This window comes from Mesorhizobium sp. M1406, assembly GCF_040317555.1.
GTDB lineage: Bacteria > Pseudomonadota > Alphaproteobacteria > Rhizobiales > Rhizobiaceae > Mesorhizobium.
The window spans coordinates 1-55,363 of record NZ_JAMYKW010000034.1 but is presented as its reverse complement, the minus strand read 5'-3'; the positions used below and the strand labels follow the sequence as shown (position 1 = coordinate 55,363).

General features: G+C 62.7%; 58 protein-coding genes (1 of these 58 cut by a window edge). 13 read left to right on the top strand and 45 right to left on the bottom strand.

Annotation, left to right across the window (positions count from 1 at the left end; all coding sequences use genetic code 11):
- The 8 genes in view from murD to mraZ are tightly spaced (at most 54 nt apart) and all read right to left on the bottom strand, a layout consistent with a single transcriptional unit that may run on beyond the window.
- A protein-coding gene (gene murD / locus NKH03_RS23695; RefSeq protein ID WP_352970840.1) for a UDP-N-acetylmuramoyl-L-alanine--D-glutamate ligase crosses the window boundary here: on the bottom strand, positions 1-1,173 show its 5' portion. The gene continues 228 nt to the left of window position 1, outside the view; 1,173 of the gene's 1,401 nt are visible here — the first part of the coding sequence; it begins with the start codon at positions 1,171-1,173; the stop codon falls past the left edge of the window.
- An 8-nt stretch (positions 1,174-1,181) separates the two neighbouring features.
- The gene (mraY, locus tag NKH03_RS23690; protein ID WP_013530954.1) at positions 1,182-2,264 is read right to left on the bottom strand and encodes a phospho-N-acetylmuramoyl-pentapeptide-transferase; all 1,083 of its coding nucleotides are present in this window, start codon (positions 2,262-2,264) and stop codon (positions 1,182-1,184) included.
- Positions 2,265-2,282: 18 nt separating this feature from the next.
- Positions 2,283-3,740 (bottom strand): UDP-N-acetylmuramoylalanyl-D-glutamyl-2,6-diaminopimelate--D-alanyl-D-alanine ligase, encoded by a 1,458-nt coding sequence (locus tag NKH03_RS23685; RefSeq protein ID WP_352970839.1) that lies wholly within the window; start codon positions 3,738-3,740, stop codon positions 2,283-2,285.
- Positions 3,737-5,191 (bottom strand): UDP-N-acetylmuramoyl-L-alanyl-D-glutamate--2,6-diaminopimelate ligase, encoded by a 1,455-nt coding sequence (locus NKH03_RS23680; RefSeq protein WP_352970838.1) that lies wholly within the window; start codon positions 5,189-5,191, stop codon positions 3,737-3,739. The genes NKH03_RS23685 and NKH03_RS23680 overlap by 4 nt, the downstream gene beginning before the upstream one ends.
- A gap of 54 nt (positions 5,192-5,245) precedes the next feature.
- Positions 5,246-6,955, bottom strand: coding sequence for a peptidoglycan D,D-transpeptidase FtsI family protein (locus NKH03_RS23675; protein WP_352970837.1), 1,710 nt, complete (start codon positions 6,953-6,955; stop codon positions 5,246-5,248).
- A complete protein-coding gene (ftsL, locus tag NKH03_RS23670) occupies positions 6,952-7,347 on the bottom strand; it encodes a cell division protein FtsL (protein WP_352865337.1) in 396 nt (131 codons plus the stop codon). Before ftsL ends, NKH03_RS23675 begins: the two co-directional genes overlap by 4 nt.
- 4 nt (positions 7,348-7,351) lie before the next feature.
- Positions 7,352-8,386: a 16S rRNA (cytosine(1402)-N(4))-methyltransferase RsmH gene (gene rsmH / locus NKH03_RS23665; protein WP_352970835.1), complete on the bottom strand. Its 1,035-nt coding sequence runs from the start codon at positions 8,384-8,386 to the stop codon at positions 7,352-7,354.
- Complete coding sequence (mraZ, locus tag NKH03_RS23660) at positions 8,383-8,841, bottom strand: division/cell wall cluster transcriptional repressor MraZ (RefSeq protein ID WP_352970834.1); 459 nt, start codon at positions 8,839-8,841, stop codon at positions 8,383-8,385. Before mraZ ends, rsmH begins: the two co-directional genes overlap by 4 nt.
- Positions 8,842-9,248: 407 nt before the next feature.
- Here mraZ and NKH03_RS23655 point away from each other — a divergent pair, with 407 nt between their 5' ends.
- Positions 9,249-10,364, top strand: coding sequence for a cystathionine gamma-lyase (locus NKH03_RS23655; protein ID WP_352970832.1), 1,116 nt, complete (start codon positions 9,249-9,251; stop codon positions 10,362-10,364).
- 112 nt (positions 10,365-10,476) lie between these two features.
- Here NKH03_RS23655 and NKH03_RS23650 read toward each other — a convergent pair whose 3' ends face one another.
- On the bottom strand, positions 10,477-10,767 hold the full coding sequence (locus NKH03_RS23650) for a hypothetical protein (RefSeq protein ID WP_352970831.1): 291 nt from the start codon (positions 10,765-10,767) through the stop codon (positions 10,477-10,479).
- Positions 10,768-10,829: 62 nt separating this feature from the next.
- Here NKH03_RS23650 and NKH03_RS23645 point away from each other — a divergent pair, with 62 nt between their 5' ends.
- Positions 10,830-11,702, top strand: a complete 873-nt coding sequence (locus tag NKH03_RS23645; RefSeq protein WP_352970830.1) for an SMP-30/gluconolactonase/LRE family protein — start codon at positions 10,830-10,832, stop codon at positions 11,700-11,702.
- On the opposite strand, the gene NKH03_RS23640 is transcribed toward NKH03_RS23645, so the two are convergent.
- The 4 genes from NKH03_RS23640 to NKH03_RS23625 all read right to left on the bottom strand — a co-directional run bounded on the left by NKH03_RS23640 (position 11,699) and on the right by NKH03_RS23625 (position 15,474).
- Positions 11,699-12,046, bottom strand: coding sequence for an antibiotic biosynthesis monooxygenase (locus tag NKH03_RS23640; protein WP_352970829.1), 348 nt, complete (start codon positions 12,044-12,046; stop codon positions 11,699-11,701). The genes NKH03_RS23645 and NKH03_RS23640 overlap by 4 nt on opposite strands.
- A 128-nt stretch (positions 12,047-12,174) precedes the next feature.
- Positions 12,175-14,055 (bottom strand): ABCB family ABC transporter ATP-binding protein/permease, encoded by a 1,881-nt coding sequence (locus NKH03_RS23635; protein ID WP_352970828.1) that lies wholly within the window; start codon positions 14,053-14,055, stop codon positions 12,175-12,177.
- Between the two features lie 77 nt (positions 14,056-14,132).
- Complete coding sequence (locus NKH03_RS23630) at positions 14,133-14,474, bottom strand: ArsR/SmtB family transcription factor (protein WP_352868238.1); 342 nt, start codon at positions 14,472-14,474, stop codon at positions 14,133-14,135.
- 67 nt (positions 14,475-14,541) lie between these two features.
- Positions 14,542-15,474, bottom strand: coding sequence for a LysR family transcriptional regulator (locus tag NKH03_RS23625; protein WP_352970827.1), 933 nt, complete (start codon positions 15,472-15,474; stop codon positions 14,542-14,544).
- 94 nt (positions 15,475-15,568) lie between these two features.
- Between NKH03_RS23625 and NKH03_RS23620 the strand changes: the two genes are divergently transcribed.
- Complete coding sequence (locus tag NKH03_RS23620) at positions 15,569-16,360, top strand: NAD(P)H-dependent oxidoreductase (RefSeq protein ID WP_352970826.1); 792 nt, start codon at positions 15,569-15,571, stop codon at positions 16,358-16,360.
- Positions 16,361-16,390: 30 nt separating this feature from the next.
- Here NKH03_RS23620 and NKH03_RS23615 read toward each other — a convergent pair whose 3' ends face one another.
- Positions 16,391-17,941 carry a LysM peptidoglycan-binding domain-containing protein gene (locus NKH03_RS23615; protein ID WP_352970825.1) on the bottom strand — a complete coding sequence of 517 codons (1,551 nt, stop codon included), beginning with the start codon at positions 17,939-17,941 and terminating at the stop codon, positions 16,391-16,393.
- A 126-nt stretch (positions 17,942-18,067) separates the two neighbouring features.
- On the opposite strand from NKH03_RS23615, the gene NKH03_RS23610 reads away from it, so the two are divergent.
- Positions 18,068-18,679, top strand: a complete 612-nt coding sequence (locus NKH03_RS23610) for an LOG family protein (RefSeq protein ID WP_352880793.1) — start codon at positions 18,068-18,070, stop codon at positions 18,677-18,679.
- Between the two features lie 235 nt (positions 18,680-18,914).
- Here NKH03_RS23610 and NKH03_RS23605 read toward each other — a convergent pair whose 3' ends face one another.
- Positions 18,915-19,343: a LysR substrate-binding domain-containing protein gene (locus tag NKH03_RS23605; RefSeq protein ID WP_352970824.1), complete on the bottom strand. Its 429-nt coding sequence runs from the start codon at positions 19,341-19,343 to the stop codon at positions 18,915-18,917.
- Between the two features lie 290 nt (positions 19,344-19,633).
- Between NKH03_RS23605 and NKH03_RS23600 the strand changes: the two genes are divergently transcribed.
- Positions 19,634-20,635 (top strand): transporter, encoded by a 1,002-nt coding sequence (locus NKH03_RS23600; protein ID WP_352970823.1) that lies wholly within the window; start codon positions 19,634-19,636, stop codon positions 20,633-20,635.
- 12 nt (positions 20,636-20,647) lie between these two features.
- On the opposite strand, the gene NKH03_RS23595 is transcribed toward NKH03_RS23600, so the two are convergent.
- The 9 genes from NKH03_RS23595 to cysS form a co-directional block, all read right to left on the bottom strand.
- Positions 20,648-21,334: a glutathione S-transferase family protein gene (locus tag NKH03_RS23595; RefSeq protein ID WP_352970822.1), complete on the bottom strand. Its 687-nt coding sequence runs from the start codon at positions 21,332-21,334 to the stop codon at positions 20,648-20,650.
- A 9-nt stretch (positions 21,335-21,343) separates the two neighbouring features.
- Positions 21,344-22,261: an EamA family transporter RarD gene (rarD, locus tag NKH03_RS23590; protein WP_352868255.1), complete on the bottom strand. Its 918-nt coding sequence runs from the start codon at positions 22,259-22,261 to the stop codon at positions 21,344-21,346.
- An 83-nt stretch (positions 22,262-22,344) separates the two neighbouring features.
- Positions 22,345-23,967 carry a citramalate synthase gene (cimA, locus tag NKH03_RS23585; protein ID WP_352970821.1) on the bottom strand — a complete coding sequence of 541 codons (1,623 nt, stop codon included), beginning with the start codon at positions 23,965-23,967 and terminating at the stop codon, positions 22,345-22,347.
- The gene (gene pip, locus NKH03_RS23580; RefSeq protein ID WP_352970820.1) at positions 23,964-24,920 is read right to left on the bottom strand and encodes a prolyl aminopeptidase; all 957 of its coding nucleotides are present in this window, start codon (positions 24,918-24,920) and stop codon (positions 23,964-23,966) included. The genes cimA and pip overlap by 4 nt, the downstream gene beginning before the upstream one ends.
- Positions 24,917-25,393 carry a GFA family protein gene (locus NKH03_RS23575; protein WP_352970818.1) on the bottom strand — a complete coding sequence of 159 codons (477 nt, stop codon included), beginning with the start codon at positions 25,391-25,393 and terminating at the stop codon, positions 24,917-24,919. Before NKH03_RS23575 ends, pip begins: the two co-directional genes overlap by 4 nt.
- Positions 25,390-25,881, bottom strand: coding sequence for a GFA family protein (locus tag NKH03_RS23570; RefSeq protein WP_352970817.1), 492 nt, complete (start codon positions 25,879-25,881; stop codon positions 25,390-25,392). The genes NKH03_RS23575 and NKH03_RS23570 overlap by 4 nt, the downstream gene beginning before the upstream one ends.
- 6 nt (positions 25,882-25,887) lie before the next feature.
- The gene (locus tag NKH03_RS23565) at positions 25,888-26,274 is read right to left on the bottom strand and encodes a VOC family protein (protein ID WP_352970815.1); all 387 of its coding nucleotides are present in this window, start codon (positions 26,272-26,274) and stop codon (positions 25,888-25,890) included.
- Entirely contained in the window at positions 26,271-26,678 is a 408-nt protein-coding gene (locus NKH03_RS23560) for an endonuclease domain-containing protein (protein ID WP_352868270.1), read from the bottom strand. Before NKH03_RS23560 ends, NKH03_RS23565 begins: the two co-directional genes overlap by 4 nt.
- 280 nt (positions 26,679-26,958) lie before the next feature.
- Positions 26,959-28,395: a cysteine--tRNA ligase gene (gene cysS, locus NKH03_RS23555; RefSeq protein ID WP_352970814.1), complete on the bottom strand. Its 1,437-nt coding sequence runs from the start codon at positions 28,393-28,395 to the stop codon at positions 26,959-26,961.
- Positions 28,396-28,789: 394 nt separating this feature from the next.
- Here cysS and NKH03_RS23550 point away from each other — a divergent pair, with 394 nt between their 5' ends.
- A complete protein-coding gene (locus NKH03_RS23550; RefSeq protein WP_352970813.1) occupies positions 28,790-28,945 on the top strand; it encodes a hypothetical protein in 156 nt (51 codons plus the stop codon).
- Between the two features lie 72 nt (positions 28,946-29,017).
- On the opposite strand, the gene NKH03_RS23545 is transcribed toward NKH03_RS23550, so the two are convergent.
- Entirely contained in the window at positions 29,018-29,779 is a 762-nt protein-coding gene (locus tag NKH03_RS23545; RefSeq protein ID WP_352876849.1) for an SOS response-associated peptidase, read from the bottom strand.
- 139 nt (positions 29,780-29,918) lie between these two features.
- On the opposite strand from NKH03_RS23545, the gene NKH03_RS23540 reads away from it, so the two are divergent.
- From NKH03_RS23540 to NKH03_RS23525, 4 genes are all read left to right on the top strand, one after another.
- Positions 29,919-30,353 (top strand): NUDIX hydrolase, encoded by a 435-nt coding sequence (locus tag NKH03_RS23540; RefSeq protein ID WP_352970812.1) that lies wholly within the window; start codon positions 29,919-29,921, stop codon positions 30,351-30,353.
- A 97-nt stretch (positions 30,354-30,450) separates the two neighbouring features.
- On the top strand, positions 30,451-30,828 hold the full coding sequence (locus NKH03_RS23535) for a TIGR02301 family protein (RefSeq protein ID WP_352872668.1): 378 nt from the start codon (positions 30,451-30,453) through the stop codon (positions 30,826-30,828).
- A 361-nt stretch (positions 30,829-31,189) separates the two neighbouring features.
- On the top strand, positions 31,190-31,447 hold the full coding sequence (locus NKH03_RS23530) for a hypothetical protein (RefSeq protein ID WP_008874920.1): 258 nt from the start codon (positions 31,190-31,192) through the stop codon (positions 31,445-31,447).
- 70 nt (positions 31,448-31,517) lie between these two features.
- Complete coding sequence (locus NKH03_RS23525) at positions 31,518-32,306, top strand: hypothetical protein (protein WP_352872669.1); 789 nt, start codon at positions 31,518-31,520, stop codon at positions 32,304-32,306.
- Between the two features lie 10 nt (positions 32,307-32,316).
- On the opposite strand, the gene NKH03_RS23520 is transcribed toward NKH03_RS23525, so the two are convergent.
- From NKH03_RS23520 to NKH03_RS23510, 3 genes are all read right to left on the bottom strand, one after another.
- Complete coding sequence (locus NKH03_RS23520) at positions 32,317-33,045, bottom strand: nucleotidyl transferase AbiEii/AbiGii toxin family protein (RefSeq protein ID WP_352970810.1); 729 nt, start codon at positions 33,043-33,045, stop codon at positions 32,317-32,319.
- A gap of 68 nt (positions 33,046-33,113) precedes the next feature.
- Positions 33,114-33,341, bottom strand: coding sequence for a hypothetical protein (locus NKH03_RS23515; RefSeq protein ID WP_352970809.1), 228 nt, complete (start codon positions 33,339-33,341; stop codon positions 33,114-33,116).
- A 54-nt stretch (positions 33,342-33,395) separates the two neighbouring features.
- The gene (locus NKH03_RS23510) at positions 33,396-34,727 is read right to left on the bottom strand and encodes a dihydroorotase (RefSeq protein WP_352970808.1); all 1,332 of its coding nucleotides are present in this window, start codon (positions 34,725-34,727) and stop codon (positions 33,396-33,398) included.
- A 75-nt stretch (positions 34,728-34,802) separates the two neighbouring features.
- On the opposite strand from NKH03_RS23510, the gene ygfZ reads away from it, so the two are divergent.
- The 3 genes from ygfZ to NKH03_RS23495 all read left to right on the top strand — a co-directional run bounded on the left by ygfZ (position 34,803) and on the right by NKH03_RS23495 (position 38,502).
- Positions 34,803-35,663 carry a CAF17-like 4Fe-4S cluster assembly/insertion protein YgfZ gene (ygfZ, locus tag NKH03_RS23505; RefSeq protein WP_352970806.1) on the top strand — a complete coding sequence of 287 codons (861 nt, stop codon included), beginning with the start codon at positions 34,803-34,805 and terminating at the stop codon, positions 35,661-35,663.
- Positions 35,663-36,298: an HD domain-containing protein gene (locus NKH03_RS23500; RefSeq protein WP_352970805.1), complete on the top strand. Its 636-nt coding sequence runs from the start codon at positions 35,663-35,665 to the stop codon at positions 36,296-36,298. Before ygfZ ends, NKH03_RS23500 begins: the two co-directional genes overlap by 1 nt.
- Before the next feature lie 62 nt (positions 36,299-36,360).
- A complete protein-coding gene (locus tag NKH03_RS23495; protein WP_352970803.1) occupies positions 36,361-38,502 on the top strand; it encodes a putative bifunctional diguanylate cyclase/phosphodiesterase in 2,142 nt (713 codons plus the stop codon).
- A 12-nt stretch (positions 38,503-38,514) separates the two neighbouring features.
- Here the strand turns inward: NKH03_RS23495 and NKH03_RS23490 are convergent, their stop codons facing one another.
- The 17 genes from NKH03_RS23490 to NKH03_RS23410 form a co-directional block, all read right to left on the bottom strand.
- Positions 38,515-39,405 (bottom strand): fatty acid desaturase family protein, encoded by an 891-nt coding sequence (locus tag NKH03_RS23490; protein ID WP_352970801.1) that lies wholly within the window; start codon positions 39,403-39,405, stop codon positions 38,515-38,517.
- Between the two features lie 223 nt (positions 39,406-39,628).
- Positions 39,629-41,092, bottom strand: a complete 1,464-nt coding sequence (locus NKH03_RS23485; RefSeq protein WP_352872680.1) for a RimK family ATP-grasp domain-containing protein — start codon at positions 41,090-41,092, stop codon at positions 39,629-39,631.
- A 5-nt stretch (positions 41,093-41,097) separates the two neighbouring features.
- Complete coding sequence (locus tag NKH03_RS23480) at positions 41,098-42,195, bottom strand: peptidase C39 family protein (protein ID WP_352970799.1); 1,098 nt, start codon at positions 42,193-42,195, stop codon at positions 41,098-41,100.
- A 204-nt stretch (positions 42,196-42,399) separates the two neighbouring features.
- The gene (locus NKH03_RS23475) at positions 42,400-43,191 is read right to left on the bottom strand and encodes an anti-sigma factor family protein (protein ID WP_352970797.1); all 792 of its coding nucleotides are present in this window, start codon (positions 43,189-43,191) and stop codon (positions 42,400-42,402) included.
- The gene (locus NKH03_RS23470) at positions 43,188-43,706 is read right to left on the bottom strand and encodes a sigma-70 family RNA polymerase sigma factor (protein ID WP_352970795.1); all 519 of its coding nucleotides are present in this window, start codon (positions 43,704-43,706) and stop codon (positions 43,188-43,190) included. The genes NKH03_RS23475 and NKH03_RS23470 overlap by 4 nt, the downstream gene beginning before the upstream one ends.
- A gap of 161 nt (positions 43,707-43,867) precedes the next feature.
- A complete protein-coding gene (locus NKH03_RS23465) occupies positions 43,868-44,284 on the bottom strand; it encodes a type II toxin-antitoxin system VapC family toxin (protein WP_352872684.1) in 417 nt (138 codons plus the stop codon).
- Complete coding sequence (locus NKH03_RS23460) at positions 44,284-44,526, bottom strand: type II toxin-antitoxin system VapB family antitoxin (RefSeq protein WP_352872685.1); 243 nt, start codon at positions 44,524-44,526, stop codon at positions 44,284-44,286. Before NKH03_RS23460 ends, NKH03_RS23465 begins: the two co-directional genes overlap by 1 nt.
- Before the next feature lie 47 nt (positions 44,527-44,573).
- A complete protein-coding gene (locus NKH03_RS23455; RefSeq protein ID WP_352970793.1) occupies positions 44,574-47,354 on the bottom strand; it encodes a DUF2339 domain-containing protein in 2,781 nt (926 codons plus the stop codon).
- A gap of 82 nt (positions 47,355-47,436) precedes the next feature.
- Positions 47,437-47,955 (bottom strand): PaaI family thioesterase, encoded by a 519-nt coding sequence (locus NKH03_RS23450; protein ID WP_352970791.1) that lies wholly within the window; start codon positions 47,953-47,955, stop codon positions 47,437-47,439.
- The gene (gene recO / locus NKH03_RS23445) at positions 47,952-48,728 is read right to left on the bottom strand and encodes a DNA repair protein RecO (RefSeq protein WP_352970789.1); all 777 of its coding nucleotides are present in this window, start codon (positions 48,726-48,728) and stop codon (positions 47,952-47,954) included. The genes NKH03_RS23450 and recO overlap by 4 nt, the downstream gene beginning before the upstream one ends.
- 137 nt (positions 48,729-48,865) lie before the next feature.
- A complete protein-coding gene (locus NKH03_RS23440; protein WP_352872689.1) occupies positions 48,866-49,960 on the bottom strand; it encodes a porin in 1,095 nt (364 codons plus the stop codon).
- A gap of 679 nt (positions 49,961-50,639) precedes the next feature.
- On the bottom strand, positions 50,640-51,533 hold the full coding sequence (locus tag NKH03_RS23435) for an aminoglycoside phosphotransferase family protein (RefSeq protein ID WP_352970788.1): 894 nt from the start codon (positions 51,531-51,533) through the stop codon (positions 50,640-50,642).
- 88 nt (positions 51,534-51,621) lie between these two features.
- Positions 51,622-52,548 carry a GTPase Era gene (gene era / locus NKH03_RS23430; protein ID WP_126068544.1) on the bottom strand — a complete coding sequence of 309 codons (927 nt, stop codon included), beginning with the start codon at positions 52,546-52,548 and terminating at the stop codon, positions 51,622-51,624.
- A complete protein-coding gene (rnc, locus tag NKH03_RS23425) occupies positions 52,545-53,300 on the bottom strand; it encodes a ribonuclease III (RefSeq protein WP_352970786.1) in 756 nt (251 codons plus the stop codon). The genes era and rnc overlap by 4 nt, the downstream gene beginning before the upstream one ends.
- On the bottom strand, positions 53,300-54,049 hold the full coding sequence (gene lepB, locus NKH03_RS23420; protein WP_352970843.1) for a signal peptidase I: 750 nt from the start codon (positions 54,047-54,049) through the stop codon (positions 53,300-53,302). The genes rnc and lepB overlap by 1 nt, the downstream gene beginning before the upstream one ends.
- Before the next feature lie 77 nt (positions 54,050-54,126).
- A complete protein-coding gene (acpS, locus tag NKH03_RS23415; protein ID WP_352872693.1) occupies positions 54,127-54,540 on the bottom strand; it encodes a holo-ACP synthase in 414 nt (137 codons plus the stop codon).
- Positions 54,537-55,136, bottom strand: a complete 600-nt coding sequence (locus NKH03_RS23410; protein ID WP_352872694.1) for a DUF2062 domain-containing protein — start codon at positions 55,134-55,136, stop codon at positions 54,537-54,539. Before NKH03_RS23410 ends, acpS begins: the two co-directional genes overlap by 4 nt.
- Positions 55,137-55,363 lie beyond the last annotated feature (227 nt).

Below are 55,363 nucleotides of genomic sequence, written 5' to 3'. Positions count from 1 at the left end.
CGAAAAGGCAGGCGCGGCCTCGCCGATCAGATAGGCCTTGGCGATGCGCGGGAAGAAGCCGCGCAACGGCTCGATGCCGCCTTCCTTGGGCAGGCCGCCGGCGATCCAGTAGATGCGCGCAAAGCTCGACAAAGCCGGTGCCGCCGCATCGGCGTTGGTCGCCTTGGAATCGTTGATGAACAGCACATGGTCCTTGCGGCCGACCTGCTCCATCCGATGCGCGAGGCCGGGAAAGCTTTCCAGCCCTGACTGGATTTCGCCAAGCTCCAGTCCGACCTTGAGGCAGGCGGCGACCGCCGCCAGCGCGTTCTGCGCATTGTGCTGGCCGCGCAGCGAGCCGATGCCTTCAAGGAAGGCGACACGGCTGTAGCGGCCGTGCACGGCCTCCATCAGATCGCCGCCGTCGGCGAAATAGCCGTCGGTCAGCGGCAGCCGCTTGGAAATGCGGATGACATGCCGCCCCGCTCGCTCCAGCCGTTCGGCGATCTGCGCGCACCAGGAATCGTCGATGCCGACGATCGCCGTCTCGCTGCCGGCCACCAGCCGCTCCTTGATCGCGGCGTAGTGCTGCATGGTGCCGTGGCGGTCGAGATGGTCGGGCGTCAGATTGAGCAGGATACCGGCCGTCGGATCGATCGAGGGCGCGAGGTCGATCTGGTAGGACGAGCATTCGACCACATAGTGCCGATCGGGCCGCGGCGGATCAAGTGTCATCACCGCGCGGCCGATATTGCCGCCCATCTGGGTGTCGCGCCCGGCTGCTTTCAGGATGTGCGCGGTCAGCGCGGTCGTCGTCGACTTGCCGTTGGTGCCGGTGATGGCAATGAAGGGCGCCGTTGGCGCGCCGAGCATACGTTCGCGGCAGAAAAGCTCGATGTCGCCGATGATCTCGACACCGGAACCGCGCGCCAGTTCCACCGTCCAGTGCGGCTTGGGATGCGTCAGCGGCACGCCCGGCGACAGCACGAAAGCCGAGAACTTGGCCCAGTCGGCCCCGCGCAAATCGGCGGTTGCGATCCCGGCGGCGGCGGCCTTGGCGACGCTTTCGGGATTATCGTCCCAGGCCAGCACGTCCGCTCCGCCCGCAATCAGCGCACGCGCCGTCGCGATCCCCGAGCCACCGAGCCCGAAGAGCGAAATGCGCTTGCCTGAAAAGGATGCGGCGGGGATCAAGCGGCCTCCTATCTCAGCTTGAGGGTCGACAGGCCGACCAGAGCCAGGATGACGGCGATGATCCAGAAGCGGATCACCACCTGGCTTTCGGTCCAGCCGAGCTTTTCGAAATGATGGTGGATCGGCGCCATCAGGAATACCCGCTTGCCGGTCATCTTGAAATAGCCGACCTGGATGATGACGGAAAGGATTTCGACGACGAACAATCCCCCGACGATGACCAGCACGATCTCGTGCTTGGTGGCGACGGCCACCGTGCCGATCAGGCCGCCCATGGCCAGCGAGCCGGTGTCGCCCATGAAGATCGCCGCCGGCGGCGCGTTGAACCAGAGGAAGCCGAGGCCGGCACCGATGACCGCGCCAAGCACGACAGCCAGTTCGCCGGTGCCGGGCACGAAATGGATCTGCAGATATTCGGCGAAGACGGCGTTGCCGGAGAGATAGGCGATGACGCCGAAGGAGGCCGCCGCGATCATGATCGGCACGATCGCCAGTCCGTCCAGGCCATCGGTCAGGTTCACCGCATTGCCGGCGCCGACGATGACGAAGCAGGAGAACGGGATGAAGAACCAGCCGAGATTGACGATGAATTCCTTGGCGAAGGGAAATGTCAGCGACGAGGAGAACGGCGCCTGGCCGTTATGCATGATCACCCATGCGGCGATGCCGGCGATGACAAATTCGAGCGCCAGCCGCGCCTTGCCGGAAAAGCCGAGATGCGATTGCTTCGTCACCTTCAGATAGTCGTCATAGAAGCCGATCGAGCCGAAGCCCAGCGTCACCAGCAGCACCACCCAGACATAGATGCTCGACAGGTTCGCCCACAAAAGCGATGAGCCGATGATGCCCGACAGGATCATCAGCCCGCCCATGGTCGGCGTACCTGCCTTCTTGAAATGCGTCTGCGGCCCGTCGGCGCGGATCGGCTGGCCCTTGCCTTGCCGCAGCCGCAGCGAATTGATGATCGTCGGCCCGAAGATGAAGACGATCAGCGCCGACGTGATCAGCGCCCCGCCGGTGCGGAAGGTGATGTAGCGGAAGACATTGAAGACCGAGACCTTGTCCGCAAAATCGACGAGCAGTGTAAACATGCGCTTTTCGTCCCCGACCTAGGTCTGTTTTCTGGTTGTCGATTCAGCCGGGAATTTGCCCAGCAGCGCATCGACCAGTTTTGCAAAACCGATGCCCTTCGACGATTTGATCATCACCACGTCTCCCGGTTTCAGGGCTGCAAGCAGCACCGGCTTCAATTCCTCGACGCCGGCGCGGTATTCCGTCTCGACCTCGCCGGGCAGTATCTCGGCCAGCGCCCGCATTTCCGGGCCAGCGAGAAAGACGGTCTGCGTGCCGGTGCCAACGATAAGGTCGGCGAGAGCCGCATGCAGCTTGGCCGAATGGTCGCCGAGTTCGAGCATGTCTCCGAGCACGGCGATGCGGCGGCCCTCGCCGGTCACCGGCGTCGCGTTGAGCAATGCCATGGCGGCAGCCATCGATGCCGGATTGGCATTGTAGCTCTCGTCGATCAGCGTGATCGGTCCTCCCGGGTGGTCCGAAGTCGGGCCACCGGGATGGCGCAGCAAATGGCGCTTGCCGCGCCCGCGCTCGGCCGAAAGATCGGCCAGTGCGAGTGTCACTCTGTCGAGATCGGCGCCGACCAGATGCGCCGCACCCAGCACCGCCAACACGTTCTGCACCATGTGGCGGCCGGGCGCACCGATCCGCGCCGTCACCTCATGGCCGCTGATCCTGGCGGCGATGTCGGAATGATCCGCATGCAGTTCGCATTTGACCAGCTTGAAGGTCGAACGCGCATTCTCGCCGAAACCGTAGACGTGCTCGACACCGGCGGCTTGCGCCATCTTGTCGAGAAGCTTGAAGCGCGCATCGTCCCGGTTGAGAATGGCGGCGCCCTCAGGCTCCAGCTCTTCGAAAATCTCGGCCTTGGCCTTGGCGATCTCGTCCAGGTTGCGGAAGAAGCCAAGGTGGGCGGCCGCGATCATGGTGACGATGGCGACATGCGGCCTCACCATCTTGACCAGCGGCCGTATCTCGCCGGGATGGTTCATGCCGATCTCGAACACGGCATAGTCGCAATCATCGGGCATCCGCGCCAATGTCAGCGGCACGCCCCAATGGTTGTTGAACGACTGCGCCGAGGCATGCACCTTGCCGACGGCCTGCAGCACATGGCGCAGCGCTTCCTTGGTGGTGGTCTTGCCGGCAGAACCGGTCACGGCGATGATTTTCGCGCTGGAGCGGGCCCGCGACGCAACCCCGAGCTTTTCCAGCGCGGCGAGCACATCCTCGACGACGATGATCGGCGCCGTCAGCCGGCCGAGCGACGGTAGCTTGCCTTCGGCCACCACCAGCACCCCGGCGCCGGCCTTGATGGCAGCGGTCGCGAAGTCATGGCCGTCCATCGCCTCGCCCTTGATGGCGAAGAAGGCGTCGCCCGGCTGCAGGCTGCGGCTGTCGATCGAAATGCCTGATATGCCGTCCGGCATCGGCCCGAGCGGCCGCCCGTCCATGGCGGCAACCAGCGTCTCGGTGGTCCACAGCAAGCTCATGCGGCGCGCTCCGCGAGTGCTGCGCGAACTTCCTCATGATCGGAGAAATGCAAGGTCTCGGAGCCGATCGTCTGGCCTTCCTCGTGGCCCTTGCCGGCCACGATCAGCGTGTCGCCGGCATGCAGCATGGCGACCGCCTCGTGGATCGCCTGGCGCCGGTCACCGATCTCGATGGCACCGGGAGCAGCCGCGAGGATGGCGGCACGGATCGTTTCCGGCACTTCCGAGCGCGGATTGTCGTCGGTGACGATAACGACATCGGCAAGCCGCGTCGCGATTTCGCCCATGATCGGCCTTTTTCCTCTGTCTCGGTCACCGCCGCAGCCAAACACGACGATGACGCGGCCGGTGGTGAATGGGCGCACCGAGGCCAGCACGTTTTCCAGCGCGTCGGGTTTGTGGGCATAGTCGACATAGACCGGCGCGCCATTGGTAGCGGTGCCAACGAGGTCGAGGCGACCCGGCGCGCCCTTCAGTTTCTCCAATGCCATCAAGGCTTTGGCGACGGGTGTTCCCGTGGAAATGGCAAGCCCCGCCGAAACCAGCGCGTTCGATATCTGGAAGTCGCCGGCCAGCGGCAGGTCGATCTCGTAGAGCACGCCGTCGGCCTCGACCTCGGCGCGCTGGCGGTGGCGCTCGTGCTCGACCCGCTTCAGCCTGAGGAAATCGCCATGGCGACCGACCGCCAGCACCTCGAGCCCGGCGGCCCGGGCCGCCTCGATCGTCGGTGCCGCCCATGGATCGTCGGCAAAGATGACGGCCGGCGCGCCCTTCGGCAGCAGCGTGTCGAACAGGCGCAATTTGGCGCGATGATAGTCCTCGATGGTCGGATGATAATCCATATGGTCGCGGCCGAGATTGGTGAAACCGCCGGCCGCCAGCTTCACGCCGTCGAGGCGGCGCTGGTCGAGCCCATGGCTGGAGGCCTCCATTGAGGCGTGGGTGACGCCGGCATCGGCCAATTCCCGCAGCAGCTGGTGCAAGGCAACCGGATCGGGCGTCGTCAGCGAGCCATAGTCGTTGCGGCCAGGCGCCACCACCCCGGTGGTGCCGATCGAAGCGGCGGCATAACCCGCCTGCTCCCAGATCTGCCTGGTGAAGGCGGCGACCGACGTCTTGCCGCTGGTGCCGGTCACCGCGACCATGGTCTGCGGCTGCTTGCCGAAATAGCGGGCCGCACTCAGCGCCAGCGCCAGGCGCGGATCACCGACCGCCAGCACCGGAACCGACAGCCCGGCAATGGTGGCGCCCTTGCCCGTCACGATCGCCGCCGCACCACGCGCGGCGGCGTCGGCGGCATAAACGGCACCATCGGCCTTGGTTCCGGCGAGCGCAAAAAAGACAACGCCCGGTTTTACCTGGCGGGAATCCGACGAAATCCCGATGACCTCCAGATCGGCGGAAGTTGTTCCTTCGACTGGCAGGATACCGGCTAGATCTCTGAGCTTCATCGAGTCCCGTTCACCGCAACAAAATAGCGCGCAGTTACCGGCGCGCCCTAAGAATCACTGATAGGAAACCAGCGTTGCACCATTTTCATGGCTGAAATCTGGCTTCACGCCAAGCATGGCAGCCGCACGCCGAATAATGTTGCCCGCCATAACGCCCGCATTCGAGGCCGCGACGTCTGTCATGCCAGGCTTTTCAGGGTGCGGGGCGTCGGCGATCGTAAACACCAGGTATTGTGGATCGTCCATCGGAAAAGCGGCGACGAATGTATTGAAATTCAATTCCTTCGAGTAGCGGCCATTGATGACCTTCTCGGCTGTTCCGGTCTTACCGCCGACGCGATAGCCGGGCACTCTGGCGTTTCTGGCCGAGCCCTTCTCGGCGTTGAGCGTATAGAGGTAGCGCATGCCGTCGACCGTCTTTTCGCTGACCACTTTCTTGGCCACCGCCATCGCTTCTTCCTGTGTACGGATCAGGAAGGTGGGGTTCATCAGGAAGCCGCCATTCATCAGCGCGGCGCAGCCGACAGCCGCTTGCAACGGCGTCGTCGACACGCCATGACCGAAGGCGATGGTGAACGAATTGACCTGTTTCCAGACCTTCGGTTCAGTCGGGCGGGCGACTTCCGGCAGTTCGGTCTGCATCTTGTCCAAAATTCCAAGGCGATGCAGGAATTCGCGATGCCCCGCGATGCCGACCATTTCGGCCTCCCTGGCCGACCCGATGTTGGACGAATAGAGGAACACCTCCGGCAACGACAGCACACGGTTCTTGCCGTGGAAATCGTGAATGGCCTGATGGCCGACTCGGATTGGATGCGAAGCATCGAAGCGGCTCGCCATCGTCGCCTTGCCCGAATCGAGCGCCATGGCGGAGGTGAAGCTCTTGAAGGTCGAGCCCATCTCGTAGAGGCCCGCCGACATCCGATTCAGCCTGTCCTTGTCCTGTGCATTGTAAGGATTGTTCGGATCAAAATCCGGCACCGAGGCCATGGCCACCACTTCGCCGGTCTTGACGTTGAGCACAACGGCGCCAGCGCCCATGGCGCGATAGCGCTCCAGGCCGGCGGCAATCTCATCGCGCACCACGTGCTGGACGCGCAGATCGATTGAAAGCTTCACCGGCTTGAGATCCTTGGCAACCGCGAGGCCCGATGCCTGCAGGTCGCTCAAGCCCTGCTCATCGACATATTTCTCCATGCCGGAGATGCCCTGGTTGTCGATGTTGGTAAGCCCGACAATGTAGGACGAGGTCTCGCCGCTCGGATAGAAGCGGCGCTTCTCGGTACGGAAACCGAAGCCGGGAATGCCGAGCTGCATGATGTCAGACTGTTGCTTGGGCGTCAGCTGCCGCTGCAGCCAGACAAAACCGGCGCCGCTCTTCAGCTTGCGGTAGGTCTGCTCGTAGTCGATGTCCGGAAGCACCGTCGACAGCTTCTCGATCGCCTCGTCGGCGTCGACGATGCGGCGCGGTTCGGCAAACAGCGACGCCGTCTTGATGTCCGTCGCCAGCACTTCGCCGTTGCGGTCGACAATGTCGGGCCGCGATGCCGTCACCCGGCTTTGCGGGCCACCCGACATGTCAGGGGTCTGGAAGCCGAGATAGACCAGGCGTCCCGAAATGGTCGAGAAGATACCGAAGAACACCGCCATCGTCATCACGATGCGCGTCCTGCCCTTGCCGCCGGTCGCCTTGCGGGCGCCCTCGACGACGATCGATCCGTCTTCACCCGTCCTGACGTGACGCTTCAGCAGTTTGCCGATCATTGGGCGATGCCTCCGGTCACCACGGGATCCCTGCTGCCCGGAGGTACTTGGTCGGAATTGTCGGCCATGCCGCCCTGGCGTCCGGACAGGATGTCCTGAATGTCCAGGGATTTGGCCGGCAGGTCGCCGATGCCGACGATCTGGCGAGCGCTGACCGGCTCGAGTTCGAGCTGCGACTTGTAGAGTTCGGCCAGCTTCTGCAGCCGCGATGGCTGGGTGAGCAGGCTCCAGTCGGCCTTGAGCAGGTCGATCGTGTCCTCCTCATAGCGGATCTGCGCATGGATCTTCTGCACTGAAGCCAATTGTTCCTCGGCCTCGCGCTTGGCCTTGTAGGTAAGGGCAGCCGCCGCAACCATGACGGCGATCAGGACGATGTCGCTGGTACGAAACACGTGCTTACCTCTCCCCCGGACGGTCGATGCCGGGAAGCTTTGGAAGGCCGAAAATCGAAAAGTCGCTGCCGCGCGCCGGCGCCTCGGTGCGGATTGCCGCGCGCAGCCTGGCCGAACGGGCGCGCGGATTGGCCGCCACCTCGGCGTCGCCGGCGGTCACGCCGCCACCCGCCTTGCGGAAGGTCGCGGTGCGCGCATGAGCCTCGGGCAGGTGACGCGAGCCGGTCGCGACGTCGGCCCGGTCGGCGATGAAACGCTTGACGATGCGGTCTTCCAGCGAATGGAACGTCACCACGGCGAGCCGTCCGCCCGGCTTCAGCGCGCGTTCGGCCGCGAACAGGGCCTTGGCCAGTTCGCCAAGCTCGTCATTGACGAAGATGCGCAGCGCCTGGAAGACGCGCGTGGCCGGATGGATCTTGTCCTTCGGCGCACGACCGATATGCGTCTCAATGGCGTCGGCGAGTTCCAGCGTCCGTTCGAACGGGCGCTTTTCGCGGCGAGCCTCGATCATGCGGGCAATGCGCCCGGCATGACGCTCTTCGCCGAGAAAGCCGAAGATGCGGGCAAGGTCGCCCGGCTTGAAGCTGTTGACGACGTCGGCGGCGCTCAAACCGGCCTGCGCCATGCGCATGTCGAGCGGCCCGTCGGCGCGGAACGAAAACCCACGCTCGGCCTGGTCGATCTGCATTGAGGACACACCAATGTCGAGCACGACGCCGTCGGCACTCTCGACATGTTCGTCCAGCGTGGAGAACGGCGCCTTCACCAGCCGCAGCCGGCCGCCCGACTGCGCCTCGAGATCGCGCCCGGCGGCGATGGCATCCGGATCGCGGTCGATCGCCACCACGGAGGCACCCGTCGCCAGGATGGCCCTGGTGTAGCCGCCGGCGCCGAACGTGCCGTCGATGATCGTGTCGCCCTCCGCCGGCGCCAGTGCTTCCAGCATTTCGCCAAGGAGGACCGGAATGTGGCGGGCCGGTCCGCCAACGGCGTGCCCATCTACGGCGTGAGAAAGGTCATCGCCGTGGCCCACCGTCATTCCGGTCGCTCCCCAGCCTTCGTCCCCTGCCGAAGCTGCAAAAGCCGGGCCCGCGCCTGCGCCCCATAGGCAGCAAGCAGTCCCGGCTCCCAGATCTGAAAGAAATTGCCGCGTCCGACAAAGGTCACTTCCGCCGAAATGCCGGTGTGTTCGCGAATGAAATCGCTCATCGTGATGCGGCCGTCCTGGTCGAGTTTCAAGAATGTTCCGTCGCCATGGCAAAAGAACGACATATCGTCCGCCGTCTGCAGGAAGGGATCTTCGAGTGCGATGCGCTGCTCGTAGCGGTCGAGCAGGTCGAGCCCGCCGACATCCATCGCCGGCAGATCGAGGCAGCGCAGGGCATAGAGTTCCGAATAGCCGCGCTTCTGCACAACGGCACGGAAATGCGCCGGAACGGATACCCGTCCCTTCGCATCGATCCTGCTCACCGTGTTCGAGAGAAACCGGTCCATTAAACGCTACAGCCGCTTGCGCCGCCGCACCCCTCTTCATCGTCTCGCACGCGCCGCCGCGGCGCGTTCCCCGCCCCGTACCAACCCCGTTCGCGCGGGCAAGAAACGGCAAACGCGCAGCCGCCGCGGCTGCCCGATTGGCGTACGCTTTACCCTGACGCGGAACGAAGGCTTTGATGTCTAAATGGGATATCATGGGGTACTATGGGCGTCAACGGGATGGCTTCACAAACACGCACGCCGCGACCAATGAGAGCAGCCTTGACGGCACGTCTCGTGTTTATGCTCTATTAAGCCTAACGAAGCGTTTAGAGCCGCCTGGCCCAACCGGACGCGCCTTGCCGCGAGGCACTACCCGGCATAGCGTTTCGCTGCATCCGGTCGGTCACCAAAGGGTTTGAGAATCGATGTCTGAAACAGCGAACAGTCGCGCTGCGGCACTATCCCATCTGCGTAGCAGCGGGCTTGCCAGGGGCGATTCCATCCCTCTGCCCCTGACCATGGCCGCCATTTTTCACGCGCCTGGCGACGCCACCGGTTTCAACCAGTACGGCCGCTTCAGCAACCCGACCTGGGATGCGGTCGAACATATGCTGGCCCATCTGGAGGACGCGCCCTGCGTCGCCTTTCCTTCGGGAATGGCGGCGATCTCGGCAGCATTTTTTGCCGTGCTCAAGGCCGGCGATCGCATCCTGCTGCCTTCGGACGGCTATCACACGACACGGGCTTTGGCCGAACGCTTCCTGAAGCCCCTTGGCATCACCTACGATGTCAGGCCGACCTCGACCTTCCTCGATGGCGGCTTCGATGGATATCGCCTTGCCTTTGTCGAAACCCCTGCCAATCCGGGGCTGGATATCTGCGACATCGCGGCCGTAGCCGGCGCTGTTCACAAAGCCGGCGCGCTGCTGGTGGTCGACAACACGACGATGACACCCTTCGGCCAGCGCCCACTCGACCATGGCGCCGATATCGTCGTTGCCGCCGACACCAAGGCACCCAATGGCCATTCCGATGTGCTGTTCGGCCATGTCGCCAGCCGCAATGCCGAAATCATTGCCGCCGTGACCGGCTGGCGCGAGGTTTCCGGCAGCATTCCCGGTCCGTTCGAAGCCTGGCTGGTGCATCGCGGCCTGGAGACACTGGACGTGCGCTTCGATCGCATGTGTTCCTCGGCGGAAGTGATCGCGCGGCGGCTGAAAGGCCACCGGGCGATCAACGGCCTGCGGTTCCCCGGACTGGAAAGCGATCCGTCGCACAACCTCGCGCGCGCCCAGATGGAGCGCTTCGGCTTTCTGATCTCTTTCGAACTCGCCTCGGAGGACAAGGCCGAGGATTTCATCAACAACTGCGACCTGATCCAGGCCGCGACATCCTTCGGCGGCGTCCATACCTCCGCCGAGCGGCGCTTGAAGCGAGGCGATGCGGTTTCCGCCGGTTTCGTGCGCCTCTCGGTCGGCTGCGAGCCAGTGGAAGAGCTTTGGAAGGCGATCGAGACATCGCTGGACAAGATCAGTGTTTGAACTGGTGGATTGGGTGACCAGGTCGTCCGCATTGATGCTGCGCCGGCCGTGACGCAGACCCTCAGTCACGATTGCCTCTTTCACAGCACCAAGAGGCGCTCGTGGTAAATTTTCAAGTGCCGAAAGCCAAAATGGCTGCTATGTCGACAGCCAAAATAACTGACAAAGACCATACCGCGACTTTGTATGGCAGGGTAACTTCGGCCCATTCCCGCAAGAAATCAGGCGTAATTTCCTTACTTTCCCAGTCTATGCGAACCATTCCTGCCCCATCATTGTGAGCGAAAGATCCATACGCATTGTATTTCTTCACAAGTAGATGTTTTCTATAATTAAATATCATCATGGAGACGCCCCATGAAATCATTGGCATTAGAAAAAGGAGCGACTTGACCGAACTCAACCAGACGTCTCCCTGCTTCGCTGCGCAAAGGGCCGGTGGAGCGACTAATCCGGGAGCCAAGCATGCAGTCGTCGAAGTCAGCATCGCGCATCGCCAACGTCGTAACCAGCGGCCTCGCCTTCGGGGAATCGCCCCGCTGGCATGACGGACGCCTGTGGCTCTGCAACTGGGGTACGGGCGAGGTCATCGCCGTCGATGCCGATGGCAACAAGGAGATCGTGCTGACCGTGCCAGCCGTCCTGCCCTACTCCATCGACTGGCTGCCGGATCGCCGCCTGCTCGTCGTCTCGGGCCGCGACGGCTTGCTGCTGCGGCAGGAAGCCGATGGGCGGCTCGTCACACACGCCGATCTGCGTGACCTGTCGAAAAGTCCGTGGAACGAGATTGTCGTCGATGGGCGCGGCAACATCTATGTCAATGGCGGCGGACCGGCGCCGGTGCCCGGTGAGCATCTCAGTCCCGGCACCATCGTGTTGATCACGCCTGACAGTGCGATCCGGCAAGTGGCGGAAAACATCGCCTTTGCCAATGGCATGGCGGTGACCCCGGACAACAAGACGCTGATCGTCGCCGAATCGCATGCCAACCGGCTGACCGCCTTCGACATCGCAGCCGACGGCACCCTGTCCAATCGACGCGTCTGGGCCGATCTCGACGGCTATCCCGACGGCATCTGTCTCGATGCCGAAGGGGCCGCCTGGTACGCGGATGTCCCCAACAAGCATTGCGTGCGGGTGCGCGAAGGCGGTGAGGTGTTGCAGACGGTCACCGTCGATCGCGGCTGCTTTGCCTGCATGCTGGGAGGTGCGGGCCGGCAAACCTTGTTCATCGTCGCCGCCGAATGGCGCGGCTTCGAGCATATGGTCAGCGATGCCCGCACCGGCCAGGTACTCAGCGTTGAAGCGCCGGCACCTGGCGTCGGCTGGCCAGGCTAGAGCCCGGGGATCCGCTGATAGTTGGCGATGTCGGCTCGCACGCCAAGCCGGGCGATCGTCTCCTGCCGATTGAAACCGGCACGCGCATGCTCGGCCGTGACGATCGGCACGACCCGGTCGACAGCCGTCTGGTTCTCCCATTCGACGATGGTGACGAGGTTGAATTCGCCCGGCCCCGAGAATTGCTCGAGCACGAAATCCTGCACGAAGCCTTGCTGCAGGCGCAGCAATTCATGCGTTGTCCTGACCTTGGCCAGTATCTCCTCGCGGGCGGCGGCGGGGACGACGAACTTGTCCACCCTGAACACGCTGCCACCATTAACATTCTGACTTGTCTTGCTCATTTCGATAATTCCGTTCTTGGACCATGTTGCTTCCGGGCTCCAAGAACGGCGTACAATCTCAACTTAAGTTGAGGTCAAGCGGTTTTTCCTTCTCCCTCGTATCCCCTTGTGAGAGAAGCAAAGCGGCGTCAATTCACCTCGGACATCCGGCGGCGAACGATGACGCCAAGTTCGTCGCCCTCGCGGGCGATCCGCAGCCGCTCCTCGGCCTCGGTTGCCTCGCGCTGGCGATCCCACATCGATGCGTAGAGGCCACGCTTGTGCATCAGTTCGGCATGCGTGCCGCGCTCGGCGATCTGGCCGTCCTGCAGTACGATGATCTCGTCGGCCGTAATCACCGTCGACAGCCGGTGGGCGATGACGATGGTGGTGCGGCCACGGCTGACCAGATCGAGCGCCGCCTGGATCTCCTGCTCGGTGTGGCTGTCGAGCGCCGAGGTTGCTTCGTCCAGCATCAGGATCGGCGGCCCCTTCAGGATGGTGCGGGCGATCGCCACGCGCTGCTTTTCGCCGCCCGAAAGCTTCAGCCCACGCTCACCGACCATCGATTTGTAGCCGTCGGGCAGCCGCTCGATGAAGGGGCCGATCTGGGCAAGTTCGGCAGCCTTGCGCATATCCTCCTCGCTGGCGCCGATGCGGCCGTAGCGGATGTTGTAGGCTATGGTGTCGTTGAACAGCACGGTGTCCTGCGGCACCATGCCGATCGCTCCGCGCAGGCTTTCCTGCGTCACATCCCTGATATCCTGGCCGTCGATCAGCACCTCGCCGTCCTGCACGTCGTAGAAGCGGAACAGAAGGCGCGAGATGGTCGATTTGCCGGCGCCCGATGGCCCGACAATGGCGACGGTCTTGCCGGCCGGCACCTCGAAGCTGATGCCCTTCAGGATCTTGCGGTTCGGGTCATAGGAGAAATGCACGTCGCGGAACTCGACCTTGCCGGCGCTGACAGTAAGCGGTTTCGCGTTCGGCTTGTCGACGATCTCCTGCGGCACATCCAAAAGGTCGAACATCTGCTCGATATCGGTCAGCCCCTGGCGGATTTCGCGGTAGATGAAGCCGATGAAATTCAGAGGCACCGACAGCTGCATCAGCATGGCGTTGATGAAGACGAAATCGCCGACCGTCTGCGTGCCGGCCTGCACTTCCAGCGCCGACATGCACATGACGATGACGGTGCCGAGGCCGAAGATGATGCCCTGGCCGAAGTTCAGCCAGCCGAGCGAGGTCCAGATGCGCGTCGCGGCGATTTCGTAGCGCGCCATCGAACGGTCGAAGCGCTCGGCCTCCATGCCTTCGTTGTTGAAATACTTGACCGTCTCGTAATTGAGCAGCGAGTCGATCGCCTTGGTGTTGGCGTCGGTGTCGCTGTCGTTCATGTCGCGGCGGATCGAGATGCGCCAGTCGCTGGCGCGGACCGTGAACCAGACATAGACCCAGACGGTGACCGCGACGACGGCCACATATTTCCAGCCATAGGTGTAGGCGAAGATGCCGGTGGTCAGCCCGAATTCGAGGATGGTCGGCGCCGTGTTGAGCATGATGAAGCGCACGATCGTCTCGATGCCCTTGGTGCCGCGCTCGATGATGCGCGACAGGCCGCCGGTGCGCCGCTCCAAGTGGAAGCGCAGCGACAGTTGGTGCATGTGGACGAAGGTGCGGAAGGCGAGCTGGCGAACGGCATATTGGCCGACGCGGGCAAACAGCGCGTCGCGCAGCTGATTGAAGCCAAGCTGCACCAGCCGCACGACATTGTAGGCGACGACCAGCATGACGGGCGCCAGCAGAAAGGTCGGCAGCGGCGGCACCGATTTGGCGTCGCCGGCCAGCGCGTCGGTCGCCCATTTGAAGAAATAGGGACCGGCGACCAGCGTCAGCTTGGCGACGACCAGCAGAAGCGTCGCCCAGGTGACCCGGGCTCTCAGATCAGCACGATCCGTCGGCCACATGTAGGGCCACAGGTTGAGCAGCGTCTTGAAGGTCGAGGAATCGGAGACGGTTTTTTCGGCCATTTCTTGTGCCTTCTTCTTATGTCTTTTTGACAATGATCTTGTCCGAAAACCGGGCTTCACTTTTCGGGATCATGGTTCTAGCGGCCGGAGCAGCAGGAATTGACGAGGGCGGTCAGCGACGCCGAAACGTCGGCGAGCGCGGCGTGATCGATCGCATAGCGCGAGCGCTGGCGATCAGGCTCGAACCGGACCAGCCCGGCTTCGACCAGTATCTTCAGGTGTTGTGACACGGTGGACTGCGCCAGGTCGAAACGATCGACGACTTCGCGGCAGCAACATGAGCTGCTGGCCGACAGGTATTTTACGATTTCGATTCGCGCCGGGTGCGAAAGCGCTGCCAACCGGGCGGCCACGGCGCGGCTGTCCGGGGCTTCCGACGTGGAGCGGAGTCTATGGATTTCGAAGGGGCTGTCGCTCATCGTCCATCGGCGATAAACGATGGCTGGCGCCGCCGCAAGCTACTCTTCTGGGCAGACCAGATAGCGGCTAACGCTGTGAGCTGGACTTCTCGATCCCCGGGATGTCGGCAATCCGTTCGGCCAGGAAGTCGACCAGCAGGCGGACCCTTGCAACGCCCGAGCGCTCCGGGACAATCAGCATGTTCAATGGGGCGGACGGCAGCGAATAATCATCCAGTATCGTCTCGAGCAGTCCCGCCGCCAAAAGATCGTCGACAAGCCATCGGTGGGCCGGTGCGACCCCTCGACCCGCGACCAAGGCCTCGCGCGCGGCAAGCCCATGGTCGACACGCAGTCGCCCCGCGAAAGGCACCATATGGCGCTCGCCCCCGACACCCTGCAAAGCAAGAGTTTCACTGCCCGCCACGTTCGACATCCGGATGCCCTCATGTCCAGACAGGTCCGACGGGACAGCCGGTCTGCCTCGCGCCGCCAGATAATCCGGCGATGCCACGAGCAGGCGCCGTGATAGGCCGAGGGCCCGCAACCTCAATGAGCTGTCCGTTAGCGGACCCAAGCGAAGCGCGATATCGACGCCTTCCCGGACGAGATCGACACGCTCATCGGTGAGGCTGAGGTCAATTCCGATGTCGGGATATCGGTCCTGAAAGGCGAAGATGAGCCGGCTGGTGTGCAAGACCCCGAAAGCGGCCGTACAGGATATCCGCACGGTGCCGGCCGGCGCGCCACGTGCGCCCCGCGCTTCGTCGCCGGCCTGCTCGACAAGGCGCAGGATCTGGACGCTGTTAGCATAGTACCGGCTGCCCTCATCGGTCAGCGTGACCCGCCGGGTGGTCCTGCTGAGCAAAGGCACACCCACTGCCTCTTCAAGCTCTTGCAAATGCCGCGTAACCGTCGATTGCCCGATGCCCAGTTCGCCGGCAACCAACGACAGACTGCCCCGTTCCGCAACGCGAATGAAAGTGCGCATGCGTTCGAGGGTGATATCTGATTTATTCATTATTCGGCACAATCTTATGCATTACGAATGCGTAGCGGATTATGTCGATATTGCCTAGCTAAGGGACCAGTTTTTCAATCCAAGGAGTCCCCGCATGAAAATTCTACTTATCTTCGCTCATCCCGAATCGCGCTCGCTCAACGGCGCGCTCCGCGACGTCGCCATTAGAGAACTCGAGGCACAAGGCCACGAAGTGCGGGTGACGGACCTTTATGCCCAAGGTTGGAAATCAGCGGTTGATCGGGCCGACTTTCCGGTTTTGGCGTCTGATGCGCGGCTGATGCCTGCCGCGGCTTCCAAAAAGTCTTTCGAGGCCGACGCGCTGACAGAGGACGTCAAGGCCGAGATCGCAAAGCTGCTGTGGGCGGATGCCCTCATTCTCCAGTTTCCGCTCTGGTGGTTTGCCATGCCGGCGATCCTCAAGGGCTGGGTCGACAGGGTCTTTGCCTACGGCTTCGCTTACGGTGTGGGCGAACATAGTGACAAACGATGGGGCGACCGCTACGGCGAGGGAACCTTGATGGGCAAGCGCGCAATGTTGATCGTGACCGCCGGTGGCTGGGAGGAGCACTATGCCCCTCGCGGCGTCAACGGACCAATCGATGATCTGCTGTTCCCGATCAACCACGGGATTCTCTACTACCCGGGCTACGACGTCCTTCCGCCGTTCGTAGCCTATAGCGTCGACCGCTTCGGCGAAGCCGACTTCGAGCCCACTGCCGAGCGCCTGCGCGAGAGGATGAGGACGTTCGCGACCACGCAACCCATCCCCTATCGCCGGCAGAATGGCGGCGACTATTTGATTCCGAGCATGAAGCTACGCCCCGACCTGAGCGATCCGAACTTGATCGGATTCAAACTGCACCTGAGCGGCTCAACAAACTAGCTGACGTCGACCTTTGGACGGCCTTGGACTCTAATTGGTCTTGGCCGGCGCTGTCGTTGCCTGCTCGCCCATCGCCTTGAGGTCGGCGGCTTCGCCTTCCTTGGACTTTTCCGGGACCTTGAACACCTGCCCCGGCCAGATGCGATCAGGATCGCTGATCTGATCCTGGTTGGCGAGGTAGATGGTCGAGAAGCGCACGCCATGGCCATAGACGCGTCGTGAAATCCGCCACAGCGTGTCGTTGCGGCGGATGATGACAGCACCGTCGGCATGCTCGAGCTTGGGCGCAACGGTCTCGGGCACATTGCCTGGCGGTGGGGCCGCTGCCACAACGGCCGGAGCCTCAGTGGCGGGAGCGGGCGCGGTGGCCGGTGCCGTTTCAGCCGGTGCCCCGGCAATGGCCGGCGCCTCGGTTGCCGGCACGGCAGGAGCCGGTGCCGGCTCCGCCGGAGCAGCCGCGACAACAGCGGGCGCGGCCGGCTTCGGGTCGGCAGGCTTGGGCTCCGCGGGCGCCACGGCGGCGATCGATTCACCCGGCTCGCGCTCGAATGGCACGGCGGCGCGGGCCACCACTTTCACGCCGTCGGCATCGAGACCGTCGACATGGATGGTATAGCTGCCGACCGGGATGTCGCGCATCGCCTCGACGAGGAAATGGCCGTCCGGTGATGTCTGCGCGTCACCGAGCAGGATATCGTTGGCATAGGCGCGTACCTTGCGGCCCGGATCGGCGAGGCCGGCGACAAAGATCTTGTTGCCGTCGATCTCGACCGCCTCGACGACGATCTTGGGTTCGGCCACGGCTGCGGCGGGCGGCGTCGCCGGCGCTGCTGGAGCCGGTGCTGCTTCAACCACGGCTGGCGCCGGTGCGGCTGGTGCCGGAGCAGCGGTTGCGGGCGCTTCGGCTGCAGGAGCGGCAGCCTGGTCGCTGGCAGCCGGTGCGGCTGGCTTTGTCTCGGGTGCGGGAACGGTAAGCAGTTCCGCCGGCTTGCCCGGCTCCTCGACCATGGCAAGCACCTGGCCGGCCGTATCCTTGGGAACCGAGACGACAGCGGTCTGCACCGAGGGTGTCACGACATCGCCGGTCGTCGCACGCAGCGCGATCGTATAGTCGCCGGGCTTCAGCGGATCATCGAGAATAATAACAAAGGCGCCATCGGTGCCGGCGACCGTCGAACCGAGCACGGCCGTGCCGTTGAGTATTTCGACCTTTGAATTGGGCGCCGCATTGCCGGCGATAACGATGGAGCCATTGCTCTCGACGCGCACGACATCGAAGGACGGTGCGATCGGACTGGCCGCAGCCGATGCTGCCGGAGCCGCCGCATCCGTTGCCGGTGCGGCCGGTGCCGTTGCCTGGGGCACCGCGGCGGGAGCGGCTGGGACCTCAGCTTGAGGCAGCCGCGCTTCCGTATCGGGATCAGCCGGTTTCGGCGCCACGGGCGGCGTCAAGGCAGCCACCTGCGCCGGCGGAGTCGGATTAAGATACGGGTCGAGTGCGCCCGATACATAGGCGGTTCCCGCGACCGCAACGGTCCCACCCGCCGCGAAGAGGAACGCCTTCAATGGATTAATTGCCATATTTCCCTACCCCTTAGCCACCTAACGCCGGTCTAACCTGTTTTGCCAAAGCCGACAAGAAAAAGCCCGGGCTTGTTCACCCTTGGGGCTTGACCCAGCTTTCAGACCCAATCACCAATCATCGGCATGAACACGATTCGATCCGTCTGCGTCTATTGCGGCTCGTCTCCGGGCCGCGATGAAATCTATATCAAGGCCGGACACCTGCTCGGGCGCTCGATTGCCAAAGCGGGCCTGCGGCTGATCTATGGCGGCGGCACCAAAGGAATCATGGGCGCCGTCGCCGAAGGCGCCTTGCGCGCTGGCGGCAAGGTGACGGGCATCATTCCGCGCTTCCTGATCAACAAGGAAGCGACCGAAACCGCGCTTGGCCGGCTCGACGAGCTCTTGATCACCGACAACATGCATGAGCGCAAGCACAAGATGTTCGAGAAATCCGACGCCTTTGTGGCGCTGCCGGGCGGCATCGGCACGGTCGAGGAGATCGTCGAGGTCATGACCTGGGCACAGCTCGGCCATCATCGCAAGCCGATCGTCTTCGGCAATGTCGGCGGATTCTGGGATCCGATGCTGGCGTTGCTCGATCACATGGCCGCCGAGGGCTTCATCCACACCGCGCAACGGGTCAAGCCGCTGGTCGTCGACGACCCCGAAGCGATCGTCGCCGCCATCATGGTGGCTGGATCCTCCGTCGACGCCCCGACCGAGGGCGTGCAGTCGGTGATAGACAAGATGTGAGGCAGTAGGGAATAGGGCGGTAGGCAGTGTGAATGCCGGGGGACGGCAACCCCTACTGCCTACTGCCCAGGGCAACGAACTCGGCTTAACGGGTTCCTTCGCTGCCTTCGCCTGCGCATTGGCTGACGGAGCATCAAACGAAAAACCCGCCTGTGCGGCGGGTCACTGGCGCAAATCAGCACCATGGACGAATATGTACCATAGCTGAGGTCATGGAATCAAGAAAAAATTCCTATTACCGGCACAAAAGCCGACACCGCCGAACTGTCGTCAGGTCTTTGTTAACCTGAGTGCGGAGCCCTAGCCTACTGCCTACTGCAGCTGCCTGCCGCAAGCCGGCGATCACCGCGCGGCGGTCAGGACGACGCCAGGCAAGATAGATGGAAACCGTGCGCTCGAACCATGGCAGGTCGCGAAACACGATCCGCGACGGAGCGCCGGCACGCAGACTGGCCTCCACCGTTGCCAGGCCGAGAGCGGCGCTGACCAGACCGAGCGAGGTCAGCGGGTCCGCCGTCTCATAGGCGATGTCGGGCAGAAAGCCGGCTTTGGCGCAGGCGGCTAGGAATTGGCCGCGGTTGGTGTCGTCGGGCTGGCGCGCGACCGTGATCCAAATGCGGCCGGTGATGCGGCCCAATCTCCGATATTTGGACAAGCGGATCATCTTCGGGGATCGCCAGCACCAGCGGCTCGTCCCCTGGTCAAGGTCGGCATGATGGATATGGCCGCAATCGTGCTCGCCTAACCCTTACCCTGGGTTCGGCCCGAAGCGTTGAGAGGGCGCAATCCGATGGCGGCGAAGGCGTCACCGCCGGATTGACGTGGGTGATCGACAGACTGTGATCGGCTGTCAAGAAACCGTCACACGAAACCGGGTTCGCCCGTGATAGACATCAAGGGTGAGGCGGCCGCCATGCGGCGCCATGTTCGAAACCTGCATCTGGCACCGCGCCCATGGATATCGCTCTCGCCCCGGATGGCACCGACCTGTCGCCTTACCTGCCCGACGAGCACGGGTTGTTCTTCATCTATCACTTCACCGCGGAGGGCGTGCGAACCAGGGACGCAGCCGCCGCGCACTGGACATGGCGCAGCTACCAGCTCTCCAACATGCGCGCCCGCCATGAGATCGGCGCCGACCAGGCCTTGCCGGCGCCGGTGCGTGAAGCTTTCCTCTCCGCCAGCCATGGCTGTCACATCGACCTCGAGGATGACTGGCTCTACGGCGACCTGCCGGACCTGCGACATGACTATTCGGCGGAAGCAGGCGGGCTTGGCCATTTCCGCTTCGCCCTCAACGACACCATGCTGGTCGGCGCCCGCAAGCAGCCGCTGCAGTCGGTCGACAACATCCGCAAAGCGATCGAGAACGGATCGCGCAAGTTCCGCTCGCCGGCCGAGTTGATCGAGGCGGTGGTCGGCCAGTCGCTCGACGGCATGGTGGCCGAACTCGCGGCGCTCGGCGACAGTCTCGACGGCATCGAGGATCGCATCGTCCGCGACGCATGGCACAATGAGCGGCAGTCCCTCATCGACGCTCGGCGGCATCTGGTGGTGATCCATCGGCAGATGGCGACGCTGACGAATCTGTTTCGCCATCTCGACCATTCGCATCGCAACGATTTGCCTGACACCATCAACGACATGGCGGCGCGGCTTTCGCACCGTGCGCAGACGCTGCACTATGACGGCGAGCAATTGCAGGCGCGCGCGCGGCTGCTGCAGGACGAGCTGATGGCCAAGCTGACGACGCAGTCGAACCAGCTGCTCTATGTGCTGTCGGTGATGACGGCGGTGCTGTTGCCGATGACCATCATCTCCGGCCTGTTCGGCATGAATGTCGGCGGACTGCCTCTGGTCAACACGCCGATGGGTTTTTGGGTGGTGTCGGCGGTATCGCTCGTTATCGCCGCGGGCACCTACCTGTTCGTCAGGCGGCTCGGCCGGGGGATGTAACGCCAGCAGCTTTCATGCCGAGGCGCGAAAATCCTCGAGGATGGTGCCGGCGGCGGCGACTTCCGCTTCGTGGTCGGGCTCGCGGCAGGTCTCGGCAAGGCCCGCCGCATACCATTCGCGCATCGCCGGCAGGGCAAGCAGTTGCTCCGGATAGATGGCTGCCGCCCCCTCGAAGGAGAGCCCGTACGACTGAACCCGAAATGCCACGGGAGCAAAGAAGGCGTCGACGGCGGTGAAATGAGAGCCGGCGAGAAACGGTCCGCCGAAACGGGCAAGACCATCGTTCCAGAGATCGCCGAGGCGAAAGAGATCCTGCTTCAGCGCATCGGACATCGGAAACGGCTTTACGCGCAGGCCGCAACTCATCGGGCATGTGCCGCGCAGTGCGGTGAAGCTCGAATGCATCTCGGCGGCGGCCGAGCGTGCCCAGGCGCGTGCCTTGGCCTCGACGGGCCAAACGCCATGGTGGCGTTCCGCAAGATATTCGGCGATGGCGAGCGAATCCCAGACCGCCCAACCGTCGTCGATCAGGCACGGCACCCGGCCGCTGGGCGAGAACGACCGGTAGAGCTCCCAGCTCGATCCGGTCGGGAATGGCGTCAGCCGCTCCTCGAATGGGATGTCCAGCTCCCGCATCAGCACCCAGGGCCGCAACGACCATGAGGAATAGTTCTTGTTGGCGATATGCAGCAAGTACATCGAAACTCCTTACCGGGCAGAAGCCTTGCGCGCTGTCGTCAACATCGACCAGGAATACACCGCCAGTGCCGCCCAGATCAGTGCAAAGGCGACGGCCTGGGTGGTGCCGAAAGGCTCATCGAAGATCAGCACGGCGATCAGGAACACCATGGTCGGCGCGATGTATTGCATGATGCCGATGGTGGAGAGGCGCAACAGCTTGGCGCCGAAGGCGAACAGCAAGAGCGGCACCGACGTGACCGGACCGCAGCCAATCAGCAGCGCCGTATCGGTACCGCTACTGGATACGATGTGGTCCTGTCCGGTCGCGATCAGGTAGACGATGTAGCCAAGGGCCGGCACCGACAGCAAAAGCACTTCGAGCAGAAACCCTTGGCTCGGGCCGATCGGCAGGGTCTTGCGGAAGAAGCCGTAGGCGGCGAAGGAAAACGCCAAGGCCAGCGACACCCAGGGCAGCTTGCCGCCCTCGATGGTCAGCACGGCGACGGCGACGGCCGCCAGCACCACCGCCGCGATCTGCAGCCGGTCGAGCCGCTCACCCAGCAACAGCGCGCCGACGACGACACTGACCAGCGGGTTGATGTAATAGCCGAGCGCGGTCTCGACGGTGCGGTCGACGGCGATCGCCCAGACATAGATGCCCCAGTTGACCGAGATCAGCGCCGCCGTCAGCGCGGCCATGGCGATGGTGCGCGGCGAACGCAACGCCGCCTTGAAGTCCGCCGTGCGGCCAGCCCAGATCAGGACGGCGGCGGCGATCGGCACCGACCAGACGATGCGATGGGCTATCACTTCAGCAAGCGGCAGATGCGCCACGGCCTTCATGTAGAAGGGCAGCATTCCCCACAAGAGATAGGCGCCAAGCGCCAGCAAAAAGCCGCGCCGTGCCTTCGAGTCCGCGTCCAGGGTAATCGCTTCAGTGGCCATGGCCCAACGCTATGGCCCAGCCATCTTGCCAAGACCATCGCAAAGTTCTGATGGATCAATGGACTTTCGCTGATGGTTCAACCCTATTCGGCCGCCACCAGGCCGGCCATCTCGCGGTTCTTCATCAGCTTGTAGACGATGGAATCCATCAGCGCCTGGAACGAGGCGTCGATGATGTTTTCGGAAACGCCGACTGTCCACCAGCGCGCCCCGGTGCCGTCATGCGATTCGATCAGAACGCGGGTGATCGCCTCGCTGCCGCCATTGAGGATACGCACCTTGAAGTCGGCAAGCTCCATGTCGGCAATCTCGCCCTGGAATTTTCCGAGGTCCTTGCGCAACGCGATGTCGAGTGCGTTGACCGGGCCATGCCCCTCGGCCACCGACATCTTCTCCTCGCCGTCAACCAGCACTTTCACGATCGCTTCGGACACCGTCTTCAACTGGCCGTTGGCGTCGAAGCGGCGCTCGACCATGCAGCGGAACGAGGTGACGTAGAAGAACTCCGGCAGACCGTGCAGCATCTTGCGCGCCAGAAGCTCGAAGCTGGCGTCGGCACCCTCATAGGCATAGCCCTCGGCCTCACGTTCCTTGACCACTGATATCAGCGCGTCGAGCCGGTGATCGTCCTTCGGCACGTCGATGCCGCGTCGCTTCAACTCGGCGAGGAAATTGGCCTTGCCGCCCTGATCCGAAACCATGACGCGGCGGCGGTTGCCGACCGTTTCCGGAGGCACATGCTCATAGGTCGCCGGCTCCTTGGCCAGCGCCGAAGCATGGATGCCGGCCTTGGTCGCGAAGGCGGATGCGCCGACATAGGGCGCCTGCGCTTCCGGGGCGCGGTTCAAGAGTTCATCAAAGGCGCGCGACAGGCGCGAAATACCGGTCAGCGCCTCAGTCGAAATGCCCGTCTCGAAACGATCGGCGAAAGCCGGCTTCAGCGCCAGCGTCGGCATGATCGAGATCAGGTTGGCGTTGCCGCAGCGCTCGCCGATACCGTTGAGCGTGCCCTGTATCTGGCGCACGCCGGCCTCGACCGCGGCCAGCGAATTGGCCACGGCCTGGCCAGTGTCGTCATGGGCATGGATGCCGAGATGATCGCCGGGGATTCCGAAGGCGATGACGCTCTCGACAATGGCGCGGACTTCCGACGGCTGCGTGCCGCCATTGGTGTCGCACAGCACCACCCAGCGCGCGCCGGCATCATAGGCGGTCCTGGCACAGGCCAGCGCATAGTCGGGATTGGCCTTGAAGCCGTCGAAGAAATGCTCGCAGTCGACCAATGTCTCCTTGCCGGCGGCGATCGCCGCCTCGACGGAGGCTTTGATGGCGTCGAGGTTCTCCTCATTGGTGCAGCCGAGCGCGACACGGACATGGTAGTCCCAGCTCTTGGCGACGAAGCAGATGGCGTCCGATTCCGACTGCACCAGTGATGCAAGGCCGGGATCGTTGGACGCCGATACCCCTGCCCGCTTGGTCATGCCGAAGGCGACGAATTTGGCGCGTGCCGTGCGCTTCTCCTGGAAGAAGGCCGTGTCGGTCGGGTTGGCGCCGGGATAGCCGCCCTCGACATAGTCGAGGCCGAAGGCGTCAAGCAGTTTGGCGATGGCGATCTTGTCCTCGACGGAAAAGTCGATGCCCGGCGTCTGCTGGCCATCACGCAACGTGGTGTCGAAGAGATAGAGGCGCTCGCGGCTCATGGTCATTTGCCTGCAAACTTGTCCGTCGCGCGGATCAGCCGGTCAAGGATACCCGGCTCCGAATACGCATGACCGGCGCCCTCGATCAGATGGAAATCCGCCTTCGGCCAGGCCTTGTGCAGCGCCCAGGCATAGCGCGCCGGGCACGGCATGTCGTAGCGGCCATGGACGATGGTGCCGGGAATATCCGCAAGCTTGTGCGCATCGCGCAACAGCTGACCTTCCTCCAGCCAGCCGGCATGGACGAAATAGTGGTTCTCGATGCGGGCGAAGGCGACGGCATAGTCGTCTTCACCAAACGGACCGCTGGTTTCGGGCTCCGGCAACAGCGTGATGGTTTCGCCTTCCCACAGGCTCCAGGCGCGAGCGGCTTCGATCCGCGCCTTGCGATCGCTGCCGACCAGCCGCTTGCGGTAGGCGGCCATCATGTCGCCGCGCTCGGCCTCGGGGATCGGCGCCAGGAAACGCTCCCATTTGTCCGGGAACATCTCCGAAACGCCGAACTGGTAGTACCATTCGAGTTCGGCGCGCGTCAGTGTGTAGATGCCGCGCACCACCAGTTCGCTGACGCGTTCGGGGTGCGTCTCGGCATAGGCGAGCGCAAGCGTGGAGCCCCAGGAGCCGCCGAACACCAGCCATTTGTCGAAGCCGACCATTTCGCGCAAACGTTCGATATCGGCGACCAGATGCCATGTCGTGTTGGCTTCGAGCGAGGCGTTGGGCGTCGATTTTCCGCAGCCGCGCTGGTCGAACAGGATGACGTCGTAAAGCTTCGGGTCAAACAGCCGCCGATGTTTTGGCGAGATGGTGCCACCTGGCCCGCCATGCAGGAACACGGCCGGCTTGGCGCCCTTGGTGCCGGAACGCTCCCAGTAGACCTGATGGCCGTCGCCGACATCGAGCATGCCGGAATCGAACGCCTCGATCTCGGGGTAGAGCGTACGCAATTGACTGCTCATAGTTGCAAACCTTTGGTCGGCCAGTCCGCTGTTTCATGGTCGGGATGCTGGAAGGAGATGATCTGCTCCTGCCTCGCGTAGTAGTCGGGGTCCTGATGAACGGGCTGATCGAAGATCGTCTCCACCCAGGGCAGCCGCGCTGCGTAATTGACCTGGATCTGCGGGGCGAGATCGGAACGGTCGTCGAAGGCGCCGATGGCGATCTCAAGTCCGCCGGGCTGCCGATAGGTCAGCGGCGTCCCGCATCTAGCGCAGAAACCACGATCGATGTTGACCGACGATTGGAAATAGCTCGGCTCTTCATGGGTCCACTCGACGCCATCCCTGGGCACCGTCACCAGCGCACCGAAGAACGAGCCGAATTGCTTCTGGCACATGCGGCAATGGCAGATGGACGGACGGCCGAGCGCCCCATGAATGCGGAAACGCACGGCGCCGCATTGGCAGCCACCGGTTCTTACCTGATCGGTCATGACTTTTCCTCTGGCGGCCATTGGTCGGTGTCGTGGTCTGGATGCTGATAGGAGACGAGATCGGCCAGGTAGGGGGCCGACGACATGTCGGCCATGGTCTCCTCGCCCGGCAATTGCGGGATCGTATCGACATAGGGCAGCTTTGCCTCCGTGCCCCACTGGATCAGCGGCACGATCTCCGCCGGATTGTCGAACGCACCGATCGCCAGCCCGACACCATCCGGCGCGGTGAAGGTCAGCGGCGTGCCGCAATTGCCGCAAAAACCACGATCGACATGGTTGGATGAGCGAAAATATTTCGGCTCGCCACGCGTCCAGTCGAGCTTCGCCTCGCGCACTGAAACCAGCGGCGCGTAGAACGAGCCGAACGCCTTCTGGCACATGCGGCAATGGCAGATCGAAGCGTCCCCCAACGCGCCTTCGACGCGAAAGCGCACCGCGCCGCACTGGCAGCCGCCGGTGTAGATCGGCCGGTTGTCGAGGCTCATCGCCGCTCACTCCGGGGCATGGCAGACGGCCTCGACATTGTTGCCGTCGGGATCGAAGACGAAGGCGGCGTAGTAGCTCGGATGATAGTGCGGACGCAGGCCCGGCCCGCCATTGTCCTTGCCGCCGGCGGCAAGGGCCGCGGCATGGAAGGCATTGACCTCGGCGCGGCTGCGCGCGGTGAAGGCGACGTGCTGGTGGTCATTGGGTTTGTCCTTGCCGGTACTCAGCCAGAACACCGGCCGGTCGCGGCCATAGCCACCGACCTTGGCGCCGCCGGTGTATTCCAGCGGCACCATGTACAGCAGCGCCGCACCAAGGGGCGCCATCGCCTTGTCGTAGAAACCCTTCGAAGCGTCGAAATCGGCAACGGTGATGCCGAGATGGTCGATCATGAAACGGACTCCCTTGCTGGTTCGGGTACTGGCTTTTCAGCGCCGGCCAGGCCAGCCTCGATAACGATGTGCTGGCAGACATTGTCGATATCGCGAATGACGTCGTCGTTCCAGAAGCGCAGGATGGTCCAGCCGCTGCTCTTCAAATATGCGCTGCGTGTCTCGTCATGTTGTAGATTTTCGCTATCCGCATGTTGGCTACCGTCGACCTCGACAACGAGATGATAGGCTGAGCAAGCAAAGTCGACGATGTAAGGTCCAATCGGCACCTGCCGCCGAAAGCTCATTCCCATCAGCCGATGAGCGCGCAACTCATTCCAAAGTTTCAACTCCGCATCGGTCATAACGCGACGCATGGATTTTGCATTCCGGCGGTGTCGTTGCGGAACAAGATCGTGTCCCATCAAACACCCCTTCGCCGGCAACTAGCGAAATCGGCGACTAGGGCCGATCTCCCTCCTTGCGGGGGAGATGTCCGGCAGGACAGAGGGGGGTGCTGTCCCGCCCGCTTATCAACTGGAGACCGCTGCCTTTTCGGAAAACGGTCGAAACGAGAGTGGGCAAACAGAAACGCTGGCGTTCCTTCACACCCCCCTCTGTCCTGCCGGACATCTCCCCCGCAAGGGGGGAGATCGGCTGTCGCCAGCGTCTTCGCCAACCTTGCAAAAGTGTTTCGCGCCACCCTCACCGCTTCACCTCCCAAGTGGTGATGCGTTCGCCGGTGACCGGATCCTTGCCGTCCTTCAACTGTATACCTTGTGCCAACAGTTCGTCGCGGATGCGGTCGGCTTCGACCCAGTTCTTGGCGGCGATGAATGCGAGGCGCTTGGCGATGGCCTTGGCGACGTGGTCTTCATCAACCTTCGCCGAGGCGACATCGAAGCCGAAGAACAGCAGCGACGCCTTCAGTGCGGCCGCCGCATCGTTGCCGTCCGCTGACTCGCCGGCCAACTGGGTCAAAAGCTGGAAGGCGGCATAGGTGGCGAGATCGTCCGACAAGGCATCTATAACCGCCGCGGGCAACTGACCTGCCGCAGCCGGCGCCAGGTCGGCCGCCCGCTTCCATTTGCGCAGCGTGTTCTCGGCCTCTTCCAGCTTGCGCACGGAAAAGTCGATGGGCTCGCGATAGTGCGTCATCAGCATCGCCAGCCGCAGCACCTCACCCGGCCATTTGCGGCCACCGAAGGTCTCGGTCTCCAAGAGTTCGTTGATCGAGTAGAAATTGCCGAGGCTCTTCGACATTTTCTGGCCTTCGACCTGCAGGAAGCCATTGTGCATCCAGATGTTGGCCATGACATCGGTGCCGTGGGCGCAGCGCGACTGGGCGATCTCGTTCTCATGATGCGGGAAGATCAGGTCGAGACCTCCGCCGTGGATGTCGAACACCTCGCCGAGATAGGCGGCCGACATCGCCGAGCATTCGATGTGCCAGCCGGGCCGGCCCCTGCCCCATGGCGAATTCCAGCCGGGCTCCTCCGGTGACGACATCTTCCAGAGGACAAAATCGCCGGGGTTTTTCTTGTGCGCGTCCACGGCGACGCGAGCGCCGGCCTGCTGCTCGTCAAGATTGCGTTTCGACAGTTGGCCGTAGTCGGGCATCGACGCCGTGTCGAACAGCACTTCGCCCGCGGCAACATAGGCATGGCCGCGTTCGATCAGGCTTTGAATCAGGGTGATCATGTCCACCTTGCCGTCAGCGCGGGGCTCGACGAATTCGGTGGCGCGCGGCTCGACCGTCGGCTCCAGGCAGCCAAGAACCGCCACGTCGCGGTGGAACTGGTCGGCGGTCTTTTCGGTGACCCGCCGGATCGCTTCGTTGAGCGAAAGCGTGCCTGAAGCGATCTCGCCGCCAAAATCCCGCAAGGCGCGCGCGTTGATCTTGTCGTCGACGTCGGTGATGTTGCGCACATAGGTGACGTGCGTCTGCCCATAGACATGACGCAGCAAGCGAAACAGCACGTCGAAGACGATCACCGGCCTGGCATTGCCGATATGGGCAAAGTCATAGACGGTCGGGCCGCAGACATACATGCGCACATTGCGCCCATCGATCGGGACGAAATCCTCCTTCGCTCGCGTCAGCGTGTTGTAGAGGCGCAGGCCCTGCGATGCGTCAGACATTCGTGCCTTCCCGGTTCAGAACTTTTTGTTTGGATGGAACCTGTCTTGCGCCGAGGCGCAAATCGGATTCCAGCCTGCTGGCCGGGGCGTTTGTCCAATCTGGGGAAGATGAGGCGAAAACGTCCGGACCAGCGCGAGGCTAGCCAATAATGCAAATGCCACAAATGGCGAAAGACGTTTTCATGGGCGGCTTTATCGCCTTGGCTTGTGTTGCCGTCAAGTCGCTAGTTTCGGCAAAAACATCGCTGGATCACAGGTAATGATGCACTGAAACATTTTATTAAACATGTCGGCACAGTCATGAAACATTCGTCGGCTAGATCAGCGGGCGTCACGATTTGGTCAGAATCGGCCATCAAACGCGGACACGAAAATGTTACCTGGGAAGAGAGACATGCCTTGCAGCAAGCAGGAATCCAACCGCGCCAAGCAACCGGCGCTGGCCAACCACTACCGCGCAATCGGTCCGGCCGCGATCGTCGCCGCCCTTCTCCACACCGCGAAGAAGAAGAAGCCGGCACAGAAGATCGTATCGCCCCGCGCTGCCTGAAGGCGGTGTGCGGCGGGCGCAAAAGGCGCCTGGCATGAGGGCGCTGACATGCACCTATGAAGAACAGCTGAGCTAGAACAACGTCATCTGACTGTCGTCCGCGCCGGGCTTCTGGCGTTTGACCTTCTCGGGCTCCGGCCCGATCTCGGCCCGTTCCTGAATTTCCGGTCCAGTGTTGGACACCTTGTTGACGAGGTCGGAGACCGGAATTGCCTCGAAAAAATCCGGCTGTGCCGGCCGCAACAGGTCGGCTACATCGCGTGGCTCGAGCGTGCGGCAATCCAGCCAGCGGGCGAAATCCCCGGGATCGATCATCACCGGCATGCGGTCGTGGATATGGGCGATGTCGGCATTGGCATTGACGGTCAGTATGGCACCGGTGTCCATCTCCGAACCGCCCGGCTCGGCATAGGTCTCTATCAGGCCGGCAAAGGCGACCAACCCGCCATGCCTCGGCCGGATCCAATAGGGTTGTCCTTTCTTGCCGCCGGTTTGCCGCCATTCGTAGAAGCCGGAGGCGGGCACCAAAGCACGGCGATGGCGCATGGCCGCTTTGAACGAAGCCTTTTCGGCGGCTCCTTCGGAGCGCGCGTTGAACAGCAATGGAAACTCCCTGGTGTCCTTGACCCAGGTCGGGATCAGCCCCCAGCGCACCAGCATTGGCTGCCGGGCCGGCAGATTCGAGCCCGGCGCCCGCGGAGCGCCGGCGATCGCCATCAGGACCGGCTGTGTCGGCGCGATGTTGTAGCGCGCCGGGAACTCCTCCAGTTCGGCCAAGCCCAGCAGGGCGGCGGTCTGGTCCGGCGTCGCGGTCAAGGCAAAACGTCCGCACATGGTCGATTGGTGCCCTCGAATGGTCCGGCCGAATGATCCGGTTTGAAAGTGGCGACGGAACCGGCGTTGCGCAACCGCTAAAGCTTCCCCATGCTGGGCGGTCCACAACAGACCTGCCTATACGCCTGATCGGGAATCCATGAACGAAGCGCGCAAGACACTCCCGGCAGTCTCGGTCGCCGTCGTGCGCGCGGACACCGTGCTACTGGTCAAGCGAGCCCGGCAACCTTCGCAAGGGCTCTATGCCTTCCCAGGTGGCAAGGTCGAACCCGGTGAGACGCTGGAGCAGGCTGCCGCCCGCGAACTGATGGAAGAGACCGGCCTGCGGGCCACCGATTACCGCCCGCTTCGGGAAATCCACATCGACGGCAGGGACGACAGCCACCCGGTCGATTATCTCCTCACGGTCTTTGGCGCCGCCTATGCCGGCGGCGAGGCGGTGGCCAGCGACGACGCCGAGACGGCCGCCTTCTACACGCTCAGCGAGATGGCGGCACTGCCGCTCGCAGGCTCGGTGTTCGCAGTGGCCGAAGACTTGTTGAATCCCGGCGGAACCGGCGGGCCGCAGTCCTGAAAATCGCCTTGCGGGCGACAAATTGTTTCGCCACAAAGGCTTATGCTGTTTGGCGGAGCCAGAACGGCTTATGCCGTTCGGCAGAGAACCATATGATATGAACCGTCCATCCCTACTTCTTGCCATATGTCTTGTCGTCAGCGCGGCTGTCTCGACGCGGCCTGCGCTCAGCGCCGAGTCGCCGTTCGAGCCCGGGCTAATGCGGCTGGCGGAAGTTCTGGGGTCGCTGCATTTCCTGCGCAATTTGTGCGGCGAAAAAGGCGACCAGTGGCGTGTCGAGATGCAGAAGCTGCTTGATTCGGAAAATCCGGACGCCGAGCGGCGCGCCCGCTTCATCGCCAGCTTCAACCGTGGCTACCGTTCCTTCGGCGGCATCTATACGCAGTGCACCCCTTCGGCGACCGAAGCCATCAGCCGTTATATGAAGGAAGGCGAGACGCTGTCACGCGACATCGCCTCGCGTTACGGAAATTAGGCATTTCGGTTGCTCATCAACAACTATTCGGACCATTGCTGGTGACGACCGACATCTCCGGCTTGTGCCAGGCGCCATCTTGGTGCAATCCTCATGTGGCACTTCTGCAACAGTATTAACGAAACCTTACCGCGCGAAAGCGGAATTAACTCAAACTGAAGGTTTTCGCCCCGCAGGCCGCCCCAATCGGCTAAGTTTGACTCGAGCTGAACGCAGCTTCGCACAAGGCAATCGGGCTTTGTAAAAGACGATCAAAAAAATGTCGTATTTACAAATACTTAATTGACCATGCGTGTGAAATGAACAGATCAGGCCTGATCCACACCGACGGATCGCTGCTTGAAAGGGTGGACATTCGCTTATGGAACATGGTGTCAACGACATCGACGCGCTGGTCAGGGAAGAAAAACGCCTGACCGCCGTGGAAAGCCACAGCGAGGCCTGGGCGGAAGGTCTCTCCGCCGGCATAGAGCCCGAGATCATTGCCGAAGCGGCGCTCGAAACCGCTTTCGGCGAGATGTTGCGTGCCAATGGCGAGACCTCGGCCCTTGCCCTGCTCGACCGTATGCGTGAAAAGGTGATTGCTGGCGCCTTCGAACCTGAACGGCTGCGGCACTGAACCGACGTCCGGTTCTTTGACGGCAAAATGCCGCTCGGGCGTCATGCCCGGAAGCAGGGAGAAACGGGCAGTGAATTTTTCGATGTCAGGCAAGCCGCGTGGCTTGGTCCTTTGCATCTGCTTCGCCGCTTACTGTGTCGAGCTTCCCCTGGTTGTGTGCCTCGCCAGCAGCCCCGCTCTTGCGCTGAGCGAGATCAAGCGCGAAGAGCTCCCTCCAACAGCCACGCCGCCGTCGGACGAAGACATGTCGCCGCCAGGAAGCACCGTGCCAATGCCCAACCCGGTTGGGCCGCCGCCTCCGGCCAGCCAGCCGACTGCTCCGGCCGAATCCGAGCCCGACAGCCCGGCGGATGGCGGCGTGACCAGGCCGCGCGTCGATCCGGACACGCCTGTGCCCGAGGTTGTCTACGATCTCGGCAAGCTGCCGGAACCGGTGCGGCGCATGCACGATCTGATCGTCGAGGCCTGCAAGGGCGGCGACATCGAAAAGCTGCGGCCCTTGATCGGCACCGGCGACAGCATGACGCAGATATCGCTGACCGACATAGACGGCGACGCCATCGCCTTCCTCAAGGGTCTCTCCGGTGATCCGGATGGTCAGGAGATCCTGGCCATCCTCGAGGAGGTGCTCAACGCCGGTTATGTCCACCTCGATGCCGGCAAGCCGGAAGAGCTCTATGTGTGGCCGTATTTCTTCGCCCTGCCGTTGGACAAGCTGGATGCCAAGCAGCGGGTCGAACTGTTCAAGATCGTCACCGCTGGCGACTTCGACGACATGAAGCAGTTCGGCGCCTATATCTTCTACCGTGTCGGCATCACGCCCACGGGACGATGGACCTTCTTCGTCGCCGGGGATTGAACTCCGGCCGCTATCGACGCGGTCGCTCGTCGATTCCGGCATCCAGCCATATGCGAGCGCCCTCCTTTCGAAGAAGCGAAATGGCATCGGCTGCCACGCTGGCGTCCATCTGCAGGACGTCGGCCGCGTTGCGTAGCTCGTCCTTGTCCTGAAGCTTGTTCACCACCCATGCGACCTTGTGCTGAATGTCTGGCCCGTAAGCAGTTTGCGCCTTACCGAGCGCTTCGATCGGGATTTCGCCGTAGGCGCCAATCAACATTCCAAGATCGATAGCATCACGATATGCGGTTGCGCGGTCCTGGCATCGATCGGCATTGGCCAGCAACTTCTCGGCGAACATATCTGCGGAAACAAGGGTGGGCACATTCAGATCGCTATCGAAATGGCCTTGAAGTTTGATGCGGCCTTCGCGAATGACTTCGAACTTGATAGGCTGTCCCTGTAGTCTTACGACTGTCCTCAAACCATACTGATCAATCTGGAAATCCCGAACCGCTTCGACGGGTTTGGGGAAGAATGCCCTGATCCCGCGTTCGACTGCAAAGGTCCGCAATTCGCGATAGCCGTCGGCATCAGCACACAGGAAGTCTACATCCAGTGACCGCCGGAATTCACCGAATTTCATGACAATCGCCGTTCCGCCGCCGAACCAACACTGGTTTGCGGTCAGGAAATGCCGGTCCATCAACCCGAGGGCTTCGGCAATGATCCGATGTTCAGGTTTCTTGAATTTCGTCATGGTTTCCGCTCGCCGTGTGTCCTGTTGATGTTCCAGCTGCGAGTAGGATCAGGAGAGCGAAAGGAACTTCAGACAGTGGTCAAAAGGATGCCATGACCGAACTTGTCTGCCAGTCTCTGAATAAGCAGCTTTTCACGCGTCGTAAGGCGCTTTTGATCGACAAAACGCCAATTCCGCTCGTATAGCGCAAATGCCTCCTCGGCGGGGATCGGGCGTGCAGCATCGCGGTTCCAAGCAAGCACCTGGAGTTCCGGAAACTCGGCGGGGACAACCATGGGCGCGATATCTGCGTTCATAATCCTCCTAACTTAGTGGATCGTGCTTAAAAAATCCAACGCTGGCGAACACAGCTAACCCACCAAAGCCTCGGAAAACTCCACAGCCCTGCCCTGCCCTGGCGTGACGATCTCGCCTTCCCACATGACGCGGCGGCCGCGGATGACGGTGCCGACCGGCCAGCCTGTCACTTCCCTGCCATCATAAGGTGTCCAGCCTGCCTTCGAACCTGCCTGCGCATTGGTGATAGTCTCTCGCCGCTTCATATCGACGATGGTGAAGTCGGCATCGTAGCCGGCGGCGATGCGGCCCTTTCTCGCCATGCCGAAGATGCGTTGCGGGCCATGGCTGGACAGGTCGACAAAGCGCTGCAGCGTCAGCCGGCCGGCATTGACGTGGTCGAGCATGATCGGCACCAGCGTCTGCACGCCGGTCATCCCCGAGGGCGAGGCCGGATAGGGCTTTGCCTTCTCGGCCAGCGTGTGCGGCGCGTGGTCGGAGCCGAGCACGTCGACGATGCCTTGCGCGATGCCGTGCCAGACGCCATCGCGATGGCGCGCGGCGCGCACCGGCGGGTTCATCTGGATCAGCGTGCCAAGCCGCGCATAATCGTCCGCCGACAGGGTCAGATGATGCGGTGTCGCCTCGCAGGTCGCGACATCCTTGTGCTGTTCGAGGAACAAGATCTCCTCGGCGGTCGAGATATGCAGCACGTGGATGCGGGCGCGAACTTTTTTCGCGATGCGTATGAGGCGTTCCGTGCAGCGCAAGGCGGCGACTTCGTCACGCCAGACCGGGTGCGATGAAGGATCGCCCTCGATGCGCTCGCCAAGACGTTCGCGCAACCGGAATTCGTCTTCCGAGTGAAAGGCGGCGCGTCGGCGCGTGTTTCTAAGGATCGATGCAACGCCCTCGTCGTCCTCGACCAGCAGGTCGCCGGTGGACGAGCCCATGAAAACCTTGATCCCGGCTGCGCCCGGCAGCCGCTCAAGCTCGCCAACATCTTTCGCGTTCTCACGGGTGCCGCCGACCCAGAAGGCGAAATCGCAATGCATGCGGCCACTGCCGCGCCGAACCTTGTCGGCAAGAGCCGCCTCGCTGGTGGTCAGTGGATTGGTGTTGGGCATTTCGAACACGGCGGTGACACCGCCCAGCACCGCCGCGCGCGAACCCGTTTCCAGATCTTCCTTGTGCTCCAGTCCAGGTTCACGAAAATGCACCTGGCTATCGATGACACCCGGCAGGATGTGCAGGCCGCCGCAGTCGATCGTCTCGCCGGCCGAGGCCTGGCGGAGATCGCCGATCGCGGCGATGCGCCCGTCCTTCACGCCGATATCGCGGGCCCCTTCGCCATCATGGTTGACCACTGTGCCGCCTGTCAGGATGAGGTCGTAGATCATGGCCATGCTCTCTTGCGGGGGGAGTGCCAGCGGCTTACGTAAAGGCCGACCATTTTGCAAGATCAGGCTGCTTTTCCGCCCATGCCCTTTGCCCAGTTCAAAGATCGTGCCCTTATTTCCGTATCAGGCCCGGATGCCGAGCATTTTTTGCAGAACATCCTGACCACCGATCTCGACATATTGGCTCCCGGCGAAGCCAAGCCTGGCGCGCTGCTGACGCCGCAAGGCAAGATCCTGTTCGATTTCCTGATCTCGCGCGCCGGCGATAGCGCATTCCGGCTGGAATGCCGTGCCGATATCTCAGGCGATTTCGTACGCAGGCTGACGCTCTATAAACTGCGCGCCAAGGTCGAGATTGCCAAGGCGGATCAGGCGCTTGTCACTATCGCGTGGGGACCTGAATCAACGCCCTCACAATCCGATTCAACGGCGGCCGTCGACACGCGCTTTCGCAGCAGCGCCGTCACGCGTTCCTATGGCGAAACTGAAGAGCGCGGCGACCTTGCCGCGTGGCAAGCGTTCCGCATCGCCGCCGGCATTGCCGAAAGCGGCAGCGACTACCAGCTTGGAGAAGCCTTCCCGCATGACGTGCTGCTCGACGAAACCGGCGGTATCGGCTTCAAGAAGGGCTGCTATGTCGGCCAGGAGGTCGTCTCGCGCATGCAGCATCGCGGCACGGCCAGGCGGCGCGTGCTGATTGTTTCGGCCGACAGGCCCCTGCCCGCGCCGGGCACCGAGCTAACCGTCGCGGGACGGCCGGTTGGCACGCTCGGCTCGACCGTCAGCGCGACAGGCCTCGCCATTGCCCGCATCGACCGGGTCAAGGCGGCGCTCGACGCCGGCCAGGCGATCATGGCTGGGGACGCCACCGTTTCACTCGCCATCCCGGTCTGGGCAAAATTCGCCTTCCCGCAGGAAGCCGTCAGCGCGGAGGAGGCCTGATGGCGGCCGACCGCGTCGGCGCGCCGGCACGCGCCTGGCAGCGCATGCTGTCGGGCCGCCGGCTCGACCTGCTCGACCCTTCACCGCTCGACATAGAGATTTCAGACATTGCGCATGGGCTCGCTCGCGTTGCCCGCTGGAACGGCCAGACCAGCGGCGAACATGCCTTTTCGGTTGCCCAGCACTCGCTGCTGGTGGAGGCGCTGTTCTGCGACCTGATGCCTGAGGCTTCGGCCGACGCCCGGCTGGCGGCGCTGCTGCACGACGCCCCCGAATATGTCATCGGCGACATGATCTCGCCGTTCAAATCGGTGATGGGCGGCAGCTACAAGGATTGTGAGTTGCGGTTGCAGCGCGCCATCCATCTGCGCTTCTCGCTGCCGCCCGAACCAGCTGCCACGCTGCGCAAGGAGATCAAGCGCGCCGACCAGATCGCCGCCTATTTCGAGGCGACGCTGCTCGCTGGCTTTTCGACCGCCGAGGCGACCGAGTTCTTCGGCCGTCCGCGCGGCTTCAATGCCGACCGCTTCGATTTCACGCCACGCTCGGTGACCTGGGCGCAGAATGCGTTCCTTAAGCGGTTTTCCGCGATCGAGAGGTCGCGGCATCAGGCTTCGGCGCCCGCGGTCGGCTAAAAACGCTAAATTAACCGGCGGCGACCACAGTAGCTCTTTCGATCACGATCCGCAGGCGCCTCATGCCCGTCGCTGATGCCAAGGGTGGTTCGGCCGTCCCTGAACGGGAGGCCGAAGGCATGGATCGCTCGCGCCATATGGAAGACGAACTGCGCGAACAGAACGAGCGTTTTTTGGCTGCGGTCGAAAATATGTCGCATGGCCTGTGCATGTTCGACGCCGACGAGCGGATGATCATCTGCAACGGCAATTATATCAACATCTTCTGCCTCGACGCCAAGGTGATACGGCCCGGCATCCGATTTCTCGACATTCTGCGCCATAGCGTCGACATGGGCATCGCCTCGGAAAGCGCCGATGAGCTCTACGCCATCCGCAAGCCCTATATCGACCAGGCGAAACCCTCGACCTATGAGGAGACGTTGTCGGATGGTCGCATCATCAACATCTCGCATCGCCCGCTGGCTCTGGGAGGCTGGGTCTCGATCTACGAGGACATCACCGAACAGCGGCGCGCCGAACAAGAGCTCAAGGAGCAGCACCGCCGCTTCGACGCCGCGCTCGCCAACATGTCGCAAGGCCTGCTGATGTACGACGCCGACGGCAAGATGATCGTGCGCAACGGGCGTTTTCTGGAGCTCTACAACGTCACCGCGGCGGACTTCCCGCTCGGAACGACGCACCGCGACGCGCTCGAACGATTGCTGGAACTCGGCATCTATACGAAGATCGATGTCGACAGCGAAGTCGCCAAAACCGAAGCCTGCCTGGTGGCGGGAAAAATGCATTCGGCGTATCGGCATCTTTCCGACGGGAGGACGATTCTGGTCACACGCCAGCCGATGAGCGGCGGCGGCTGGGTTGCGACTTTCGACGACGTCACCGAACGCCGCCGCGCCGAAGAGCGGATGACGCATCTTGCGCATCACGACACGCTGACCGGGTTGCCCAACCGCCAGATGTTTCGCGAACGGCTCGAGCTTGCGTTGGAAGACCCGGCGGCCACGTCGCTGGCAATCTTCTCGCTCGACCTCGACCGCTTCAAGGCCATCAACGACACTTGGGGGCATCCGGCCGGCGACTGGCTGCTGAAGAGCGTGGCCGACAGGCTGCAGCGTTGCCTGCGCAATGAAACAGACATCGTCGCCCGTTTCGGTGGCGACGAATTCGTCATCATCGAGTTCAATCTCAAGCGCATCGCCGATGCCGAGAAACTGGCAAAGCGGATCGTCGAGGCAATCGCAAAACCGTTCCGCTATAAGAACCGGGACATGCATGTCGGCATCAGCCTGGGCATCGCCGTCTTCCCCGACGATGGCAACGACGCCGATACGCTGTTGAAAAACGCCGATACGGCGCTCTACCGAGCGAAGAGCGAAGGGCGCAACCTGTATCGCTTCTTCGAGCCCGGAATGGACGCCATGGTGCTGGCACGACGCGCCCTCGAGACCGACCTCGAGGCAGCGCTGCCGCGTCAGGAATTCGATCTCGATTTCCAGCCCATCATGAACATCGCCTCCGGTGAGATCGTCGGTGCCGAAGCCTTGATGCGCTGGCATTCGCCGGAGCGGGGCACGGTGGCGCCGGACAAGTTCATTCCGGTCGCCGAAGAAACCGGACTGATCGTGCCGCTAGGCGAGTGGGCGTTGAGGAAGGCTTGCACCGCTGCGGCAAGCTGGCCCGCGGGCCTGCGCATCGCGGTCAATGTCTCGGCCGTGCAGCTCAAAAGCGGCGGCTTTGCCCGCAGCGTTATCTCGGCTCTCGCCTTTTCCAGCGTATCCGCCGGCCAGCTGGAACTGGAAATCACCGAAACCGTGCTGATGGACGAGAGTGAAGCCGTGCTGAGGACATTACGGCAGTTGCGCGGACTGGGTATTCGCATCGCACTGGACGATTTCGGCACCGGCTATTCCTCGCTCGGTTACCTCAGGCGTTTTCCCGTCGACAAGATCAAGATCGACCGTTCGTTCATCCACGACCTGGACAATCGCGATACCAAGGCGATCGTTCGCACCGTCATCGGGCTGGGTGCCGAACTCGGCATCACCGTCACCGCCGAGGGCGTCGAGACCGAGGCGCAGCTCGACATCCTGCGCCGCGCTGGCTGTACCGAGGCGCAGGGCTATCTGATCGGCGTGCCGTCAAAGGCGGCGGATATTCAGCGTCTCTTGAAATCTCGTGCCTTGCACAGCCAGACCGGCTGAGGTCGGCCACCATCAACGCAGTGTCTCGATGTATTTGCCGTGGAAGCTGACATAGCCCGGCTCGACCACCTTCAAATGCCGCTCGATCAGCGCATGAAACCGCGGCAGTTGATGAAACGGCACGCCGGGATAGGCGTGATGCTCGGCATGGAACGGCATGTTCCACGCCAGCTTGCGGACCAGCCAGTTGGTCAGCGTGGTCCTGGTGTTTTCCAGCATGTTGGCGACGAACGGACAACGGCCGTGCTCGGCCAAGAGGTAAAGGCGCAGAAACGGCTGTCCCAATAGCGCGGGCAAGATCCAGACATAGAGAAGCACCGAGAGCCGGAAATAGACGGCCAACAGAATAACCACGGCATAAAAGGCAATCATGGCGCGCGCCTCGATGCGCACCTTGTCATAGCCTTTGGGCGGAACGTAGCTTTCCCGGCCACGCCCCATCGCGTTGGCATAGAGCGTCTTGAGATGGCCCCACCACAAAGGGATGCCGGATATGTGGACGAGATACTGCCGCCATGTCTCCGGTTTGGGGAAGGCCAGTTCCGGGTCGTTCCGCGGGTCCTGCGTGTATCGATGATGGGCGAAGTGGAAGTAGCGAAACCAGTCCGCCGGCAGCGCGATCGCCAGGCCGCATACCCGGGCCACGGCATCGTTCAGCCATTGCGTTTCGAAAGCCGTGCGATGAACCGTCTCGTGCAGCAGCGTGAACAGGAACACGATCAGGATACCCTGCGGCAGCATCAGCAGCGGCCAGAACGGCACCTTCGCCGCGATCAGCGATCCGATGATCACGATCGCACCCCAATGAGCGGCAAGCTGACCGAGGCCCGCGACATCAGACTTGGCGGTCAGGCGGTTGCGCTCTTCCTGCGTCAACGATGAAATTACGTCGCGATGATCCATGGTCTCGGTTCAGCCTGAGAATTCGATAACTCATCCTGGCAAAACCCTCTCCAAAAACCAGGATTTCTGCAATGGGTAAAGGTAGCCCTATGTGGCTTATGTCAGCGGCGATGTGGTGCACGCGGAGTTCGTCCGGCTTCAGGCGGCCCCGGTCGCGAAAGCGGCGGTAGATCTCCTTGCGATCGAAGCCGGTAAAATCCTCAGCATCTTTTCCCCGATCAAATTACCGCCCCGGCCGATCCAGCCGCTCCAGGAACCACTGCGTCAGCCGCACCCAGACTTCATCCTTTTCTCCGGAGTCCTCCCAGCCATGGTCGAGGTTGGGATTGTCGTTGACCTCGATGACGAAGACTCCGTCCTTGGTTTCCTTGAGGTCGACGCCATAGAGCCCGTCACCGATACAGCGCGCCGCCTTCACCGCCGTCTCGACGACATGCGCTGGCGTTTCCTTCAGCGTGAAGGTCTTGATGCCGCCCTGGTCGGGTTTGCCGTTGGCCTTGTGGTTGACGATCTGCCAGTGCTTCTTGGCCATCAGGTAGTGCACGGCAAACAATGGCTGGCCGCCGAGCACGCCGACGCGCCAGTCATATTCGGTCGGGATGAATTTCTGCGCGATCAGAAGGTCGGAATCCTCCAGCCATTCGGTGGCGAGCGTCTTCAGTTCCTCGAAATTGGCGCATTTCTTGACGCCGCGCGAGAATGACGAATCCGGGATCTTCAGCACCAGCGGAAAGCTCAGTGTCTGCGCCGCCAGTTCGAGATCCGAAGTGCCGGCGATCATCACCGTCGGCGGCACCGGGACCTTGTTGTAGGCCATCAGCTCGTTGAGATAGACCTTGTTGGTGCAGCGGATCATCGACAGCGGATCGTCGATGACCGGCATGCCTTCCTGCTGAGCGCGGCGGGCGAAACGATAGGTGTGGTTGGAGATCGAGGTCGTCTCGCGGATGAACAGCGCGTCGTAATTGGCGAGCTTGGCGAGGTCGCGCTTGGTGATCGGCTCGATTTCGACGCCCATCTTCTCCGCGATCTTGGCCCAGTAGCGCAGCGACGATATCTCCGAGGGCGGCAATTCCTCATGCGGATCGACCAGCGTGGCGAAGGTGTAGCGTGCCGGCGTGCGGCCCTTGGTGTCGCGCCACTCGCGGTTGGTGTAGGTCTCCAGGCACTGGATGAAGCTTTTTTCCTCATCCTCGGTCATGCGCGCCAGCGGATGGAAGCCGATCTTGCGGATCGAGGCCCATTCGGCGCTGTCCTTGATGTGGACCTCGAGCGCCGGCGCGCGGAACCAGTCGAACAACAGCTTGGCGAAACGGTCCCAGATTTTCGACGGGCCGATGCCGAAGAAGATGCAGACTTTTTGCGGGAAGGCGCCGCCGAGGTCCTTGCGGCATTTGTTGAGCGCAAGCTCCAGTTCCGGCAGCGCGTGCTCATAGAGCTTGCGCTCCGACAGGTCGATCATCGTCTCGACGGTCGGGATCACCTTGTGGCCGCGCGAGCTGGCCAGCAGCGAGGCATAGTAGCCTCGGCTCTGGTAGGCGTAGTTGTTCGAGAGGTTGATGACCTTCGGCCGCTGGCCGCGAAACAGCGACGGATGCGCGAGATAGTCGCGATTGGTGATGATCTTGTGTGGTGTCGCCACCTGGTCGAGATCGCTCTGCCTGCCTGTAAGAATAACCCAGGTCATTGTTATCAGCGCTTTCCCAGAGTGATGGCGGCACGCAGTCCGTCGCGGCCAAACTGCGCCATGTTCATGAAGATGCCGTAAGGCACGGGAATGTTGGCGGCATCAAGGATGGTCTCCTGTCTTTCGTCCTCGACCCAAGGGTCGTGGATCAGGATATGGTCGCCGTCATCGCCGATCGCCAGCACCCAATGCGGCACCTTCTTGCCGAACATCAGGAAGCCGCTGATCAGCACCAGCACCAGTTTTCCCCCAGCGATCGCGGCCCTGATATCGTCGATGGTGAACGGACGGTAATTCACCGGGATGCCGTAAAGTTCCGCGCGCCGGCGAAAGTCGACCTGGGCCAGTTCCATCACCCGGCGCTTGTCCTCGCTGCGCACCGATTGCAGGAACAGCGCGCCGTAGAAGGAGACGTAGATCTCCGCCGCAAGCCCGCTTTCGTACCCCGAGACAGCAAGACCGAACGGCTCGCACCCGCCTGGCCCCGACATCATGAACACGGTCGTCGCCTCGCGCCACAGGCGAATTTCCATGACCGGATCCGGCACGAAGCCGCGATCGAAGTTGGCCATGGCCATCATCAGGCAGCACGGGCCGCAAGTGAATTCGCATGTCTGCTGATAGAATGGCACTTTGGTGGCGATCGGAACGTCGCCGCGCAAGGTCTTTTCGTAGCGCAGCGCCGTCTCGCCATCCTCATAGTAGCCGGGTTCGCGGCCGATCTTGCGATAGCCGGCCTGTTCGTAGATGCGGATCGCGCGGCTGTTGTCCTCGCGCACCTCGAGACGCAGCATCATGCGGTCATGCTCGAAAGCGGCCTCTTCGGCGGATCCGAGCAGCATGCGGCCGACACCAAGCCCACCGAAAAACGGACCGGTGGCGATCGAGTAGAGGCGCGCGACCCCACTGCCCTTGCGAAACAGCACGATCGCATAGCCGGCCACGCGGCCATCGACTTCGGCGACCAGCGTCTCGGCGGTTTCACGTTCGATGAACAGGCGGAAGGAACGGCGGGAAATGCGGTCGCTCGAGAAAACGGCTTTCTCTATGGCGGCGAGATCATCGACGTCAGACGCGCGGGCCGTGCGGATCTCGGCAGGCATGCGGCTTCAGCGAACCTCGATTGGTGGTGGGAAATGCCCTACTCGAAACGTTCAAGACATCAGTCGAAATGCTGACGGTCAGGAAGCGCTATCGCACCTCGAATAGGGCCGAATTGTGACAGATTCGGCAACGTTCGGCGATGTAAAAACGCGTTGAACGAGATCACCGATATAGATCGGTGTCGCCATCAAAAGGGGCACCTTTCAACTGGCCAGGCCGGCCAGAAGCTGACCATAGGCGCTCTTTGCCACAATGGCCAATTGCTCGCGCGGAAGCGAGCCGACGACGGCGCAGCCATAGCCCTTGTCCAGCCAGTAGACGGCCTGGGGACCGTCCTGCTCCGATGCATAAGTTCCCTTGGCGTTCTCCGCTGATTCCGCCGTCACGAAGAGAGATATGCGCTGGCCCTTGTCGTCCTCGTAGAGCAGCATTGCGGCCTTGCTTTCTCCGGCCGGCAGCAACCGGCCGCCGACCAACTGGAAACCGTTCGCGGTCAGGTCCGGCGCCACCAGCTTCAGCCCTACCCGGTTGGACAGCCAGGTCTCCAGATGATCCTTGTCGCTGGCCGGCACTTCGACCGCATGCTGCTTTTCAGCAGCGAAGACGACATGGGCCGCGATTGCCTGCTCGGCCAGCCGGTCTTCCGCCGGGTTCTCCTGCCCAATGCCATCGATGCCGGCAAGGTAGCCGCCAAGCCCGCCGGCGACCACAAGCACGGCTGCGGCAGCGGCAAGCCACCAGCGCGAGCGTGGCACCGCGGCCTTGACCGGCGCCTCGCCGAGCACGACCTTGCGCAATCGCGCAGGCACGGGTTCGTCCAGCACTCCGGCGAAGGCGGCCTGCAATGCCGTCCGATCGGCGGTGAAGCGGGCGCTCTTGGCCTTCATCTCGGGATTGGCGTCGAGCCAGGCCTCGTAGGCGGCGCGTTCGTCGGCTGGCAGTTCGCCGTCGAGTGCCATGTGGATGTCACGTTCGGAAAAGTCGCGGCGGATCATTTCTCGACAATCCTTATCGCGCGGCGACGCGCCGTGTCGTCCAGCAGTCCGCGCAATTCCTCACGCCCGCGCGCGATGCGCGACATCAGCGTGCCGGCAGGGACGCCCAGAATGTTGGCGGCTTCGGCATAGGAGAAACCTTCGATGGCAACAATGACGAGGGCTGCGCGGCGGTCGGGGCTGATCGCCTGCAAGGCGTCGATGATCTCGCGCGAGGCGATGCTCTCCATCTGCTCGGCCGGCTGGGCAACTGCCTCAGCGGCCTCTAATGGCAGCATCGCCGCCTCGCCGCGGCGGTTCACCTTGCGCATCTGGTCGATGAACAAATGATGCATGATCGTAAACAGCCACCTACGGGGGCTTTCTCCTGTCTGCCAGTTGTCGAGCCGCACAAGCGCCCGCTCGAGGCAATCCTGGACGAGATCGTCGGCAGCGACGCGGTCGCGCAAGAGCGAGCGTGCGTAGCGGCGCAGGCGCGGTATTTCGCCAAGGATTGCTGCCTTCTTTTCGTCCATGACCGCTGGTTTCGAGGTCGCCCTTGTTGATCCGATTGAACGCGCCTTCCGGGCGCGGCGCAAGCGGCCAGCGCGAAGCGGTCCGCCGCCCCGGTCACCCAAGCAATGAGATAACGACATGACCGGCTAAATTATTCCCACCGATCAAGGTGAAAGCCGAATTATCCCAAATCCGTCAGCAGGAAATCATTGCCCTTGTAGAGCAGCGGAACATCGAGGTTTTTTGCACAGGCATAGGCGAAACAGTCGCCGAAATTGAGATCGGCTTGATGACCAACGGCCTTGCCATAGCGAGCGCTGGCATTGATGGCGTGGAAACCGATCTCTTCGCCGATCACCACATTTTCTCCGCCAATTTCCACAATGAACTGATCGACCAGATCGCGAGCCTTAAGGAGGGCTTCAGCCGTAGGTTTGCGGGAGCCAGCGGCTGCGCGCGCCAGCGCCTGTGTCGCTTCAAAACGCACCAGTGGAGACACGTAGGACAGGCCGGCAAAACCAGAAAGCCGCTTGATCAGCTCCTCCCAACCCGGTTCCCGGTTGAGAATGGCGACAATCACCGACGCATCGACAAACATCAGTCCTCCCACATCTCGTCGGTGAATTTCTTCATGTCGAAATCTGGATTTGGCAGGCCCATCTTCGTCGCTTCCGCCTGCAGCCTCGCTAGCCGGTCGCGCAGCGGCACTTTGGCGCGATTGCGCTCGAGTTCGTGCACAAGTGCGGTCCTCACCGCCTCTGTCTTGCTCGGAGCGTTCGTCTCGCGCTGCAATTTGGCGGCCAGCGCATCCACTTCGTCGTCACGGATATAGAGCGGCATTGGATATCTCCTGGCGGATATCAAGATATCCTATGTTGAATATCCTTTCAAGAGGCTTCGACACCCTCCTTCGCCGCCCGCGTCAGCAGCCGCTGATAGAACAGACCGATGCCGATCAGCACGGCGCCGAGGCCGATGAAGGACAGTGCCCTGAGCACGCCTTCCAGCTCCGACATGTCGAAGATGAAGACCTTCAGCACGGCGATCGCGATCAGCGCGGCGGAGGCAATGCGCAGCACCTGCGACTTCAGCCATACGCCGGCGGTGAGCAGTGCGACGCCGATGATCAGCCAGAGCGCCGAATAGGTGTAGGTCTCCAACTGGCCGAGCCCGCTCCACAAGCCGATGAACTCGCCCTTGAACAGCCGCCTGACCGACAGTGTGGCATAGGCCAGGGCAAGGACGGCCGCCACCACGGCCAGCATCTGCGCATACCATTTCGGCCGCTTGTCCCTGGCATAGAGCGCTAGCCCGCCGGCAGCGATGGCCGGCAAGAGATAGGCGAGGAACAACAGGTTGAACACCGGGATCCGGCCGGTCGATTCGTCTGACAACAACGGATTCAGCACCACGAAGTGCTGAATGACGATGAAAACGACCGAGGCCACACCGGCGGCCATCGAACCATAGCGCAGCACCGAGCTTGGCGAGCGCATGTCGATGGCGACCAGGATGGCGCCAGCGCCGATGGCGATCAGCGTGTAGATCGCCTGTTCGGCCAGCGTCATAGCACCCGTGTCGATGACGCCGCCATGCATGGCATGGCGCACCAGCATGGCGAGCGTGAGCAGCGCAAACAGCGCCGCCGCCGCTTCCATGGCGAGGCGCGGCCGGCCATTGCCAGCCCTTGGTAGTGTGGGGGTGGTGCGCGCGAGCTGCCAGGCGGCAAAGCCGAAGGCGAGCGCCGGCACGCCATAGCCCGGCAGCAGCCAATTGAACACCGGTGTCGTCGACAGAAACTCGGCGCCGACGATGGTCGGGTCAAAGGCGACGCGGCCAAGCACCGCGATCACCGCACCAACCGAAATCCAGCCTAGCACCGGATAGGAGCGCCAGCGCGTGGCTAGCGCCGGCACGATGGCCGCCGCACCGAGCAGGAGGGTGGTCCAGCCGGAATCGAAAGCCATATGCAGCAGCAGCAGGCCGGCGATGGCCGCGCCGCCCAAGGCAAACGACACCGCGATACCGCCCGTGAGCGGCGGCCCTTCGGCCCGTGCGATCCACTCGCCGCCGGCGGCGAAAACGACGACCAGCAGGGCTGCGACGGCGGCATAGACAAAGTCGCGGTCGAGATTGCCGAAGGTGAACCAGAGCGCCAGCAGGATGACCAGCGGAACGATGACGCCCCATGCCGCCCATGAGGCGGCGCGGATCTGCGTCCCGGGGGCGAATCTGCGCGCGGCCCAGAAGCCGGCGCCGATGAAGACCAGGCCAAGTGCGATGCCGATGCGCACTGTCAGCGCATTGGACGTGGCCACAGGCAGCCCATCGACGCCCAGCGCTCCGCCCGAAAGGTCGGAAACGATCGATGTTGGCGGGATGATGCCGAGATAGATCAGCACCGTGACCAGTCCGGCAGCATAAAGCAGCGGCAACGCCAGCGGGAGATAGAGCGCGACGGCCACCATTGCGGCGATCACCACCGCGCCCTGCAAGGCATAGCCGGCGGCGGCAAAGGCGGAGTCGACCGACAGGCCCAGCGCCGAGAAGGCGACGAACAGGCCAGGCACGATGGACGGCCAATCGAAAACCGTGGCTGGGCCGGCTTCATCGCCACGGCGGGCGAGCCAGACAAGGGCGAGCACGGCCAGCGTGATGGCGTCGATGAACAGGATGGCGGAGAGGTTCGCCCCCGGCGCATCGGTCATGTAAAGGATGGTCCAGACACCGGTACCGAAAAAGGCCGCCGCCATCAGCGCCTTCCAGTCGCGCATGCGGGCGATGACGCCGGTGGCGGCGAGCACGATCGCGAGATAGCCGAACAGCGCCCAGGGGTTGGGCGCCTGCGAGGCGATCAGCACCGGCGTCACCATGGCGCCGACAAGGCCGATGCCGGCCAGCGCCTGGCCATGGACCAGGGCTGCCGCGATCGTCGCCACGCCGATGGCGCCGAGCAGCGTGAAGGCAAGTGCCGGGCCGATGAAGCCGTAAATGCCATGCGCGGCATAGACGGTGCCGAACAGGATGAAGGCACCGGCCGCGGTCAGGATCGCTGGAATGTAGGCGCCGGCAACGCCTTGCGCCGGCACTTTGAAGCCTGTGCGACGGATGAACTCGCCGCCAGCGACCAGCACTAGGCCGAGCACCGCGGCCATGGTCAGCCGTACGCCGGGGCCGAAAATACCGGCCTCTATGGTGTAGCGGATCAGGAACAGGCCGCCCAGCGCCAGCGCGATGCCGCCGACCCAGACCGCCCAGCGGGTGCCGAGTGCCGTTTCGACATCTGACTGGCGGGCGGCTTTCGGCGGAGCGGTTGGCTCCGCAGGTTCCGCTGCCTTCGGTGCCGCCTCGCTTGGCGCCCATGGCCCGGACACGACCTCACTTATCGGGGCTTCCGCTTCTGTAGCTGGCGCCTGTGCGGCGCCCGGTTCGCTTATCGCAGGCGAGGGAATGTCGGCCGCGACTGCCGCGGCCGGAGCCACATCGGCGGGCGCGCCATCGGGCGCCGCCTGTTCGGACGGCTTGGCCACAGGCGGCACGGCGCCGGAAAGGACCAGGCTGCGCAGCGCGCCAAGCTCACGCTCGATAAGGCCAATGCGGCTCTGCTGACGCGAAATGATGACGAACAAGGCGATGATGGCGACAAGGCCGATCAGGCTTTCAAACATGGCGGTTCCCCCAAACCAGGCCAGTTTTCACTGACGTTCAGTCTCACTGACACTCAAATGCGGCGGCCAAACGGCCACAAACTCAACGCGCCGCCAGATTGGCGGCCGGAAAGATCGAGCATGTTTCGGTGCCGAAAGCCAGCAGCTTGCCGCCGGCATCCTTCAGCGTCGCTTCCGACACGGCCAACGTGCGGCCTTTGTGGACGACCTTGCCCTCGCAGACCACCTCGCCGGTCTTCGGCGTGATGGGCCGCGTCAAATTCACCTTGAACTCCGCCGTCGTATAGGCCTCGCCCTTTTTGAGCAGCGTCTGCACGGCGCAGGCCAGTGCCGAATCGAGCAGCGTGGCCGCCCAGCCGCCGTGCACGCTGCCCAGCGGGTTGAGGTGGCGCTCGTTGGGCACGCCGCGGAATACCGCACGGCCTTCCGACACTTCGGTCAGTGCGAAGCTGAGCTGGAAGGAGATTGGTGGCGCCGGGTACTTGCCGTCGACGATGCGCTCCAGCAATTCCAAGCCGGTATATTTCAGGATGTCGGCATGCGGAACGGTGCCGAGGCCGAGCGGCGAGACCCGGCCCGGATAAAGCTCGACCTCGCTCATGTGATGTTTTCTCTGGCCGCATCCTCGCCGGCTATGGTCTTGTCGCGCGCGTGATGCTTGCGCAATGCGGCGAGAAAGCCGGCGCGGGCGTCGGGCGGCTCGATGCCGCGCGGCTCATAGACGTGGCGGGTGAAGAAGAAACCGGTCAGCCGGAAGGCGTCCTCGACCGCCGCCGCATCCGCGCGCAGGCCGGAGCCGCGCTGCAGGAAGGCCGGCAGCGCCAGCATCTTGTCGCGCCATGGTGCGCCTGCTTCACGCGATACCGCGCGACCCGATTTTGGCGAGACATAGACTAGGTCCTGCCGCGTGCCGGTTGCGGCGCATTGACTGAGATCGAGGCCAAAGCCGAGTTCGTCCAGCACCAGAAGCTCGAAGCGCGCCACCAGTTCGCCGGCGGCATCTGCATCGTCGAGATGGACGATCATCACGGCAAGCGTTTCGTAGAGACCCTCATGCGCGTCGCGCTCGGGCAACAGCCGCAGATGCGCGGCCATGGTCTGCAGCCCATAGACGGCGACGGCGCTGTCCATCAGGCGGGCCGCGTTCATCTCGATCGCCTCGGCCTGGAACGTGCCGAGATGCTCGTCGAGCCGCGCCCGCCACAACAGATCGACGCGATTGCCCGGCTGGAGCACAGGCTGCCGCTTGCGCGAACGGCCGCCACGAACGAGGCCTAGATGACGGCCATGCGCACGCGTCATCACCTCGAGAATGGCGCTGGTTTCGCCATGCTTGCGGGTGCCGAGAATGATTCCCTCGTCGCGCCATTCCATGCCTTAAGCATTTCACCGGTTGGGTGGCGAAATCAAGGGTTGGGTTTGGTGCCCGGCAGGTCGATATCTCACGTCAGCATACAAAAAGCCGCCCGCAGCGATGTGCCGCGGGCGGTCTGGTAAGGTCGGTCGATGCGTTAGAACGAGCGCTGGAAGCGAACGATGCCGCCGACGCCATCCTCGAACTTGTCGTCGAAATTCTTGAAGTAATCGACTTCGGCCGTGATCGTGTAGCCGGGGACGATGGTGTAGGCGACGTTCGCGGCAACCGCGAAGTCCTGGAAGTCCGTGTAAGAGACCTGGGCGTTGAGCTGGACCTTCTTGTTGACGGTGTAGGTACCGCCGCCCCAGACGGCGAAGTTGCCGGTCCATGGCTTGTAGAAGTTCGTCGCCTTGTTGTCGTCGGTCCCGTAGCCCACCATGGCGAACAGGGTCAGGTCCGAGGTCGCCTTGATGTCGAGGCGAGCCTTGCCAGCCCATTCTTCCCAGTTGCTGTTGTAAGCGCCGACCGCGGTGATCGCACCCCAGTCGCCCTTGTACTTCACACCGCCCACGATATGCGGAACGTAGCTGTCGATGGTATCGGCGCCCGAACCTTCTTCGAGTGAGGCCACCGCCGAGAAGCCGTTGCCTGCATCGAAGTAGTAGCTGATCAGGTTGGTGTCCTTGAGGCCGTAGGGAATGATCGTGTCTTGGACGACGTTGCCGGCATAGCCGATGAAGGAGTCATAGGCCGTTTCGTCCTTACCGACGCGCAGCCCGCCAAGCTGGATCCAGGCGAAATGCAGATCGGCGGCCTTGTTGCCGGCCTCGCTGTCGATCGGGAAACCATCGGCGCCCTTGGCCGTGGTAACGCTACCGAAGTTGAAGCGCGTCTCGGTGTAGGTCTTCAACGTGCCGAGTTCGGTTTCCTGGCCCGTCCAGGTCTTCAGCGTGAAGCGCGCGTTCTTGTTCCAGGTGTCGTTGATGCCGCCATCCTGGGAATCGATGGCTTTGGTGCCGTCCAGCACGCGATTACCGTCGCCGAAGCTGGCGTCATAGCGGATGTAGCCGCCGATGCGCAGGCAGGTCTCGGTGCCCGGAATGTAAAAGTAGCCGGCGCCGTAGACGTCGCAGATCTTGACGTATTCGGCGGGTTCCGGTTCGGCGACGACGACAGCGTCCGCGCCGCGCGCGCCGGACACCGCGATCAGTGCCGCGGCTGAGCCGAGAAGGAGGCTCTTGATGTTCATTTTCTGACCTCTCCAGTCATAATTTTTAAAATGGCTTCGGATTGTGGTTGGCGGCAATGTTTTCCCGCCTCACCCCCACACTGAAAAAGGCTCGCACCGCTCCCCCGTTTCGGTGGCGAACATACCCATCGATCTTCTGCCTTCAATGACGATTTTTGAAATAACTCCGATTCCGCCAACAGAATAATGCTGTGTTGCACAAATAACACTTATGCACACTTCGAATGGCACAATCGGCACAACGTCATATATTCAATATATACCCGGATTCTTTCGCGGCTAAGTATACTTCCAACGCATCACATTTCTGCCATGGCGGTCAAAATTCGCAATATCTACCTCGTTTTCATGGAAATCGGACCGATTCCTGCCGCTGCTCTCCATCACCAGATGACATTCATCTGAATGATCGCGCTCTGTCGTCGTGATAAAGCATCGATAGTGCCCGCCGGGCCGGCCGGCATTTTGCCGAGGCGATCGAAACTCCCAAAGTGCTGTCGCGTCGCCGATTGTGACAGCGGCCAAGCGCCGAATACGATCTACGTGAGTTGGTTGCGCGCCAATGGAAACAGATCGTACCCGCAACGGCGAGGCCGCCGAACAATATCGGCCGCCCTATGGAGATATCGGAAATCTTTCAGAAACCGCTCGGGGTTTTTGGCCGCATCGCCCCGGCGCCTCAGGCCCGCTGAGCGTGATCGGCAAGCACTTCATTGATCACATGCCGGGATTTTTCAACCTCGACCGGGTTGACGTCTATCTGTCCGGCGGCGGTGATCAACGCCTTCCACAGCGTCCAGCCACGACCGCGCGCCCACATCGCCTGATCGGCCGGAACGCCGGCGCGGAACGCTTCCCGGCTTTCGCCTTCAAACAGCGTCCAGGCGATCGCCAGATCGCAGGCGGGATCGCCCACCCCCGAGGTTCCGAAGTCGATCACCGCGCTCAACCGGCCTTGCCTGACCAGCAGGTTTCCCCAACTGACGTCGCCGTGGAACCAGACCGGGGCGCCGTGCCATGTTGCGGCAAGCGATGCTTCCCAGACCGCGCTGGCTGCGTCGGTATCGATCTTGCCGTCGAGGGCAGCAATCGCTTGCCGCGCTTCGTTGTCATAGACGGTCAGCGCTCCGCCGCGAAAGAAGTTGTGCTGTCCAGGCGCCGGTCCGCCAGTGGGATCGATACGCTGCAAGGCAACCAAGAACCCGGCCAAATCCGTCGCGAATTGCGGCAGGCTGGCGATACGCTCCCGCTTTGCCGTCTCGCCTTCGATCCAACGGTAGATGGACCAAGGCCAGGGATAGTTTTCAGCCGGAACTCCCATCGCCAGCGGCACGGGGATCGGCAGCGGCAGCAATGGCGCCAGCCTTGGCAGCCAGCGATGCTCCTTTTCCACTTGCAGGGAATAGGCCGCGGCGCTCGGCAACCGCACGGTCATCTCGTCGCCAAGATGGAAGGTCCTGTTGTCCCAGCCGCCAAATTCAACCGGCCTGACGGCAAGATCCTTCCAGCGGGGAAATTGCGTGGCGACCAGTCGGCTGACAAGCGCTGTGTCGATGTTCAGCCTGCTGTCCATGGACCGGAAGCGGATTTGTTGAGCATGGTCTTTTCCGAAAACCGGTTCCCGCTTTTCGCTGCGTGGACCTTCGGGTCGGGATCTTGCTTTAGCGCGGAAACTCGAGCCCCATCTCGCGATAGCGTTCGGGGTCGTCGCCCCAGTTCTCGCGCACCTTGACGAACAGGAACAGGTGCACCTTCTGTTCGAGGATACCGGCTATCTCCATGCGCGCCGCCTGGCCGATGGCGCGGATGGTCTCGCCCTTGTGGCCGAGCACGATCTTCTTCTGGCTGTCGCGCTCGACATAGATCGTCTGGTCGATGCGCACCGAGCCGTCCGGCTTCTCTTCCCATTTCTCGGTTTCGATATGCGAGGAATAGGGCAGTTCCTGATGCAGCCTGAGATAAAGTTTTTCGCGGGTGATCTCGGCGGCGAGCTGGCGCATCGGCAGATCCGAGATCTGGTCTTCCGGATAATACCAGGGGCCGGCCGGCAGAGCCTCGGCCAGATAATCGAGCACGTCCTTGCAACCGGAACCGGTCAGCGCCGAAACCATGAAGGTGCGCTTGAACGGCACCCTTTCGTTCGCCGCCGCCGACAAGGCCAGCAGCGCCTCGTGCTTGACGCGGTCGACCTTGTTGAGGATCAGCACCATCGGCTGGCGCACATCCTTCAGCCGTTCCAAGATGGCGTCCGCGTCGCCCCGGATACCGCGCTCGGCGTCGATCAAAAGCAGCACGATATCGGCGTCCTTGGCGCCGCCCCAGGCGGTGGTCACCATCGCCGTATCGAGCCGCCGCTTCGGCTTGAAGATGCCGGGGGTGTCGACGAAAACGATCTGCGCATTGTCATGCGTGGCGATGCCACGCACGATGGCGCGGGTCGTCTGCACCTTGTGCGTGACGATCGACACCTTGGCGCCGACCAGCTGGTTGACCAGCGTCGACTTGCCCGCATTTGGCGCGCCGATAAGGGCGACGAAGCCGGAATGCGTGGGGGCAGCTTCCGTTGCCGGCTCTTCGGTAGCGGTCATGCCGCGCTCCCTTCTCTAGAGCGCCCCGCGCCCTCAGTTTTTTGAGCCGATGCGGTGGCCCAGACGCCTTCGCGCAAAAGAAACGCCGAAGCCGCCGCTTCTTCGGCGGCCCTGCGCGAGCCGCCGGTGCCGCTTATCGGCGCAAAGCCGCGGATCTGCAAGGACACCGTGAAGATGGGTTGATGGTCCGGGCCTTCGCGCCTTTCGATCACATATTCGGGACGTGCATCGCTGGTCTTGGCAATCCATTCCTGCAAATCGGATTTCGGGTTGAGCGGCTTTGTCACCACCGTCCGCGAGCGCGGTTCCCAATAACGCAGGACAAACCGCCGCGCGGCCTCGATGCCGCCGTCGACGTAAACCGCGGCGATCAGAGCTTCGACCGCATCCGCCAGATAGTTTCCGCCCGAGCCGCGCGACCGCATCTTCAAGGCAGCGTCGGCCCGGACCAGGTCCTCGAGCTGCATTTCGACGCCGATCTCGGAGCATGTCTTCGCATCGACCAGCGCGTTGAAGCGCGGCGCGATTTCGCCCTCAGGGGCGTCAGGGAACTTTTCGAAAAGCATATCGGCGACGACAAGCCCAAGCACGCGATCGCCAAGGAATTCCAGACGCTGATTGTTGCTAGCCGCCTTGACCGCACTGGAATGCGTCAAGGCGGTCTCAAGCAAGCGGATATCCTTGAAGACGTGGCCGGTCTTGGCCTTCACCAAACCGGCCAGTGTTTCGCCTGTCGGGCGCTTCAAAGCCATCAATTGACGAAGTGGAACAGGCGCGAAGCACGCATCAGCGACGGCCATTTCCAGATTTCGAGCGGGCTCGCCTTGCCGGCGATCGAGAAGAAAACAAGATTGGCGCGGCCAACCAGATTTTCCGCGGGAACGTAGCCGACGGTGAAACGGCTGTCGGCGGAATTATCCCTGTTGTCACCCATCATGAAATAGTGGCCGGGCGGCACGTCGAATTCGCGCGTATTGTCGCCGATCGAGTTCGAATTCAAGTCGAGCGTGTCGTAGCTGACGCCGTTGGGCAAGGTCTCGCGATAGACGTCGATAGGGCGCGATTCCTCGGTGATGTCGGGATTGTCGATCTGGCCGGTTTTCACGCGCGGCACGCTTGCGCCGTTGATGAACAGCTGGCCGTCCTTGACCTGGATCTTGTCGCCGGGCAGGCCGATGACGCGCTTGATGTAGTCGACGGACGGATCCGGCGGGAACTTGAACACCACCACATCGCCGCGCTTGGGCTCGGAGCCCCAGATGCGGCCCGAAAAGATGTCGGGGCCGAAAGGCAGCGAATAGCGCGAATAGCCGTAGGACCATTTGGTGACGAACAGATAATCACCTTCCAGAAGCGTCGGCCGCATCGATCCCGACGGGATCGAAAAGGGTTGGAACAACAGCGTGCGGATGACCAGGGCGAGCAAAAGCGCCTGCACGATGACGCTGACGGTCTCGCCAAGCCCGCCGGATTTCTTCACAGTTTTTTCAGCCACGCTCATGTCGTCCTCGATTGTGCGTTGGATGGTATAGAGTCTCGGCGCGCGCTGGGCAACGTCATGCCGGTCGTCAGATGCAATCAATGTGGCGCTTCTTCGACGGGCAACGCCTCGATGATCACAAAGGCTTGTGCGAGCGGGAAATCATCCGTGATGGTGAGGTGGATTGCCGCCCGGTGGCCCTTTGGCAGGATTTTGGCCAGCCGCGCCTGTGCCCCTCCGGTCAGCGCCATGGTCGGTGCGCCGCTGGGCAGGTTGACGACACCCATGTCGCGCCAGAAGACCCCCTGCGCCAGACCGGTGCCCAGCGCCTTGGCGCAGGCCTCCTTGGCGGCGAAGCGCTTGGCGTAGGACGCCGCACGCGCCCGGCGGTTCTCGGAGCGGGCCTGTTCGACCTCGGTGTAGATTCTCTGGATGAAGCGCTGGCCGTGACGTTCCAGCGACTTCTCGATGCGTCTGATATCGATCAGGTCGCTGCCGATGCCGATGATCATCGTGCGGCGGAACCGATGCTCGCGCTAGGATGAGACGATTGCTGATGCCGGCTTGCGCGCTCGGCCAGGCGCTTGCGCCGCTGCTCGCGGAAAGCGTTCATGCCCCAACGCGTGATGCCATAGAACAGCAGTCCGAACACTAGCCCGAGCGGAACCGCGCCGATCAGCATCGGCTCAAGGATAGGTTTCCACAATTGCGCGAAGGACAGGTTGTGCAGCATCTCGCCCAAATGCGCCGGCGGCCCGTGCCGCGGCAGGCGGTCATGCAGGATGAGCTTGCCTGTTTGCCAGGAGGCGCCCCACAGCAGAGGAAATGTCAACGGATTGCCGAAGAACACCGCGCCGAGTGCCGCCGCGACCAGATTGCCGGCAATCACCCAGCACAGGACGGCGGCGATGATGAAATGGAAGCCGACGGGAAAGAACGAAGCGAAGACGCCGGCAGCGACGCCGGCCGCCACCGCGTGCGGTGTGGCCTTCAGCCGCAGGATGCGTTTGGAAAAATACTGGAGCGAGCGCGAAAACGAGCGGCGCGGCCAAAGGTAGGTGCGCACCCGCTCGAAAAGGCCATCAGGCTTGCGGCGTCGAAAAAGCACTCTGTTCCCGTTCCACAGCTTCCGCGCCGGCACTTTCAGCCGGACGTGACAGCCACATATTGCGCTTGACGATCACCCTATGGCAATCGCAACCTTGATATAACGACGCGCCAGCAGAAGAACAACCAAACACCGTCCGTGCCAGGGCAATCGGGTGAGTTAACGCGTGACAAGGGGTTTAGGAGCTGAATCTGTCGAGAGCATCTGATTCTTTGAAGGATGCTTTG

Bases quoted from the DNA above. Each gene is read 5' to 3' on its own strand.
- mraY (WP_013530954.1), bottom strand. From the start codon at position 2,264: ATGTTTACACTGCTCGTCGATTTTGCGGACAAGGTCTCGGTCTTCAAT.
- NKH03_RS23685 (WP_352970839.1), bottom strand. From the start codon at position 3,740: ATGAGCTTGCTGTGGACCACCGAGACGCTGGTTGCCGCCATGGACGGG.
- NKH03_RS23680 (WP_352970838.1), bottom strand. From the start codon at position 5,191: ATGAAGCTCAGAGATCTAGCCGGTATCCTGCCAGTCGAAGGAACAACT.
- NKH03_RS23675 (WP_352970837.1), bottom strand. From the start codon at position 6,955: ATGATCGGCAAACTGCTGAAGCGTCACGTCAGGACGGGTGAAGACGGA.
- rsmH (WP_352970835.1), bottom strand. From the start codon at position 8,386: ATGACGGTGGGCCACGGCGATGACCTTTCTCACGCCGTAGATGGGCAC.
- mraZ (WP_352970834.1), bottom strand. From the start codon at position 8,841: ATGGACCGGTTTCTCTCGAACACGGTGAGCAGGATCGATGCGAAGGGA.
- NKH03_RS23655 (WP_352970832.1), top strand. From the start codon at position 9,249: ATGTCTGAAACAGCGAACAGTCGCGCTGCGGCACTATCCCATCTGCGT.
- NKH03_RS23645 (WP_352970830.1), top strand. From the start codon at position 10,830: ATGCAGTCGTCGAAGTCAGCATCGCGCATCGCCAACGTCGTAACCAGC.
- NKH03_RS23640 (WP_352970829.1), bottom strand. From the start codon at position 12,046: ATGAGCAAGACAAGTCAGAATGTTAATGGTGGCAGCGTGTTCAGGGTG.
- NKH03_RS23635 (WP_352970828.1), bottom strand. From the start codon at position 14,055: ATGGCCGAAAAAACCGTCTCCGATTCCTCGACCTTCAAGACGCTGCTC.
- NKH03_RS23630 (WP_352868238.1), bottom strand. From the start codon at position 14,474: ATGAGCGACAGCCCCTTCGAAATCCATAGACTCCGCTCCACGTCGGAA.
- NKH03_RS23625 (WP_352970827.1), bottom strand. From the start codon at position 15,474: ATGAATAAATCAGATATCACCCTCGAACGCATGCGCACTTTCATTCGC.
- NKH03_RS23620 (WP_352970826.1), top strand. From the start codon at position 15,569: ATGAAAATTCTACTTATCTTCGCTCATCCCGAATCGCGCTCGCTCAAC.
- NKH03_RS23615 (WP_352970825.1), bottom strand. From the start codon at position 17,941: ATGGCAATTAATCCATTGAAGGCGTTCCTCTTCGCGGCGGGTGGGACC.
- NKH03_RS23610 (WP_352880793.1), top strand. From the start codon at position 18,068: ATGAACACGATTCGATCCGTCTGCGTCTATTGCGGCTCGTCTCCGGGC.
- NKH03_RS23605 (WP_352970824.1), bottom strand. From the start codon at position 19,343: ATGATCCGCTTGTCCAAATATCGGAGATTGGGCCGCATCACCGGCCGC.
- NKH03_RS23600 (WP_352970823.1), top strand. From the start codon at position 19,634: ATGGATATCGCTCTCGCCCCGGATGGCACCGACCTGTCGCCTTACCTG.
- NKH03_RS23595 (WP_352970822.1), bottom strand. From the start codon at position 21,334: ATGTACTTGCTGCATATCGCCAACAAGAACTATTCCTCATGGTCGTTG.
- rarD (WP_352868255.1), bottom strand. From the start codon at position 22,261: ATGGCCACTGAAGCGATTACCCTGGACGCGGACTCGAAGGCACGGCGC.
- cimA (WP_352970821.1), bottom strand. From the start codon at position 23,967: ATGACCATGAGCCGCGAGCGCCTCTATCTCTTCGACACCACGTTGCGT.
- pip (WP_352970820.1), bottom strand. From the start codon at position 24,920: ATGAGCAGTCAATTGCGTACGCTCTACCCCGAGATCGAGGCGTTCGAT.
- NKH03_RS23575 (WP_352970818.1), bottom strand. From the start codon at position 25,393: ATGACCGATCAGGTAAGAACCGGTGGCTGCCAATGCGGCGCCGTGCGT.
- NKH03_RS23570 (WP_352970817.1), bottom strand. From the start codon at position 25,881: ATGAGCCTCGACAACCGGCCGATCTACACCGGCGGCTGCCAGTGCGGC.
- NKH03_RS23565 (WP_352970815.1), bottom strand. From the start codon at position 26,274: ATGATCGACCATCTCGGCATCACCGTTGCCGATTTCGACGCTTCGAAG.
- NKH03_RS23560 (WP_352868270.1), bottom strand. From the start codon at position 26,678: ATGGGACACGATCTTGTTCCGCAACGACACCGCCGGAATGCAAAATCC.
- cysS (WP_352970814.1), bottom strand. From the start codon at position 28,395: ATGTCTGACGCATCGCAGGGCCTGCGCCTCTACAACACGCTGACGCGA.
- NKH03_RS23550 (WP_352970813.1), top strand. From the start codon at position 28,790: ATGCCTTGCAGCAAGCAGGAATCCAACCGCGCCAAGCAACCGGCGCTG.
- NKH03_RS23545 (WP_352876849.1), bottom strand. From the start codon at position 29,779: ATGTGCGGACGTTTTGCCTTGACCGCGACGCCGGACCAGACCGCCGCC.
- NKH03_RS23540 (WP_352970812.1), top strand. From the start codon at position 29,919: ATGAACGAAGCGCGCAAGACACTCCCGGCAGTCTCGGTCGCCGTCGTG.
- NKH03_RS23535 (WP_352872668.1), top strand. From the start codon at position 30,451: ATGAACCGTCCATCCCTACTTCTTGCCATATGTCTTGTCGTCAGCGCG.
- NKH03_RS23530 (WP_008874920.1), top strand. From the start codon at position 31,190: ATGGAACATGGTGTCAACGACATCGACGCGCTGGTCAGGGAAGAAAAA.
- NKH03_RS23520 (WP_352970810.1), bottom strand. From the start codon at position 33,045: ATGACGAAATTCAAGAAACCTGAACATCGGATCATTGCCGAAGCCCTC.
- NKH03_RS23515 (WP_352970809.1), bottom strand. From the start codon at position 33,341: ATGAACGCAGATATCGCGCCCATGGTTGTCCCCGCCGAGTTTCCGGAA.
- NKH03_RS23510 (WP_352970808.1), bottom strand. From the start codon at position 34,727: ATGGCCATGATCTACGACCTCATCCTGACAGGCGGCACAGTGGTCAAC.
- ygfZ (WP_352970806.1), top strand. From the start codon at position 34,803: ATGCCCTTTGCCCAGTTCAAAGATCGTGCCCTTATTTCCGTATCAGGC.
- NKH03_RS23500 (WP_352970805.1), top strand. From the start codon at position 35,663: ATGGCGGCCGACCGCGTCGGCGCGCCGGCACGCGCCTGGCAGCGCATG.
- NKH03_RS23495 (WP_352970803.1), top strand. From the start codon at position 36,361: ATGCCCGTCGCTGATGCCAAGGGTGGTTCGGCCGTCCCTGAACGGGAG.
- NKH03_RS23490 (WP_352970801.1), bottom strand. From the start codon at position 39,405: ATGGATCATCGCGACGTAATTTCATCGTTGACGCAGGAAGAGCGCAAC.
- NKH03_RS23485 (WP_352872680.1), bottom strand. From the start codon at position 41,092: ATGACCTGGGTTATTCTTACAGGCAGGCAGAGCGATCTCGACCAGGTG.
- NKH03_RS23480 (WP_352970799.1), bottom strand. From the start codon at position 42,195: ATGCCTGCCGAGATCCGCACGGCCCGCGCGTCTGACGTCGATGATCTC.
- NKH03_RS23475 (WP_352970797.1), bottom strand. From the start codon at position 43,191: ATGATCCGCCGCGACTTTTCCGAACGTGACATCCACATGGCACTCGAC.
- NKH03_RS23470 (WP_352970795.1), bottom strand. From the start codon at position 43,706: ATGGACGAAAAGAAGGCAGCAATCCTTGGCGAAATACCGCGCCTGCGC.
- NKH03_RS23465 (WP_352872684.1), bottom strand. From the start codon at position 44,284: ATGTTTGTCGATGCGTCGGTGATTGTCGCCATTCTCAACCGGGAACCG.
- NKH03_RS23460 (WP_352872685.1), bottom strand. From the start codon at position 44,526: ATGCCGCTCTATATCCGTGACGACGAAGTGGATGCGCTGGCCGCCAAA.
- NKH03_RS23455 (WP_352970793.1), bottom strand. From the start codon at position 47,354: ATGTTTGAAAGCCTGATCGGCCTTGTCGCCATCATCGCCTTGTTCGTC.
- NKH03_RS23450 (WP_352970791.1), bottom strand. From the start codon at position 47,955: ATGAGCGAGGTCGAGCTTTATCCGGGCCGGGTCTCGCCGCTCGGCCTC.
- recO (WP_352970789.1), bottom strand. From the start codon at position 48,728: ATGGAATGGCGCGACGAGGGAATCATTCTCGGCACCCGCAAGCATGGC.
- NKH03_RS23440 (WP_352872689.1), bottom strand. From the start codon at position 49,960: ATGAACATCAAGAGCCTCCTTCTCGGCTCAGCCGCGGCACTGATCGCG.
- NKH03_RS23435 (WP_352970788.1), bottom strand. From the start codon at position 51,533: ATGGACAGCAGGCTGAACATCGACACAGCGCTTGTCAGCCGACTGGTC.
- era (WP_126068544.1), bottom strand. From the start codon at position 52,548: ATGACCGCTACCGAAGAGCCGGCAACGGAAGCTGCCCCCACGCATTCC.
- rnc (WP_352970786.1), bottom strand. From the start codon at position 53,300: ATGGCTTTGAAGCGCCCGACAGGCGAAACACTGGCCGGTTTGGTGAAG.
- lepB (WP_352970843.1), bottom strand. From the start codon at position 54,049: ATGAGCGTGGCTGAAAAAACTGTGAAGAAATCCGGCGGGCTTGGCGAG.
- acpS (WP_352872693.1), bottom strand. From the start codon at position 54,540: ATGATCATCGGCATCGGCAGCGACCTGATCGATATCAGACGCATCGAG.